The sequence below is a fragment of the Xylophilus ampelinus genome (assembly GCF_003217575.1).
In the GTDB taxonomy this organism is placed as follows: Bacteria; Pseudomonadota; Gammaproteobacteria; order Burkholderiales; family Burkholderiaceae_C; genus Xylophilus; species Xylophilus ampelinus.
In genome coordinates this window covers 1-56,377 of sequence record NZ_QJTC01000007.1, presented here as the reverse complement: position 1 = coordinate 56,377, position 56,377 = coordinate 1, and the positions used below count along the sequence as shown (strand labels likewise).

Genomic DNA, 56,377 nt, shown 5'->3' with positions numbered 1-56,377 from the left:
GCAGCCCGGCGACCACGAGGACCTGCGCGGCCGCCCCTTCGTCGGACCGGCCGGCCAGCTGTTCGACCGTGCCGTGCGCGAGCTGGGCTGGTCGCGCGATCGGCTCTACGTCACCAACGCGGTCAAGCACTTCAAGTACGAACTGCGCGGCACCCGCCGCATCCACAAGACGCCGCACCAGCAGGAGGTCGACGCCTGCCTCCACTGGCTGGAGTCCGAGCTGGAACTGGTCGCCCCCCAGGCCGTCCTGGCCCTGGGCGCCACCGCCGCCCGCGCCATCCTGGGCCGCCCGGTGGCGGTGATGCGCGAACGCGGCCAGTGGCACGAGGGCCCCCAGGGCCGCCCGGTCTTGGTGACGCTGCACCCCTCGGCCCTGCTGCGCGCCGACCCGGGCCACGCGGCCGAGAATTTCCGGCGCTGGGTGGAGGATTTGTCGCTGGCGACGGAGCTGGCGGCGGGTTGAGTTCTCAGAAAGTGCGCAGCGATACGTGGCAACGCCTGCCCGCAAACGCTATTAAATGCATAGCTAACCGCCGGCTCCAGACGACGGCTACGGCCGCTTTCCATTCAAACATCTGCCTCGTTGCCGTTGCCGTTGCCGTTGCCAGTGCCAGTGCAGGTGCCATTGCCGCTTTCCCCCCAGGCGTAACTGCCGCGCAGCCGGCAGCAGCCGAGGGTCCCCGCACCCCCGCCCCTCGGGATGCGCCGAGGAGCGCAGCGGCAGACGGAAAAAGGGCCGCGCATGTTTGAGCGCAGCGAGTTTGCGCGGACCCCGCCTGCCGCGAGCACCGCAGGTTGCCCGCAGCGCAGCGGAGGGACGCAGCACGTGGGGTCGCCTTTCTTTGGTTCCTTTCTTTGGCGAAGCAAAGAAAGGGACTCGCCCGCGGGGGCGAAATCCCCGCCTCCGAATCCAACACGTGCGGTGTTTCCACGAACAGCAGCTGAGGCTGTCAGCCGGGCGCGACCCTCACCCCCACCCTCTCCCAGGGGGAGAGGGAGCAAGTCCGGGCAGCCGGGCGCGGGCCAAACAGCCGTCAGTGGATGGCCCGCCGGGCGCGGCCCGCACCCCCGCCCTCTCCCAGGGGCAAAGGGAGCCATGCAGGACAGCCGAACAGTAGGTCGTGACTTCTCAACCCCCCGCCGCCGCAGCCAACATCAGAACCCCGCCGCCAACCCATCCCGCCGCGGATCGCTCGCCGCCAGATACCCTTCTTTCGCCGGATCCCCCATCCGCCAGATGAACTGCCCCGCGCCGAAATCCTGGTAGGCATCGTCGATCACCTCGACCCGGTGCCCCAGCCCCTGCAGCCCCTGCACCGTCGCCGGGTCCATCGCCGCCTCGGCGTTGATCTCCAGCCCGGCGTTGAAGCGCCAGCGCGGCGCATCGCAGGCGATCTGCGGGTTCTGCTGGTAGTCGAGCATGCGCACCACCGTCTGCATGTGGCCCTGCGGCTGCATGTTGCCGCCCATCACGCCGAAGCTCATCACCGGCTGGCCGTCCTTGGTGAGGAAGGCCGGGATGATGGTGTGGAACGGCCGCTTGCCCGGCGCCACCAGGTTGGCGGTGTTGGCACCCGCCGGGTCGGTGCTGAAGCCGAAGCCGCGGTTCTGCAGGCTGATGCCGAAGGTCGGCTCCACCACGCCCGAGCCGAAGCCGGCGAAGTTGCTTTGGATGAAACTCACCATCATCCCGCTCTCGTCGGCCGCGGTGAGGTAGATGGTGCCGCCCTTGACCGGGTTGCCGGCCTTGAAGTCCTGCGCGCGCTTGGGGTCGATCAGCTTGGCGCGCTCGGCCAGATAGGCGTCGTCGAGCATCTGCTCGGCCGTCAGCTGCATGCTCGACGGCTCGGCCACGTAGCGGTAGACGTCGGCGAACGCCAGCTTCATCGCCTCGATCTGCAGATGCTGCGACGCCACCGAATCGACCGGCAGGCTCGCCATGTCGAAATTGCCCAAAATGCCGAGCGCGATCTGCGCCGCGATGCCCTGGCCGTTGGGCGGGATCTCGTGCAGGGTGAAGCCGCGGTAGTCCTTGGCCAGCGGCTCGACCCACTCGGGCCGGTGGGCGGCCAGGTCGGCCCGGGTCATGCTGCCGCCGTGCTTCTGCACAAAGCCGGCGATGGCCTCGGCGATCTCGCCCTCGTAATAGCTGCGGCCCCCGCTGGCGCCGATGCTGCGCAGCGCACGCGCCGCCGCCGGGAACCGGAACAGCTCGCCCACCTTCGGCGCCCGGCCGCGGGGCAGAAAGCTCTCGGCGAAACCGGGCTGCGACTGCAGCTCGGGCGCGCCGGCCCCCCACTTCTGCCGCACCACCGGCGGCAGCAGGTAGCCCCGCTCGGCGATCTCGGCCGCGGGCTCCATCAAATCGGCGAACGGCAGCTTGCCGAAACGCTCCGACATCGCCGCCCAGGCGCTCACCGCGCCCGGCACGGTGATCGAATCCACGCCCCGCCGCGGCCCGTTGGCCTGTCCCGCGCCGTACTTGCCGCTGAAATATTCCGGCGTCCAGGCCTGGGGCGCGCGGCCCGAGGCGTTCAGGCCGTGCAGCTCCTTGCCGTCCCACAGGATGCAGAACGCATCCGACCCCAGCCCGTTGCTCACCGGCTCCACGATCGTCATCGCCGCCGCCGCCGCGATCGCCGCATCCACCGCGTTGCCCCCCTTCCACAGCATCCGCAACCCCGCCTGCGCCGCCAGCGGATGCGAGGTGGAGACCACGTTGCGCGCGAACACAGGCAGGCGGATGGAGGAGTACGAACTGACGTGGTTGAAGTCGATCATGGTCGCGGAATGTCTCGGTTTGAAAGAAAACGGATTCTTGCGCAGGTGACTATTACGGATGAAGCAACCCTATTTCAGGGATACCGTGGAACCGGCTTTGCCGGGCCACCGGTATCGCCCCCGGCGAGGGGGCGGGCGAAGACACGGAGTGCGCAGCCTGGGGGCGAGCTCGGTCAGTCCAGGGTGATCCCCAAGGTCTTCACGTCCTTCTCCCAGCGCGTCAGCTCCTGGTCGATCTGGGCGGTGAAGCGCTTCGGGTCGCTCGTCACCGGCTCCACGCCCTGGGCCGCGAACTGGGCGGCCACCTCGGGCTTGGCGACGATCTTCTTGACCTCCTGCGCCAGCCGCTCGACGATCGCCGGATCGGTGCCGCCGGTGGTGAACAGGCCGTACCACGAGGCGAAGGCATAGCCCGGCACCCCGGCCTCGGCGACCGTGGGCACGTCGGGCAGCGACCTGACCCGCTGCTGCGTGGTCACCGCCAGGATGCGGGTCTGGCCGGTGCGGGCCGACTGGATCGCAGGCGGAATGCCCGAAAAAGTCAGCTCGATCTGGCCGGCGGCCACGTCGGTCAGCGCCTGGCTGTTGCCCTTGTACGGGATGTGGGTGAGCTTCACCCCCGCCTGCTGGGCGAACAGGGCGCCGGCCAGGTGCAGGGTGGAGCCGTTGCCGGACGATCCGTAGTTGATCGAGCCCGGCGCCTTGCGCGCGGCCGCGATCAGTTCCCGGACGTTGGCGTACGGCAACTTGGCATTGATCAGCAGCGCGTTGCCCGACTCGGCCACCAGGCTGACCGCCGCCAGGTCCTTGCGCGGATCGAAGCTGACCTTCTTGGCCAGCACCGGCGCGATGGTGTTGCCGCCGATCGAGCCCAGCAGCAGCGTATAGCCGTTCTTCGGCGCCTTGGCCACCACGTCGCCTGCGATCAGGCCGCCCGCGCCGGCGCGGTTCTCCACCACCACCGGCTGGCCCAGGCTTTGCTGCAGTTCCCGGGCGAGGATGCGCGCCAGGATGTCGTTGCCGCCCCCCGGGGCGAAACCGACGATCATCTTCAGCGGCTGCGACGGCCACGGCTCGGCCGCGAAGACGGGCAAGGACACCGACGCCGCTGCGGCCGACCCCAGCAGCGCAGCGGACACGAACGACAGGCGACGACGGGAGACAGGCATGGTGGAGATTTCCAGTACGGAGACAGCGACGAATGCCGCGCGCCCTGCGGGCAGGCACGGCCCCGCCCCCATTGTTGTGAGCCCGGGCCGCGAGGGAAAGCGATTAATGCTGCATTGCGCGAAGAGAAAATCTCGCCTGTCGGAGCCGGCAGGTTCCCGCGGGAGTACCGCCCATGCTTAGCCAGCGGGTGCTGCAGACCTTCCTGGCCGTGGCCGAGGAGGGCTCCTTCGCCGCGGCGGCCCACCGCGTGGCGCTGACGCCCTCGGCCGTCGGCCTGCAGATGCGCACGCTGGAGGACGAACTCAAGCGCACCCTCTTCACCCGCGACGGCAAGACCGTCGCCCTCAACGCTCAGGGCCGCGCCCTGCTGCCGCTGGCCGAGCGGATGGCCGCGCTGTATGCGCAGATGCTGCGGGCCGACACCGCCGGCGCCACGATGGCCGGCACGGTGCAGCTGGGCGCGGTGGTCTCGGGCCTGGGCCGGCTGGTGCAGGCGACGCTGGACCTGAAGCGGCGGCATCCGGCGCTCGACCTGCACGTGTCCTCCGGCAAGTCCGACCGGCTGATCGCCCAGGTGGAGAGCGGCGACCTGGATGCCGCCGTCGTGGTGCGCGACCCGGTACAGAGCAGCCCGGCCCTGGCCTGGACACCGCTCTACACCGAGCCGCTGGTGCTGCTGGTGCCGGCCGGCACCGCGCCCGGCGGCGTGCGTGCGCTGGTGGAGCGGCACCCCTTCATCCGCTTCAGCCGGGCCGAGCACACCGGTCAGCTGGTCGAGCGCACCCTGCGCCGGCTGCGCGCCCGGCCGCAGGAGTTCCTGGAGCTCAATTCGATCGAGGCGATCGCCGACCTGGTGCGCGACGGCCTGGGCGTGGCGCTGCTGCCGCTGCTCGACGGCCGCGGCTGGCAGGCCGACGCGCGCCTGGGCGTGGTGGAGATTGCGCAGGCGGCCGAAGCCCGCGAGATGGCGCTGGTGCAGCTGCGCACCGCGCCCAAGACCGCGGTGATCGCGGCCATCGCCGAGGGCTTCAGGTCGCGCGGACAGGTGCCGGGCGGCGGCTGACGCGGGGCGTGCCTACAGCCGCGCCCGGTGCCGGTACCGGCGAATATGAAGAAATAATGCCTCCAGCCGGCATGGCGCGCCGATGTTCAGCTATAGAAATAATAGCAACGGCTGCCCGGAACGCAGGGGCCAGCGGCTAGAGCGTGCTATGCACTTTGACGTACCCGCGTTGAACCCAAAGCCCTGTGATCGCAAGGCGCGGGCCGCCGCCAAGGCTCCTGCCTTGGCAAGGGCTGCAACGCCGCGAGCGCGGGGCTTTGGGTTCAACCCTTCGGGAAAGCCGGGGAATGGCCCGGCGGCAAGGCGCAGGACGCGCCGCGGTATCGATACCGCAAGCGGACTGCAACGCGGCAGCCGGGCCATTCCCCGGCTTTCGCGGGCACGTCAAAGTGCATAGCACGCTCTAGCCCTCGAACCGGTAGCTCTCGGCCGTGTGCAGCTCCCACGCGCCGCCGCCCTTCAGCTGCAGCACCTGTGTGTGGTGGCGCAGCACCGCGGCGCGGTGGGCGATGCTGATGAGGGTGCAGCCGTCGGCGCGCAGGCGTTCGTAGAGGGCGGCCTCGTTGGCGCTGTCGAGGGCGCTGGTCGCCTCGTCCAGGATCACCAGGCGCGGTCGGCGCACCAGCACCCGGGCGAATGCCAGGCGCTGCTGCTCGCCCATCGAGAGCAGCTTTTCCCAGTCGTGCACCGCGTCCAGGCCGCCCACCCGGTCGGACAGCTCTTCCAGCCGCACCGCCTTCAGCATGCCGTGCAGCGCGTCGTCGCTCAGCGCCGCTTCGCGGCTGGGGTAGAGCAGCTGGCTGCGCAGGGTGTCGGTCTGCATGTAGGGGCGTTGCGGCAGGAAGAACACGTCCTCGATCGGCAGCTGCTGCACCACACCGGTCCCGGTGCGCCACAGGCCGGCCATCGCCCGCAGGAGCGAACTCTTGCCGCAGCCGCTGGCGCCGGTGATCAGCAGGCCCTCGCCGGGCGCCAGCGCCAGGCTCAGGTCCTTCACCAGCAGGCGGCCGAACTGCGGGGTGTAGAGCGACAGGTTCTCCACCGCCACCGTGTCGCCGGGACGCAGCGCGATCTGGGTAGGGGCCGGCGGGGCGGGCGCCGGGGCCGGCTCGGGCGCGGGCGGCACCGAGGGCCGGGCACGCCGGGCCACCACCGGCACGGCGACCGTGCCTGCCGGCGGCGCCTTGATCACCGCCTGCGACAGCGCATGCAGTCGGCCGATGCCGGCGACGAAGCGGCTCAGGCTCTCGAAGTTGTCGACGATCAGCGAGACGGCACCGAGCACCGCCGCGAAGGCGCCGGCCGCCTGCACCGCGCGGCCCACCTCCAGCTCGCCCGACAGCACCGCGTTGGCCAGGATGATGCTGGGCACCACCAGGGTCAGCTGACTGAAGGCGCGCTGGAACATGTTGAGCGAGCGCTGTTTCTTGATCAGCCGGGCGTAGTTGGCCAGCACCGCGCCCAGGCGGCCGTCGATCTGCGAGCGCTCCTGCGCCTCGCCGCGGTAGAACGCGATCGACTCGGCGTTCTCGCGCAGCCGCATCAGGTTGAAGCGGAAATCCGCCTCGCGCCGGATCTGCAGGAAGTTGAGCCGGATCAGCGGCGCGCCGAACACGTACAGCGCCAGAAAGGTACCCACCACCGCATAGACGGCGAGGAAGGCCACCAGCAGGTGCGAGATGGACCACAGCACCGCGCTGAAGGCCACCAACTGCATCAGCGAGCCCAGAAAGATCAGCAGAAAGTGGATCGACTTCCCGGTGAAGGTGTTGATGTCCTCGCTGATGCGCTGGTCGGGGTTGTCGATGTCGTTGCCGGCACCCAGGTCGTAGTACTTGTGGTCGCGCAGATAGCCGTCGAGAAACCGGCCGGTCAGCCAGCGCCGCCAGTTGTTCGAGAACGCGTCCCGCATGTAGTAATAAAACGCATAGACCGGCACCGCGAAGGCCAGTACCAGCAGTGCCATCCGTACCGCCGACCAGAAACGCTCGCTCTCGCGGCCCGCCAACGCGGACGTCATCTCGCCCGTCTTGTCGATCAGCATCACAGCCAATTGCGTCTCCAGCAGCATCAGCGCGACCAGCAGCGCCAGCAAGGACCAGGCCTTTTTTTTCTGGTCGCCCAGCCAGTAGGGCTCGGCCACCTGCATGAACTGCCGCCAAGCCGCCATCGACAGCGTCGGCGGGCGGTTGCGCAAGCGCTTTTTGCGCGGGATGGGAGACAGCGTTTCGGCCACGGGGACGGAGACAGGCATGGAAGAAGACTCGGGGAACCAAAAGGGGCCGCAGCGGCCAGCCAACGCACCGTAGCCCGCCGGCAGCCGGCTTCGTGTGGGACGGCGCCCCGCGGCCACACGGAAACAGACGCTTCTTGCATTTCGAAAACGCCGTCCGCCCGCAACCTCACCGTCCGCGGACCGGCCCGGAACGCGGAGGTGGAAGTTTCGGCAGTTCTTCTCTCACTCTTCCTATATTCAATAGCAGTAGTAGTAGAGGACGGCAGAAATTGGGGACAACCGGCTTTTCGCGAGCCGTGTCAAGCACTTGCGTCCTGCCGAAGCGTGTGGGCGGAGGAGGTGGAGCTTTCCGGCGCCCATATAACAACTTTCCGTTTCGCGCAGACTCTGTGGACAAATCGAACTTGACATGCGATCGCTCCACAGGCTTGTCCACAAGCACGTGCTGTTGCGTTCGCGCAAGCATGGAAAACCACCTCCGTCGGCCGGCCCCGGCGCTGGCACGGATCGGCAACAACTTGATACGATCCCGTCCGTGCAGTCTCCTTCCAACACCACGGTACCGTCTTTCCCTGCGAGCTTCGCGAGCGGTCGGGTGTTGCGGTTGCAGACCCGGATCGGCATCGCGCTGGGTACGGTGATCGTCGGCGCGTCGGTGGTGCTGTCGGCCGTGCTGGCCGGAATCGCCGAGCGGCGGATGGTGGCACTGAGCGCCAACAACCTCGACGGCCTGGCCGATCAGATGGCGCGGGAGCTGTCCACCGGCATGGACCAGTTCGGCCGCGAGGTGGCCTCCCAGGCCGACCGCAGCCGCTACCGCAGCCCCACCTCCACCCGCGCCTCGATGCGGGCGGCGCTGGAGGATTTCCAGCGCGACAACCCCAAGTACGCCTACGTCAGCGTGATCGACGCGGACACCGGCACCGTCGAGGCGGCCACCGGCGGCATCTTCGAGGGTGGCTCCGTCGTCGGCCGTCCGGTGTTCGAAGAGGGCAAGAAGGGCCTGTTCCTGGGCGACGTGCACAAGGCGGTGCGGCTGGCCGATCTGCTGCCCGCACGCAGCGACGGCGAGCCGCTGCGTTTCCTGGACGTGGCCGCGCCCATTCGCGATGCCGAGGGCCGGGTGGTCCGCGTCTTCGGCACCCACATCGGCTGGGAATGGACGGCGCAGGTTCGCGACAGCGTGCTCGGGCCGGTGGCCGAGCGGCAGGGCGTGGAGATCTTCCTGGTCGATACCGAATCGAAGGTGGTACTGACCGCCACCGACACGGTGCCGGTGGGCACCGCGATGGCCTCGCTGGTGCGGACCACCGGCAAGGCGATCCGCCAGACCGGGTCCGACGGCATCGACTATCTCACCACCACCGCCTCCACCCGGCCGCACGGCAGTTTCGCCGGCTTCGGCTGGCGGGTGGTGGTGCGGCAGCCGTTCTCGGCCACGCTGGATTCGGTGCGCACCCTGCAGTACGGTTTCCTGTCGGGCGGCATGGCGATCGGGCTGCTGGCCGCGGCCCTGGCCTGGTGGCTCACCGGGCGGCTGGTGATGCCGCTGCGCCGCCTGGCCGACGCGGTGGAGCGCGCCGAGCCGGGCCAGCCCTGGGCCGACAGCAGGATCAACGTGCACGAGACCGGCGAGGTGGCCGCGGTCAAGCGCGCCATGGCCCGGTTGGCCGACTCGGCCCGGTCGAGCGCCGATGCCTCCAGCACCAGCGTGCGGCAGTTCCAGGCGCTGGCCCGATCGCTGCCGCAGGTGGTCTGGCAGGCCGACGTGCAGGGCCGGCTGGAATACGTCAACCAGGAATGGATCCGCGCCCACCGGCCGGAGGGCGACTTCGCGCTGGCCGACCTGGCGCTGCGGGCGCATCCGGACGACCGCGCGGCATTCGAGGCGGCCTGGGCGCACAGCTTGGCCACCGGCGAGAACCTGGCCTGCAAATGCCGGCTGGCGCAGACAGAAGGCGGCGTGCCGCGCTGGTTCGACATCCGCGCCCACGCGGTGCCGGGCGCGGACGGCCGCACCCACCGCTGGGTCGGCACGCTGTTCGACATCGACGAGATCGCCAGCCTGGCCGCGGCGACCCACCGCGCGCTGGAGGAAGAGAAAGGCGCCCGCGCCGAATCCGACCGCCTGGCCCGGCTGCGCGACGAGTTCCTGGCCACCGTGTCGCACGAACTGCGCTCGCCGCTCAACGCGATCGCCGGCTGGTCGGAGATCCTCACCCGCAAGAAGACCGACGATCCGATGATCGTCAAGGCGAGCCAGTCGATCCGCCGCAACGCGCGCCAGCAGGCGAGCCTGATCGACGACCTGATGGACATGACCGCGGTGATGGCCGGCAAGATGGTGATCCGCCACGAGCCGGTCGACCTGGCCGCGTCGGCGCAGAACGTGTTCCTGTCGCACATCCACGCCGCGCAGGCCAAGGGCGTGGAGCTGGTCTGCCGCGACGCGTCGCCGGTCTGGGTGATGGGCGAGATGCGGCGGCTGGAGCAGGTCATGTCGAACCTGGTCGGCAACGCGATCAAGTTCACCGACGCGGGCGGCCGGGTGGAGCTGGCGGTGTGCGCCGACGAGGCCGCCGGCCAGGCGGTGGTGCGGGTGCGCGACACCGGCCGCGGCATTGCGGCCGATTTCCTGCCGCACGTCTTCGAGCGGATGCGGCAGGAGGACGGTTCGGTCACCCGCCGCTCGGGCGGCCTGGGCCTGGGCCTGGCGATCGCCCGCGGCATCGTCGAACTGCACGGCGGCGGCATCGCAGCCCACAGCCCGGGAACAGGCCAGGGCGCGACCGTGAGCGCCCGCCTGCCGCTGGCCGATACCGCCGGGCCGGCCGGCGCCGCCAGCACCACTGACGACATCGCCGTGGCCGTCGGTGCCGAGCTGCAGGGCCTGCGGGTGCTGCTGGTCGACGACGAGGCCGATGCCCGCGAGGTGGCCCATGTGGCGCTGGCCGGGTTCGGTGCCGAGGTGCGCGCCGTAGGCTCGGCGGCCGAGGTGCTGCGCATCCTGGAGACCGAGCGCTTCGACGTGCTGGTGTCCGACATCGGCATGCCGGAGATCGATGGCCTGACCCTGATCCGCCGCATCCGCGCGCTGCCCTACGGCACGGCCGAACGGCTGCCGGCGGTGGCCCTCACCGCGTTCTCGATGGAGACGGATGTGCGCGCCGGCAAGGACGCGGGATTCCAGGGCTATGTGGGAAAACCGATCTCGTTGGGCGCTCTGTATGCCGCCATCGTCGGCGTGGTGCGGCCCTGAAAACGGTCCGTGCCAGCAACCCCGCACCGGCGGACGGGTGCCGGCGTTCAGGTAACGAAATGCTGTTCGCAGTACGACAAGAACTCTTCCAACTGACTCGACTTGTCGAAGAACGCATCCGCACCTAGCGCAAGGCAGCGGCGGCGCATGTCGGCGGTGGCGTAGTTGGTCAGCACCACCACGGGTGCCAAAGGCCGCTTGCGCTTGCATTCGGCGATGATCCCCAAACCCGACCCTTGCTTGAGGAAGAGGTCGACGATCACCAGTTGCCACTGGCCGTCGTGACTGCGCAGCCACTCGAGCGCGTCGGTCTGGCCCTCGGCGAACGCGATGACGCTCACACCCGCCAGCTCGGCGAGGGTGGGGATCAGGTTTTTGCGAATGACAGCACTGTCTTCGACAAGGAATGCGGAAATCGGCATGGCGAAAGGGCTAGTGGTCCGAGCATAGGAGCGATGCACGGCCGGGCTGCGACGCAACATGCCCATTACGCGTAGGACGAAACCGGATTGGCTGCGCACTCAGGTCGCGGGATACGGCCGAAGGTGACCGTTGAGGGAGATGAAGCTCGACACCATCAGCATCAGTTCCACGTTGATCTGCTCCGGATCGCGTAGTTCCACGTCTTAGAGCGGCTAACACAACCCTTCTGGCGTCGTTGCCGCACCTTGTCGTACTACTCGTACTGTCTGCGATGCGGCACCTAGCCAGAACCGCTTCGCTGGGTTGTGTTAGCCGCTCTTAATGGCACAGGGTGCCGAGCACCGTGCCCTCGCTGTCCATCAGCGGAACGCCGCAGTAGGTGCGAACCGCGTCGCGGGCCGGATGCGTGACGAGCCGCGGGTCGGCATGGGAATCGGCGGTACTGAAGGGTCGGCCGCTGTCGCGCACCAAAGTGCAGTAGGTTGCCGTTTCCGGCACATCCGGCGCTCTTTCCTCGAACGGGTTGTGCCGATCGACATGCACCGCCGCCGCCGCCCGGCCGTCGTGGAAGCGCCAGACGCCGATGTAGCGGTAGTCGGACAGCATCACCAGCTCGACCAGGGCAGCTCGCAACCCTTGTGCGTCGAACGCCTGGCGGAACGACCGGAAAGCGTCGGCGGTAGAAAGTGCGGTGGTGGGCATCGGCGGATTCTGCCCGATGGCGCCCGGCCGCCCTCGCCGCATGGCGGGCGACGGGGCCGGAAGCCGGTGAACGACGGACCGCAGCGGTCGCTTCGCAGCCGACTGATTTTTTCGCGGCCTCGGGTCGCGGTGTCGGTCTTTTGAAAGCCCCGTTGCAGCTCGTCTGTCGCGGGGCTTTTTGCCGGGTGGGATCGTCTTTTGTGCGCCGGGAGGTCTGGCGCGCGCGGGGTCGGGCTTTGCTTGTTCTCCTCTAATACTTCGATGTCGGATTAGTAGTAGTAGTAAGGGGACGGGGGTTCTGTGGAGAACCTGGTTTTTCGCGTATGCAGCAAGGACTTGCACGGGTGAGAAGCATGTGGAGGCGGGGCTGTTGCCGCGGCGGGGAGATGCGGACAACTTTGGGGGGAGGCGTCGTGCGGCGGATAAGGTGCGGGTTGTGCCGGAACTATCCACAGGGTTGGCTTTTTCGGGCTCGGGCTCGGGCTCGGGCTTTTGCTGGTGGCTCTTGGCCCGGGCTCGGGCGGGCCACGGATGGAGGGCCGGACGTGCGAAGACGCGAATGCTGACGCGGCGCGGCGGATGGCCGAAACGCTTTTTTGCCGCTGCGCTGCGGCTGATCCTGCGGCCGTCGAAGGCGTCGGAGAGTTCGTCCTGCATGGCGATGAGCGCGACGCCGCTCGGAGCCTCGCCCGGGATGAAATCCATCAGCAGGTCGACGTTGCGGCCGGGCCGTTCCGCGCGCTGGCCAGGGCGCCGAACAGCTGCAGGCTGCGCACGCGGCAGCGGCGGCAGAGGTCGGCGATTCGCAAGCGAAAGGCCGATGCCAACGCATGGCGCAATTATCCGAGGCGTGGCGCGTGCAAGCCAGTCGCCTGCGGCCCTTCACCCTTCGTCCGGCACCCGCTTCAGTTCCTCCATCCACACCACCGCCTCCGAATCGCTCGGCGCCCGCCAGTCCCCGCGCGGCGAGAGCGAGCCGCCCGATCCGACCTTGGGGCCGTTGGGCACGCAGCTGCGCTTGAACTGGCTGGTCTTGAAGAAGCGCCACAGGAAGGTGCCCAGGTGCTTCTTGATCTCGGCCAGGGTGTATTGGTTGTGGGCGGGCAGGTCGTCGGGCCAGGTGCCGGTGCGGCGGTCGCCCCAGGCGGTGTGGGCCAGGAAGGCGACCTTGCTGGGGCGGTAGCCGTAGCGCAGGACGTAGTAGAGGTGGAAGTCCTGCAGCTCGTACGGGCCGATGGTGTCCTCGGTCTTCTGGCCGGGCTGGCCCGCTGCGCGGACGGTCGCCGCGGGCACGGTGTCGCCGGCGGGGGCGTTGCCGGCATCGGCCCGGGCGGCATCTGGCCGGTTGCTACTGTTTTGATAGCTATTGGTCGGCGCTGCAGTCCGGCCAGCGGCCGATTTTGCTTGTAAAACATCGGTCATGTCGCCGTGCGGCACCAGCTCGGGGCTGACCTCGGTCAGGGCGATGGCGCGCAGCACGGCGCTGCCGTCGGCGCCCAGGAGGTCCTGCTGGGCGACCCAGCCGACCAGGTGCTTGATCAGCGTCTTGGGCACGCTGGCGTTGACGTTGTAGTGCGACATGTGGTCGCCGACGCCGTAGGTGCACCAGCCCAGCGCCAGCTCGCTCAGATCGCCGGTGCCGGCGACGATGCCGTTGTGAAAATTGGCCAGGCGGAACAGGTGGCTGGTGCGTTCGCCGGCCTGCACGTTCTCGAAGGTGATGTCGTAGACCGGCCGGCCGTCGTGGAACGGATGGCCGATGTCCTGCAGCATCTGGATGCAGCTGGGGCGGATGTCGATCTCGCGCGCGGTGCAGCCGATGGCCGCCATCAGCGCATGCGATTGCGCCAGCGTCCGGCCGCTGGTGGCGAAGCCGGGCATGGTGAAGCCCAGGATGTGGGCGCGCGGCAGCTGCAGCCGGTCCATCGCCCGGGCCAGCACCAGCAGCGCATGGGTCGAATCCAATCCGCCCGACACGCCGATCACCACCTTCTGGATGCCGGTCGCCTCCAGCCGCTGCACCAGCGACTGCACCTGGATGTTGAACACCTCGCGGCAGCGCTCGTCGCGGGTCGCGGCGTTCGAGGGCACGTAGGGGAAGCGCTCCACCCGGCGCTGCAGGCCGGTGGCGTGGTGCGGCAGCGGCAGGTCGAATCCGACGGTGCGAAAACCCTGCAGCGCGCCGCGGTGCTTCTGCACCGAGTCGCCGAAGGTGCCCTGGCGCATCCGCTCGCGCGAGAGGCGCTCCAGGTCGGCGTCGGCGCTGATCAGGTGCGAGGCGTCGGAAAAGCGTTCGCTCTCGGCCAGCAGCTCGCCGCTCTCGTAGATGAGCGCCTGGCCGTCCCAGGCCAGGTCGGTCGTCGATTCCCCGATGCCGGCCGACGAGTACAGGTAGGCCGAGAGGCAGCGCGCCGAGTGCAGCCCCACCAGCTGGTGGCGGTAGACCGCCTTGCCGATGGTGATGTTGCTGGCCGACAGGTTGACCAGCACCGTGGCGCCCGCCAGCGCGGCGTAGCTGCTGGGCGGGATCGGCACCCACACGTCCTCGCAGATCTCGACATGGATCTTCAGCAGCGGCAGCTGCCGCGCCTGGAAGATCAGGTCGGAGCCGAAGGGCACGTCGCCCTGGCCGCAGAGCGCGACGGTGGTGGCGAGCGCGCTGGTGCCCGAGTCGAACTGCCGCGCCTCGTAGAACTCGCCGTAGTTGGGCAGATACGTTTTGGGCTGCACCCCCAGCAGCCGGCCGCCCGCGACCAGGGCCGCGCAGTTGAAGAGCCGGTGCTCCACCCGCAGCGGCAGGCCGACGACGGCGACCGCCGGGATGTCGCGCGACGCGTCGACGACGGCCTGCAGCGCCGCCTCGCAGGCGTCGAGCAGGGCGGCCTGGTGGAACAGGTCGTCGCAGGTATAGGCCGACAGGCCCAGCTCGGGGAAGGCCACCACCACCGCGCCGCCCGCCGCGGCCTCGCGGTAGAGGCGAATGGTTTCGGCCGCGTTGAACACCGGATCGGCCACCCGGTTGCGCGGCACGCCCACCGCCAGGCGGGCGAAGCCGTGGCGGTAGGGGTTGGGGAAGGGGAGCTGGTCGTTCAAGCGGAGGTCCTTGGGAGAAAGGTCGGCCATCAGGCCGAGGCCCGTGGCGGCAGGGCCGCCAGTTGTGTTGCGACGTGGCCGGCCGCTGCGATCAGATCCGCGACCAGGCGCTCGTCGATCTGCAGATTGCCTTCGTATTCACCGAGGTTGCGGATATGGTGGCACTTGTCCAGAACCCGCCACACCTCGGGGCCCAAACCCAGCGTGTGCGGAAGCAACTGAAATACCAGATAGCGGTTGCCCGACCGGTACCCGTGCCACCGCCAAGCCGCCAGGCACAGGGCGTGCGCCGCGTTGTAGGCCAGATCGAAGCGGCTTTCGACCGAGAGGCTCGCTAGGCGTGCGTCGTGCAACCGGGCTTGACCCGAGCGCTGCAGCCCGGCGAACTCTTCAGCGTCGGGCGGTTCGGCCCTCAAAGGTTTGCCGGGGCCGGCCAGGTTGTCAAAGTGCGATGCCATGCTCGTCTCCCATCAGCCAGATTTTCGGCTGCGCCACGATGCGGGTCGCGAAGGAATCACCGTCGCTCAGCCGATTTCGCCACTCTGCTGTGGTGTAGATCTGCGGATTCACGGTGCGCCCCACCGCCTGGGTCACCGGCTCCAGCACATGAAAGCAGTCGGCGTAGCCGAGGGTGTCGCTCACCAGGAGCAGGTCGATATCGCTGGCCGCCGCATCCTGGCGCTTGGCCACAGAACCGAAGACGAAGGCGAGGGCGATCTGGTCGGCCAACGGCGCCAGTGCCTCCTGTAGCGGCGTGGCAAGGCCGAAAGTCTTGCGCACGATGCTGCACAGCTCTTCGAAGATCGGCGCATGGGCATTGGCTTGGTAGTGCCTCTGGTTGCCTACCGGAAGCACGGTAACCAATCCGCTGGCGGTGAGCTTGGCCAGCTCGCGCTGCACGCCGCCGGAGCCTACGCCGGCACGTGCGATCAGTTCGGTCGCATAGAAGCTGCGTTCGGGCTGCCCGAACAACAGACCCAACACGCGGCGCTGCGTGCCCGAAAACAGCACCGTGCCCAGGCTGGCCGTGGCGGCCCGCGCTGTTGTCGTATGAGGGATTTGCGTGGTGCGCGCCATGAAATGCCCATTTTAGGCATGAACCCACCCAAATTGGGTATACGCAACTTTCACGTGATCGCAAAGTACCGCTGCACCACCGTCGGCAGCGCATGCCGTTGCGCCGCCTGCACCTTGGCCAGCAGCGCATGGTGCGCATGCGGCACGCCGAAGCGGGTGCACAGCTGCCGCCGCAGGTGGCCCAGCAGTGCGGCGGCCATCTCCGCATCGGCCAGCGCCCGGTGGGCCCGGCCGGTCGGCGCCAGCCCGTGCAGCGCCGCCAGCGCGCCCAGCTTGTGGGTCTTGGCCTCCGGCGTCAGCCGGCGCGACAGCAGGAGGGTACAGACGAAAGGCTGGGCGGCCGCCACCTCTGCCCGCTCGAGTTCGCTGACCCAGAAGCGCCGGTCGAACGACGCGTTGTGCGCCACCATCGGCGTATCGCCCACGAACCGCGCCGCGTCCGCCATCACCTGCGCCGCCGGCGGCGCCGCAGCCACCATCGCGTTGCTGATGCCGGTGAACGATTCGATGAAGGCCGAGATGCGCACCCCCGCGTTCATCAGGCTCTGGAACCGGTCGACCACTTTGTCGCCCTCCATCAGCACGATCGCGACCTCGGTGGCCCGGTCGCCCATCAGGGGGGAGAGGCCGGTGGTTTCGAAGTCGATGACGGCGGTGCGGGGCATGGAGGGATGGTAGCGAGGGGGTTGCGGGCGTGCAGTGTTTGGGCAGAGAGTCCCCTGTGGAGACCGGCCGCCCTACACTGCCCGCCAGGAGGAAAGGCGATGGGAATGGCAGACCGCGACTACATGCGCGAACGCAGGCCGGCGGATGCCGATTTCCGCCCGCCGCGCCGCCGAGGTGCACCGACGTGGGTCGTGGTGCTGGTCTGCTGCGCTGCCCTGGCGGGGCTGTACCGCGCTGGCGATCAGTACCTTGCCTACCGCGCGGCGCAGGACGACAGCCGGCGCCAGGCGAAAGCTGCCGCTGTGCCCGCCCTGCGCCGGGAACCGCCCAGTGGCAGCCCACCCAGCACCACCGGTCTGACCGCTGCGCCGGACAGATCGGGCAGCGGATCCGGTGCGCCGGTCACCAGCCGCCCCGCTGCTGTCCAGACCTTCAGCAAGTGCGTGGACCCACGGGGCCGCACGGTGTACTCCGACGGCCCGTGCGGCGCTGGAGAACGCGCATCGCGCGTCGAGGTCCGCAGCGATGTCAACGTGGTCGATGCGGAGCCCGTTCCGTTGACGCCGCCGCCACAGGCGCATGCAGGCACGCAGGTCGCCACCACGCCTCGGCCATTTCAGACGCCGCAGTCACCGGCCTACGATCCGCGCGCGGCCTGCACTACGCTCAATCAAGCCATCGCAGGCTACGACGCGCAGGCTCGCCAGGCACACAGCGGGCAAATGCAGGACTGGATCAGTGCGCGCCGGAAAGAAGCGCGCGACGAGCAGTTTCGATTGCGGTGCTGACGCTGTTAAGCAGCTGATCTTTATGCAGTCGTTTCAAAGGCAAAAGTCGTCGCTCGACGAGCAACACATCGCACCTGATCGACCTGCTGTTTGCTGAAACTCGGCAACGCGTGCTGTCGATGTTGCTGCTGCTGCTGCAGCAGCAGACATCCATCTGCGCGAAGGCCCATGGCGGGGTGCGTCGTTCTGGCGTAGTGCTCGCCGAGTGCCATTGCCTAACAGCAGGCTATAGCTAAAAACAGCTCTATTTGACAGCAGTGTTTCCGTGACGGGCTGAGCTGCGTCGTGGCTGGAGCCGAGCAGTTCAAGGTTCTGCAGTTTGCGCCCGAGGTCATCGTCAGCAGCCGACGGTCTAGGTCGCGCTCCAGGCCGAGGACGCGCAGGGCTAGCATGAGGGTTCCCACAGCAATGCTGGCGTCCCCTTTTTCAGACGGCGCAGCGTACAGCGCGAAACACCCATATTCGGTGCCACGGTTCGTGAACCATCCAGAGCCCCCTGATCGGGAGCCCTGCACGCCCAATGTCTTTTCTGCTTCCTTCTGCTAAAGCAAAATTCCCATGCATGCTTCCTTAAAAAGAAGCATACGATCATCATTTGCTTCTTTATAAGAGAGCAAAATTGTGACGATTGCTTCTTTATAAGCTATCATTCTTGGAAAAATCACCAGCCTATAGGCTAGCAATGTCTCCCGAACTAAACCAGCTTCGACTCGATCAACTGCAGTCCACTTTGTCCAGTTACGCGGAATTGGTGAAACGGCAGACCCCGTCGCGGGGATGGCTGAAGCTCATTCGAGAAGCCCTGGGTAGAACGGAGCGCCAGCAGGCTCAGAAGCTGGGCATCTCCGGGGCGACGCTGCACAAGTCCGAGCAGTCCGAAGCAGAGGACCGCATCACGCTGGGGCAACTGCGAAAGCTTGCCGACGGGCTCGACTGCGAGTTGGTCTACGCCCTGGTTCCCCGGCGCCCGCTCACGGAAGTGGTTCAAGAACGCGCCCGCGCCATCGCGATGGAAGAGGTTGGAGGCGTGGCCCACACCATGGGTCTCGAAGACCAGCGCCCCGGCGCAGAACGGCTTCGCAAGCAGGTGGAGCGCAGAACCGAAGAACTGCTTCGCGGCCGCTGGTCAGACCTGTGGCGATAGAAGTCGATGAGCAGAACGGCCAGACCCCACTGGACCCCGACGAGAAGGCCGGGCTGATTCCCGAGCACTTGGCCACCAAAGGCGACCTGAACGACTGGGAGCAGGAAAACATCCTGCGCGCCGTGCGCTGGCTCAAGCGGACGCGCTCCCCGGACGTGCTCAGCGAAGGGTTCTGCCGGACGCTGCACACGAAGATGTTCGACCTGACCTGGTCATGGGCGGGCACGTTCCGCAAGTCGGACAAGAACATCGGCTGCGACTGGACGCAGGTCGCGGTACGGCTCAACACCCTGTTTGGCAACGTGCGCTGGTGGGTCGACAGCGCCACATTCCCGCCCGACGAGATCGCGGCGCGCTTTCACCGCGACCTGGTCTGGATTCACCCCTTCCCCAATGGCAACGGCCGGCATTCACGCATAATGGCCGACGCGTTGCTTCGCAGCCTTGGCCAACCAGCGTTCACTTGGGGCAGCGGCGGCAATCTGGTCGCCGCCAACGAGATGCGGGCCCGCTATTTGGCCGCACTGCGAGCGGCAGACCAAGGCGACCATCAGCTATTGCTTGCGTTCGTCCGCAGCTGAACTCACGTCGCACTTTGGTCAGGCTGAAGCCGTCGTCAGCGCCTTGTGGATAAACGGCAGCTGGCCTCATGGAGATCGACGCCCACAGACCTCACACGTCGATATTCGCCGCCCGCAGCGCGTTCGTCTCGATGAAGTCCCGCCGCGGCTCCACCTCGTCGCCCATCAGCATGGTGAACACCCGGTCGGCCTCGATCGCGTCGTCGATCTGCACCCGCAGCAGGCGGCGCACGGTCGGGTCCATCGTGGTTTCCCACAGTTGGGCGGGGTTCATCTCGCCCAGGCCCTTGTAACGCTGGCGGGCGGTGACGCGTTCGGCTTCGCTGATCAGCCAGCGCATGGCCTGGCGGAAGTCGGTGACCTTTTCCTCGCGGGCCTTGTCGCCCTCGCCGCGCTTGACGACGGCGCCGGGGGCCAGCAGGCCCTCGAAGGTTTCGGCGGCCTTGGCCAGGGCTTCGTAGTCCGCGCCGTGGACGAAGTCTTGGCTGATGACGCTGCTCTTCACGTTGCCGTGGTGGCGGCGGCTGATGCGCAGGATCGGCTTGTCGGTGCGGGTGTCGAACTCGCTCGCCACCTCGGCGGGGGCGCCGTTGGTGGTCAGCTCGCGCAGCTTGGCCTGCAGGGCGACGGCGCTCTGCTCGGCGGATTCGACGGTGTCGAGGTCCAGCTTCACGCCGTCGGCGATCGCGCGCAGGGCGGCGGCGTCCATGAAGACGCCCAGGCGGCCGATGACCGACTGGGCCAACTGGTGCTTGTGGGCCAGGTCGTCGAGCGTCTCGGCTGCCAGCACGCGGGGGCTGTCGCCGCCGGTGGTGACGCTGGCATCCTTCAGCGCGATGCGCAGCAGGAAGGCGTCGAGCGCGCCGGCGTCCTTCAGGTACTGCTCTTCTTTGCCCGACTTGACCTTGTAGAGCGGCGGCTGCGCGATGTAGATGTGCCCGCGCTCGACCAGCTCGGGCATCTGGCGGTAGAAGAAGGTCAGCAGCAGGGTGCGGATGTGGGCGCCGTCGACGTCGGCGTCGGTCATGATGATGATGCGGTGGTAGCGCAGCTTGGCGACGTTGAAGTCGTCCACGCCGGTGGTGCCGCCCACGCCGGTCGCCTTGCCGATGCCGGTGCCCAGGGCGGTGATCAGCGTCAGGATTTCGTTGCTGGTGAGCAGCTTCTCGTAGCGGGCTTTCTCGACGTTCAGGATCTTGCCGCGCAGGGGCAGGATGGCCTGGAACTTCCGGTCGCGGCCCTGCTTGGCGGAGCCGCCGGCGGAGTCGCCCTCGACGATGTAGATTTCGCACAAGGCCGGGTCTTTCTCCTGGCAGTCGGCCAGCTTGCCGGGCAGGCCCATGCCGTCGAGCACGCCCTTGCGGCGGGTCATCTCGCGGGCCTTGCGGGCGGCCTCGCGGGCACGGGCGGCCTCGACGATCTTGCCGCAGATGATCTTGGCGTCGTTGGGTCGCTCCTGCAGGTAGTCGGTGAGCAGGCGGCCGACGATGTCTTCCACCGGCGCACGCACTTCGCTCGACACCAGCTTGTCCTTGGTCTGGCTGCTGAACTTGGGCTCGGGCACCTTCACGCTCAGCACGCAGCACAGGCCTTCGCGCATGTCGTCGCCGGTTACCTCGACCTTGGCCTTCTTGGCCAGCTCGTTTTCTTCGATGTACTTGTTGATGATCCGGGTCATCGCGGCGCGCAGGCCGGTCAGGTGGGTGCCGCCGTCGCGCTGCGGGATGTTGTTGGTGAAACAGAGCACCTGCTCGGTGTAGCCGCTGTTCCACTGCATCGACACTTCCACGCCGATGTGCGTGCCGGGGATGCCGCCGTACGTCTCGGCCGGCTTCTCGCCCGCGGCGTAGAAGGGCGTGGGGTGCAGGATGGTCTTGCCCTTGTTGATGAATTCGACGAAACCCTGCACGCCGCCGGCGCCGGAGAAATCGTCTTCCTTGCCGCTGCGCTCGTCCTTCAGGCGGATGCGCACGCCGTTGTTCAGGAAGCTCAGTTCGCGCAGGCGCTTGGCCAGGATCTCGTAGTGGAAATCGGCGTTTTCCTTGAAGATCTCGTTGTCGGGCAGGAAGTGCACCTCGGTACCGCGCTTCTCGGTGTCGCCCATGATGCGCATCGGCGAGACCTCGACGCCGCCCGCCTGCTCGACGATGCGGTTCTGCACGAAGCCCTTGCTGAACTCCAGCACGTGGACCTTGCCGTCGCGCCGCACCGTCAGGCGCAGCATCTTGCTGAGCGCGTTGACGCAACTCACGCCCACGCCGTGCAGGCCGCCCGAGACCTTGTAGCTGTTCTGGTTGAACTTGCCGCCGGCGTGCAGTTCGGTCAGGGCGATCTCGGCGGCACTGCGCTTGGGCTCGTGCTTGTCGTCCATCTTGACGCCGGTGGGGATGCCGCGGCCGTTGTCGGTGACCGAGATGCTGTTGTCGGAGTGGATGGTGACGACGATGTCGTCGCAGTGGCCGGCCAGGGCCTCGTCGATCGAGTTGTCGACCACCTCGAACACCAGGTGGTGCAGGCCCGAGCCGTCGGAGGTGTCGCCGATGTACATGCCCGGGCGCTTGCGCACCGCCTCCAGGCCTTCCAGGATGGTGATCGAGCCTTCGCCGTAGCTGGTGTCGGGCGCCACTTCGACGGGAATCGCGTTCACGATCTCGGCTTCGTAGACCGGCTCGGTGTGCGGTGGCGCTTCGGGGGTCGTCGTCTGGGGCTTGGAGGTGTCGGTCATGTCGTTTCCTTCACTCGCCCCGTGGGGCGAGATTTACAGGCCAAAGAGGCCCGAAGCCGGCGTGGTGCGCCGGCTTCTAGCTATAGTTTCTATAGCATTCTGTCAAAACACGCGTGCGGGCGGCGGTCAGATGCGCATCGGCATCACGACGTACTTGAAGTCGGCGTTCTCGGGGATGGTGAGCAGCGCCGAGCTGTTGGAATCCGACAGCTCCAGCATGACCATGTCCTGCTGCATGTTGGCCAGCGCGTCGATCAGGTAGGTGACGTTGAAGCCTATCTCGATCGTGTCGCCGCCGTAGTCGATGTCGAGTTCGTCCTGCGCCTCTTCCTGCTCGGCGTTGTTGCTGGCCACCCGCAGCGTACCGGGCTCCAGGTTCAGCCGCACGCCCTTGAACTTCTCGCTGGTCAGGATGGCGGTGCGCTGCAGGCTGCCCAGCAGCGGCGCGCGGCCCAGGGTCACGCTGTTCTTGTGATTCTTGGGGATCACACGGTTGTAGTCGGGGAACTTGCCCTCGACCAGCTTGGTGACGAACTCCATGTCGCCGAAGGCGAACTTGGCCTGGTTGTTGGCGAACTGCATCTCGATGCGCGGCGGGTTCTCGGCGTCGCCCGCGTCGCTCAGCAGGCGCTGCAGCTCCAGCACCGTCTTGCGCGGCAGGATGACTTCCTGCTTGGGCACCTCGACGTCCAGCGTGGCGGCGGCGTAGGCCAGGCGGTGGCCGTCGGTCGCGACCAGGGCCAGTTGCTTGCCCTCGGCCACGAACAGGATGCCGTTGAGGTAGTAGCGGATGTCGTGCACCGCCATCGCGAAGCTGACCTGGGAGAGCAGGCGCTTCAAGGTCTTCTGCGGCACGCTGAAGGCGGGGCCGAAGTTGGCGACCTCCTGGACCAGCGGAAAGTCCTCGGCCGGCAGCGACTGCAGGGTGAAGCGGCTCTTGCCGCCCTTCATGATCAGCTTGCCGCCGGTCGATTCCAGCGACACCGTCTGGTCCGACGGCAAGGTGCGCAGGATGTCGATCAGCTTGCGCGCGCCGATGGTGGTGGTGAAGCTGCCCTCGTCGCCCCCCAGATCGGCATGGGTGCGGATCTGGATCTCCAGGTCGCTGGTGGTCAGCTGCACCTGGTGCCCGGTCTTGCGGATCAGCACATTGGCCAGGATGGGCAGCGTATGCCGCCGCTCCACGATGCCCGCTACCGACTGCAGTGCCGCGAGCAGCGTTTCTTGGTGGGCCTTCAGGACGATCATTTCAACCTCTTCTCCAAAGCGATTTCTGTGGTTTGTAGAGCCAACCCCTCACCGCGGCCAGCCCGTCATTTTCGCCGGTTTTAGGGGCGCTTCCTGCGATCACCATCCACTTCCAGAAACACCGTGGATCCGGCTTTGCCGGTCCACCGGTGTTGCCCCCTTAAAGGGGGGTGGCGAAGACGCGAAGCGCGCAGCCTGGGGGTTATCCTTTTAATGTTTGCTCTAGCACGTGCAGCTGCTGGTTGAGTTCGGTCAGCTGCTGGCGCTCGGCGGCGATCTTGCGCACCGCGTGCAGCACGGTGGTGTGGTCGCGGCCGCCGAACAGCTCGCCGATCTCGGGCAGGCTCTTCTGGGTCAGTTCCTTGGCCAGGTACATCGCGATCTGGCGCGGCCGCGCGATGCTGGCCGGGCGCTTCTTGCTGTACATGTCGGCGACCTTGATCTTGTAGTAGTCGGCCACCGTCTTCTGGATGTTTTCAACACCGATCTGCCGGTTCTGGATCGAGAGCAGATCGCGCAGCGCCTCGCGCGCCAGCTGGATCGAGATGTCCTTCTGGTTGAAGCGCGAATAGGCCAGGATCTTGCGCAGCGCGCCTTCGAGTTCGCGCACGTTGGAGCGCACGTTCTTCGCGACGAAGAAGGCCACCTCTTCCGGCATCTCGACCGCCTCGGAGCGGGCCTTGTTGATCAGGATGGCGACGCGCATCTCCAGCTCGGGCGGCTCGATGGCGACGGTCAGGCCCGAGTCGAAGCGCGACACCAGCCGCTCGTGGATGTCGGCCAGGCCCTTGGGGTAGGTGTCGGACGTCATCACGATGTGGCTCTTCTTGGCCAGCAGCGCCTCGAACGCGTTGAAGAATTCTTCCTGCGTGCGGTCTTTGTTGGCGAAGAACTGCACGTCGTCGATCAGCAGCAGATCGAGCGAGTGATAACGTTCCTTGAACTCGTCGAAGGTCTTGCGCTGGTAGGCCTTGACCACGTCCGAGACGAACTGCTCGGCATGGATGTAGAGCACCTTGGCGTCGGGACGGTCGGCCAGCAGCTTGTTGCCGACGGCGTGCACCAGGTGGGTCTTGCCCAGGCCGACGCCGCCGTAGATGAAGAGCGGGTTGTACAGGTGGCCCGGCATGCCGGCCACGTGCATCGCCGCGGCGCGCGCCATGCGGTTGGCGGTGCCCTCGACCAAGGTGTCGAAGGTCAGGCCGGAATTGAGCCGGTTCTTGAAGGCGGGTGCGGCGTCTTCCGCGGCGGCGGCGGCCAGCGGCTCGGCTGCGGTCTGGGCCGAGGGCGTGGCGGGCGCGAGGTGGGTGCGCACCGCGGCTTCCCGCTGGGACAGGGCCAGTTCGAGCGCCACCGGCTGTCCGTAGATGCGCTCCAGCACCTGCGCGATGCGCACAGTGTACTGGGCGCGAATCCAGTCGAGCTTGAAGCGGTTGGCGACGAACAGGGTGACTCGGGAGAAGTCCTCGGTGACCTGTGCGACCAGGGGCTTGATCCAGGTGTTGAACTGCTGCTCGGGCAGCTCCTGGGCCAGTTGTTCGACGCAGGCCTGCCAGAGGCTCTGGCCTGCTTCGTCGTCGGCGCCGGGAAGGGCGCCAGGGGGGTGTCCCTGGGTCATATGGGGCAGGCGGTGCCGTGTGGATAGACACGGGGGTCAAACCGCCGGATTCTAAATTATCAACGCCTTGTCCACAAGGCGCGGCGGGCCGCCCGCAGCCTGTGGCCTGTGGCGGTGGCGGTGGCGGTGGCGGTGGCGGTGGCGGTGGCGGTGGCGGTGGCCTGTCTGGGGGCATGCATTGCCAGAGGTCCCGAGTTTGATGATAATCATGGGTTTCCCTGAAAGGCGTTCAGGGGCCCTCCACTGAAACTGCTTTCCTAGGATAGATCGTCATGAAGCGCACGTACCAACCCTCCAAGATCCGCCGCGCCCGTACCCACGGCTTTCTCGTCCGCATGAAGACCCGTGGCGGCCGGGCCGTCATCAACGCACGCCGGGCCAAGGGCCGCAAGCGCCTCGCCGCCTAAGAAGGAAGGGCGCATAAATCTACTGCGCGAACCGATCTCGCGCCTGCGGTACTCACCGTACGAAAGTACGGTTCCGTTCCTCGCCGCAAGCTCGGTCCGCTCGCTACGATTTCTGCATCCCTTCTTGCTCCCGTTGGATATTTTCCGGTCCGTTGCCGGTGTGCCGCGTGTTTCCCATCCTGCCTGTGGTCGTCCGTTCGCCTTTTCGGCCGGGATGAGCGCATGCAGCGCCTGAAGACACGCCCGCAGTTCCAGGCCGTCATGGCCGGCGGCATCGTCTCGCGTACGCCGCATTTCGCGCTGCACCGTCTGGTGCTCGATGCCGCCCCGCCGGTATCGGCCGGCGCGCAGGCCGAAGCGCCTTCGGCCGTGCCCCTTCCCCTGTTCTCGATGCCCGACGTCTGGCTGGGTGCGCTCGTACCCAAGCGCTGGGCGCGCCGGGCGGTGACGCGCAACGCGATCAAGCGGCAGATCTACACCGTCGCCGGCGAGCGCTGCCTGCGCATGCCGCAGGCCGGTTACGTGGTGCGGCTGCGCACCGCGTTCGACCGCAAGGTGTTCGTCAGTGCCACATCGGACCCGCTCAAGCGTGCCGTGCGGGAAGAGCTGCAGCAGCTGCTCGCCTGTGTGGCCACGCTGCCGGTGGACGCAGGTGCTGACGCTGCGGTGCCCGTGGCGGACGCGGCACTGTCCCGGGGCGCGGCGCGCGCTGCGGCATGATGCGCCGTGTGTTGATGGCCGCGGTGCGCGGCTACCGGCTGCTGCTGAGCCCCTGGATCGGCGGCGACTGCCGTTTCGAGCCCACCTGTTCGGTCTATTCGCTGGAGGCGCTGGAGCGCCACGGCGCGGTGGCCGGTACCTACCTGACCCTGCGGCGCATCGCCCGCTGCCAACCCTGGTGCCAGGGCGGCTGCGACCCGGTGCCCGATACGCCGCCGAGAATCTTCGCCTGGGCTTCGGCCCGTGGCGACATCTGCGTTTCCCCTTCCGTTCCCCCTTCCGAGAAGAAGTCTTCATGAACGACATCCGTCGCACCGTCCTGTGGGTGATCTTTGGCTTTTCCATGGTGCTGCTGTGGGACAAGTGGCAGATCCATAACGGACACCAGCCCACTTTCTTCCCCACGACCACGCCGGTCGCCACCGCGCCGTCACCCGACGCCGGCCGCCAGGAAGGCGCCTCCAGCGTGCCGACCGTGGCGTCCACGCCCACCCCCAGCGGTGGCGCGGTCACGGCCGGCGGCACCGCGCTGCCGCCGGCGGCCACCGCCGTGCCGCACGAGCGGACCGAGGTGCGCACCGACGTGTTCCGCCTGGTGTTCGACAGCGCCGGCGGCACGCTGGTGCAGGGCGAACTGCTGCTGCACGGCGATTTCGAGCACAAGGACGACAACTTCCTGCTGCTCGACGAGAGCAAGAACCGCGTCTACGTGGCCCAGACCGGCCTGATCGGCGGCACCAACTTCCCGACCCACAAATCGCCGATGACCCTGGTCCCCGGCCCGCGCACCCTGGCCGACGGCCAGGACACGCTGGAGGTGCGCTTCGAATCGCCCGAGACCGACGGCGTCAAGCTGATCAAGACCTACACCCTGAAGCGCGGCAGCTACGCGATCGACGTGATGCAGGAAGTGGTCAACAACACCGCCGCGCCGGTGTCGCCGCAGCTCTACCTGCAGCTGGTGCGCGACGGCAACAAGCCGCCGGGCGAATCGTCGTTCTACTCGACCTTCACCGGCCCGGCGATCTACACCGAAGCCAAGAAGTACCAGAAGGTCGAGTTCAAGAAGATCGAAGAGAACAAGGTCGACATCGAGAAGCAGGCCACCAACGGCTACGTCGCGATGGTGCAGCACTACTTCGCCACCGCCTGGACGCTGCCCGACGGCGTGCAGCGCGATCTGTTCATGCGCAAGGTGGACAACAACCTCTACGCCGTCGGCATGATCGCGCCGCTGGGCGAGTTGGCACCGGGCGCCCGCAAGACGGTGGATGCCACCCTTTACGCCGGTCCGCAGGAAGAGAAGAAGCTCGAAGCCCTGGCCCCCGGCCTGGAGCTTGTGAAGGACTACGGCTGGCTGACCATCCTGGCCAAGCCGCTCTACTGGCTGCTCGACACGCTGCACGGCGTGCTGCACAACTGGGGCTGGTCGATCGTGGCCCTGGTGTTCCTGCTGAAGGCGGCCTTCTATTGGCTCAATGCCAAGGCCTACGCCAGCATGGCCAAGATGAAGGCGATCAACCCGAAGATCATGGCGATGCGCGAGCGGTTGAAAGACAAGCCGGCCGAGATGCAGAAGGAGATGATGGCCATCTACCGCACCGAGAAGGTCAACCCGATGGGCGGCTGCTTCCCGATCGTGATCCAGATCCCGGTGTTCATCTCGCTCTACTGGGTGCTGCTCTCCAGCGTCGAGATGCGCGGCGCGCCGTGGATCTTGTGGATCCAGGACCTGTCGGCACCCGATCCGTTCTTCATCATGCCGCTGCTGATGACCGCCACCAGCCTGCTGCAGACGGCGCTGAATCCGACGCCGCCCGATCCGATGCAGGCCAAGCTGATGTGGATCATGCCGCTGGCCTTCAGCGTGATGTTCTTCTTCTTCCCGGCGGGCCTGGTGCTCTACTGGCTGACGAACAACATCCTGTCGATCGCGCAGCAGTGGATCATCAACACCCGCATGGGCGTGCCGCCGCAGCTCAACCTGCCGAAGTTCAAGTAAGAAAGAAGCCCCCGGCACCACGCCGACGAGGCCGCCGCGACCGACAGGTCGGGCGGCCTTTTTTCATGGCCGCGCGAACATGGTCGGCGATGGCGGCATGCGGCCCGCCCGGCCCCGGTTCGCGCAGCACCGCCACGCGCCATAGGGTTTTACCGGGTGCGTCGTACGATGGTGGGACAATCCCTGCTACCCAAAGGCCTCAGCGTCTGCTCGGCATCCCATCGCTGCGCGTTCTTGCCGCAGCCTTTTTCCGCAGCTCTCCAACTCCCGAAATATGAAAAAGTCGATCAAGGTCTCGACCGGCGCTGTCATGGCGCTGGTCGTCGCGGCGGTACTGTTCCTTTACTGGCCGCTCTTCCCCCGCTCGGTGCCCGCCGCCGAAAACGAGCAGCCCGTCGATGTGGTGCTGGTCGGCGCCGGCGTGATGAGCGCCACGCTCGCCACCTACCTGCAGGAGCTGCAGCCCGACTGGAAGATCGAGGTGTTCGAGCGCCTCGACGGCGTGGCGCTGGAAAGCTCCAACGGCTGGAACAACGCCGGCACCGGCCATTCGGGCTTCGCCGAGCTGAACTACACGCCCGAGCTGCCCGACGGCTCGATCGAGACCCAGCGCGCCGTGGCGATCGCCGAACAGTTCGAGATCTCGCGCCAGTTCTGGGCCCACCAGATCGGCCGGGGCCACATGCAGAAGCCCGCGACCTTCGTGAACGCCACGCCGCACATGAGCTTCGTTTGGGGCGACGCCAACATCCAATACCTGAAGAAACGCCATGCCGCGCTGACGAAGAACCCGCTCTTCTACGGCATGGAGTACACCGAGGACCAGGCCAGGATCGCCCAGTGGGCGCCGCTGCTGATCGAGGGACGCGACCCTCGGCAGAAGGTGGCCGCCACCTACATGCCGCTGGGCACAGACGTCGACTTCGGCAGCGTCACCAACCAGCTGGTGCGCAGCCTGCAGCAGTCGCCCAACTTCAAACTCACCCTGCAGCACGAGGTGCGCGCACTGCGCCAGAACGACGACAAGACCTGGAACGTGACCGTCGCCGACCTGGCCGACGGCGCCAAGGAAAAAACGGTCAAGGCCAAGTTCGTCTTCGTGGGCGCGGGCGGTGCGGCGCTGAAGATGCTCCAGGCTTCGGGCATTCCCGAAGCGCGCGACTATGCCGGTTTCCCGGTCGGCGGCGAATGGCTCACCATCGAGAACCCGGCGCTCACCGCGCGTCACACGGTCAAAGCCTACGGCAAGGCCGCGGAAGGTTCGCCGCCGATGTCGGTGCCCCACCTCGACGCCCGCAAGCTCGACGGAAAGGACGTGGTGCTTTTCGGCCCCTTCGCGCTGCAATCGACCAAGTTCCTGAAGCAGGGCTCGTGGTTCGACCTGTTCTCGTCGGTCAACCACGACAACCTGGGCGGCATGCTGCGCGTCGGCATCCACAACCTGGACCTGGTGAAGTACCTGGTGCAGCAGGCGGTGCTGTCGGACGACGATCGCCAGCGCGCGCTGGCGGAGTATTTCCCCAACGCCAAGCGGGAAGACTGGCGCCTGGCCGTGGCCGGCCAGCGGGTGCAGGTCATCAAGCGCGACCCGAAGGAAGGCGCGGTGCTGCAGTTCGGCACCGAGATCGTCTCCGACAAGGACGGCACCATCGCCGCGCTGCTGGGTGCCTCGCCGGGGGCCTCCACCGCGCCGCACATCATGATCAACCTGATGACCAAGGCCTTCCCGCAGCAGATGACCGATGCGGGCTGGAAGCCGCGCCTGCGGCAGATCGTGCCGTCCTACGGCCGCAGGATCAACGACACGCCGGCGCTCACCAACGAGATCCGCCGGATGACCAGCACCGCACTCGAACTGCCGTACCTGGACGTTCCGGCCGACGTGGCCACCCAGGCCGCGGTCGCGCCCGCGCCCGCCGTGGTGCCGGCGCCTCCTGCCCCTGTGCCGGCCGGCCGTTCGCGGAACAAGGAAATGCAGGCGCTCTGACCGCAGCCTGCCAGCAGCGGACGGGGCCCGGCCTTCGTTTGCCGTGCGCCCGCACCACGCCCCACCTTGCCTCTCGCAGCGTGGGGCTTTTTCATGGCCTCGCCGAGAATCGACCCATGTACGACCACCGCCACGACCCCATCGCCGCCATCGCCACCGCTCCGGGCCGGGGCGGGGTGGGCATCGTGCGGATCAGCAGCGGTGCCGACCTGGACGCGCTGGCCCGGGCGCTCTGCGGCCGGGCGCTGCCGGCGCGCGAGGCCTGCTACGTGCCGTTTCGCGACGCGGCTGGCCAGCCGATCGACCAGGGCATCGCGCTGCGGTTCGCGGCGCCGCATTCCTATACCGCCGAGCATGTGCTGGAGCTGCAGGCCCACGGCGGTCCGGTGGTGCTGCAGCTGCTGCTGGCCCGCTGCCTGGAGGCCGCGGCCGAGACCGATCCGGCGACCGGCCGGCCGCGCCTGCCGCGCCTGCGGCTCGCGCGGCCCGGCGAATTCACCGAGCGGGCCTTTCTCAACGACAAGCTCGACCTGGCGCAGGCCGAAGCGGTGGCCGACCTGATCGACGCCAGCACCGAGGCCGCGGCCCGCAGCGCCAGCCGCTCGCTGGCCGGCGCGTTCTCTGCCGAGATCGGGGCGCTGCGCGACGCGCTGGTCCACCTGCGGATGCTGGTCGAGGCTACGCTGGACTTTCCCGAGGAAGAAATCGACTTCCTGCGCAAGGCGGACGCCGACGGTCAGCTATCGAAACTGGAGCAGACGCTGTCGCAGGTGCTGCAGCGGGCGCGGCAGGGCGCGCTGCTGCGCGAAGGCATCACGGTGGTGATCGCCGGGCAGCCCAATGCGGGCAAGTCCTCGTTGCTCAACGCGCTCGCCGGGGCCGAACTGGCCATCGTCACCCCGATCGCCGGCACCACCCGCGACAAGGTGGCGCAGACGATCCAGATCGAAGGCGTGCCGGTGCACGTGGTCGATACCGCCGGCCTGCGCGACAGCGACGACGCGGTGGAGCGGATCGGCATCGCCCGCGCCTGGAACGAGATCGCCAAGGCCGATGCGGTGCTGTTCCTGCACGACCTGACCCGGGTCGATGCTATCGATTACATAGCTGGAGACCGGCTCGTGGCGTCGGCCATGGCCACGAAGGTGTCGGAAAAGGTGCCGGTGCTGCACCTGTGGAACAAGGTGGATGCGGCTGACCCGGGCGATACGCTGCCGGTGCCGGAAGGCGCCGCCTCGCCCGCGGCCGACGACATGCTGCGCGTCTCGGCCCTCACTGGCGAGGGTCTGGACGCCTTGCGCCGGCGCCTGCTGCAGATCGCCGGTTGGCAGTCGGCGCCCGAGGGCCTCTACTTGGCGCGCGAGCGGCATGTGCAGGCGCTGCGACAGGTGGGTGGCCACCTGACGGAGGCGGCCGCTCACTCGGCCGCGCAGGCGGGGGCGCTGGACCTGCTTGCCGAGGAATTACGGCTTGCCCAGAACGCGCTGAACGCGATCACCGGCGCATTCGGTGCCGACGACCTGCTGGGCGTCATCTTCTCGCGTTTTTGTATCGGTAAGTAACGGCGCCGGGGATGGCACCACCGGTCGTTTCTACAGAAGTACCGGCGATCCGCCATCTGTAACCCGGCGTAATGCGCTCTTGTGGGTAATCCCGCAGACCGTTACCGTGCCCCACCATGAATGCGAGTCTCCACGCCGTTTTTCCCGCTGGCTCGGCCGATTTCGAGCTGGAGGGCCTGATCGGCGCGATCGAGTCGGCACCGGGTGACGATGCGATGGTGAATTTGTTGAGCGCGGCCGACTGGCGGGTGCTGGCGCCTTACCTGCAGGTCTGCAGGCTCGCACAGAGCCAGGTGCTGTTCACCGAAGGCTCGGCCGACCGCACGCTGTACTTTGTCGAACGGGGCAGCCTGAGCGTGCATGTGGAAGACGCCCAGGGTCGGCTGCGGCTGGCGATCGTCGGGCCGGGCTCTGTGGTGGGCGAGGGCGCTTTCTTCTCGCACCGACCGCGCAGCGCCACGGTGCAGGCCGGCAGCGCATGCATGCTCTGGGGCCTGTCGCCAATGCGGTTCTCGGAGCTGACGCACCGCCAGCCGGGCGTGGCCTTGAACCTGTCGCTGGCCGCCGGCGGCGTGCTGGCCAAGCGGCTGGCCAACCGCCGCCGCCGCGTCGCGGCCACCTGAGTGGCGCGCTGCTGGCGACGCGGGGCGCCCTTCCTGCGCCGGTGGCCGGGTGGCAGGCCCATCAGCCGGCGTTGAAATCCACCAGAGTGAACAGCGGCAGGCCGGCGGCGCGCAGCCGGTCGGAACCGCCCAGCTGTGGCAGGTCGACGATCGCGGCGCCCTCGAGCACCACCGCGCCCAGGCGCTCCAGCAGGTTCTTGCCCGCCATCATGGTGCCGCCGGTGGCGATCAGGTCGTCGACCAGCAACACCCGGTCGCCGGGCTGGACCGCGTCCGCATGCAGCTCGACGGTGGCGCTGCCGTATTCCAGTTCGTAGGTCTCGGCGACGGTGGTGAAGGGCAGCTTGCCCTTCTTGCGGATCGGCACGAAGCCTATGTTGAGCTCGTAGGCGATCACGGCGCCCAGGATGAAGCCTCGCGCGTCCAGGCCGGCCACCACGTCGGGGCGCATCGCCCGGTCCATGTAGCGGTGCACGAAGGCGTCGACCAGTACCCGGAACACCTTCGGATCCTGCAGCAGCGGGGTGATGTCACGAAACTGTACGCCCGGCGCGGGCCAGTCGGGCACGGTTCGAATATGGCGGCGGAGGTAGTCGTGGACGTGCAGATCGTGCATGGATGGGTCATCGGCCGGGACACGACCGCTGTGGAATTCGGTGGTTGTAAAGTTAAGCCGGATAAAATTACAAATCATCGCCGGCGCGCTCATAATGATTGGTGGATTGTCCCTCTCGGGGCCCACGTTCAGCCTTCTCCTGCACACGATGGCGTATACGGTTCTGGTGATTGAGAACGAACTGGCACGCGCGGCCCGGCTGGACCACGCCCTGGGTCCGGCGGGCGCGGTGGTACGCACGGCGGTGAACCTGGCCGCCGCGCGGGAGGTGCTGGCGGCGGGCCCGGTCGAGGCGGTGGTGGTGCGCCATCTGCTGCCCGACGGCAGCGCCTTCGACCTGGCGGCGGCCGCACCCGATGCCGCGCTGTTGATCGGGGTGGAAGAGGGCGACGAGGCGGTGGCGGCGCGGGCGCTCGACCACGGTTTCGACGACTATCTGGTCTTCGACGGCAGCGGGGGCTACCTCGACGTGCTGGCCCACCAGGTGGGCACCGCGGTCGCACGGCGCCAGGCACAGACACGCTCCGTGCGGGTCAACGAGCGGGTGGCCCGGCAGAACCAGCTGCTGCAGGCGATCCTGAGGGCGCACTCCAACTTCCTGGTGGCCGATGCTCCGGGAGCCGCCTTCGACGCGCTGCTGGAGGATTTCCTGCAACTCACCCGTAGCGGCTACGGCCTGATCGCCGAGGTGCTGTACGACCTGCAGGACAAGCCCTATCTGCGCTGCTACGCGCTCACCGACATCAGCTGGGACGACCCCACCCGCGCGGCCGTGGCGCGGCATGCCCAGACCGGCATGCTGTTCAACAACCTCGACACGCTCTTCGGCGCGGCGCTGGTGACCGGCGAGGCGGTGATCTCCAACACACCGCCGAGCGATCCGCGCAGCGGCGGCCTGCCGCCGGGCCATGCGCCGCTCGACGCGTTCCTGGGCCTGCCGGTGCATGCGTCGGGGCGGCTGGTGGCCTTCGTCGGCGTGGCCAACCGGCAGGGCGGCTACGACCAGGACGATGTCGATTTCCTGCAGCCGCTGGTGATCACCGTCGGCCAGCTGGTGGAGGCGCGTCGGGCGCAGTCGGAGCGGGTGATCGCCGAGCTGGGCCTGCGCGAGAGCGAGGCGCGCTGGCGCCGGCTGAGCGAACTTTCGTCCGACTGGTACTGGGAGCAGGACGCGCAGCTGCGCATGACCCGCATCGACGGCGGCATTCTGCGCAGCACCGGCACCAACGGCCGGGCCTACCAGGGGTTGAGCGCCTGGGAGCTGCCCGCGATCAGGGTGAGCGAGACGCGCCGCCGGGCGCTGCGCCAGCAGATGGAATCGCACGAGGTGTTCCAGGATTTCGAGATGGCGGTCGAGGGCGAAGACGGCATGCCGCACTGGATCTCGATCAGCGGCACGCCGGTACACGGGCCAGACGGCGCCTTCGTGGGCTACCGCGGCATCGGCCGCAACATCACCGATCGCAAGAAGGCCGATGCGCGGATCGAGCAGTTGGCGTTCCAGGACGAACTGACCGGCCTGCCCAATCGGCGCAGCATGATCGACCGGCTGCAGCAGGCGCTGGCAGACAGTTCGCAGCTGGGGCGCTCGGGCGCGGTACTGCTGCTGGATCTGGACAACTTCAAGGACCTCAACGACACCCTGGGCCACGAGTTCGGCGACCAGCTGCTGCAGCAGGTGGCGCAGCGGCTGCGCGGCTGCGCGCGGCCGCACGACACCGTGGCCCGGCTGGGCGGCGACGAATTCGTGCTGTTGCTGGAGGGCCTGTCGAGCGATCTGGCCCATGCCCGGCAGCAGGCCGAGGCGATGGCGCAGGCGGTGCTGCAGTCGCTGCGCATGCCGCATGCGGCCGACCAGGCCGACGTGCTCTGCACGCCCAGCATCGGCATCGTGCTGTTCCAGGACCATCTGCTGCCGGTCGACGAACTGCTCAAGCGCGCCGACCTGGCGATGTACGAATCCAAGGCGTCGGGCCGCAACACCTGCAGCTTCTTCGATCCGAAGATGCTCGAGGCTGTATCGAAGCGGCTGCGGCTCGAGTCCGACCTGCGGCAGGCGCTGGCCCAGCGGGCGCTGGTGCTGGTCTACCAGCCGGTGGTCGACCGCGCGGGCGCTCTGGTGGGGGTGGAGGCGCTGGTGCGCTGGCCGCATCCGCAGCGCGGCATGGTGTCGCCGGCCGACTTCATCCCGGTGGCCGAGCAGACCGGCCTGATCGTGATGCTGGGCCGCCAGGTGGTGGAGGAAGCCTGCCGCCAGTTGGTGGTGTGGGAACAGGACGCGCGCACCCGGCAGCTGACGATCGCGGTGAACGTCAGCGCCTGCGAATTCCGGCATCCGCACTTCGTGCAGCAGCTGATCGAGACGGTGGAGCGCGCCGGCGCCGACCCGCGCCGCCTGAAGCTGGAGCTGACCGAGAGCCTGCTGCTGCACGACGTTCAGGACACGGTGGCGAAGATGCTGGCGTTGAAGACGGTGGGCATCGCGCTGGCGCTGGACGATTTCGGTACCGGGTATTCGTCGCTCAGCTACCTGAAGCGGCTGCCGCTCGACACGCTCAAGATCGACCAGTCGTTCGTGTGCGGCATCCTCACCGATCCGCACGACGCGGCCATCGCCGGCACCATCGTGCGGCTGGCCCGCAGCCTGGGCCTGCGGGTGGTGGCCGAGGGTGTGGAGACCGAAGGCCAGCGCGACTACCTGCTGGCCAGCGGCTGCGAGTACCTGCAGGGCTACCTGTTCGGCCGGCCGGCACCGGTGGCGGCGCTGGAGAAGTTCTGGACCTGAAGGTGTGGGAGAGCCTGCCGCGCGGCTCGATCGCGCGGCCGGTTCAGCGCCGCCGCAGCAGCAGCTCTTCGGCCAGGGCCAGCGCCTGCGGCCGGCCCGACAGGACCAGGGTGTCGCCCGCCTGCACCGGGGTGTCGGCAGCGGGCACCACGGTGTGGCCGTCGGCGCGGCGGATGCCGACCACACGAACGCCCACCGTCTCCAGCGCCACCGCGCCCAGCAGGCGGCCGACAGCGGCCACGTCGTCCGGCAGGGTGCAGGGCGCGAGGCGCTCCGTGTCGCGGTCGTGGGCGCCGTCGTCGTCCGCACCGTGGAAATAGCCACGCAGCAGGTCGTAGCGCGCGTCGCGCTGGTCCTGCACCACCCGGATCACCCGGCGCATCGGCACGCCCACAAGGGCCAGCGCGTGGCTTGCCAGCATCAGCGACCCTTCGATCGCCTCGGGCACCACCTCGGTGGCGCCGGCCTGCTGCAGCCGTTCCAGGTCGTGGTCGTCCTGGGTGCGCACGACCACCGGCACCTGCGGTGCATGGGTACGGGCATGTTCCAAGATGCGCAGCGCACCGTTCACGTCCAGGTAGGTGATCACCACCGCGCTGGCGCGGGCCAGCCCGGCGGCCATCAGCGCCTGCAGCCGGGTGGCGTCGCCGAAGGCCACCGCATCGCCGGCGGCGGCGGCCTGGCGCACTCGGTCGGGGTCGAGGTCGAGCGCGATCGAGGCGATGCCCTCCCGCTCCAGCATCCGCGCCAGGTTCTGGCCGCAGCGGCCGTAGCCGCAGATGATCACGTGCTTGTTGGCGTTGATCGACTTGCGGGCGATGCTGGTCATCTGCAGCGACTGCTGCAGCCATTCGCTCGAGACCAGCTTCATCACGATGCGGTTGCTGTGCTGGATCAGGAACGGCGCGGTCAGCATCGACAGCACCATGGAAGCCAGAACCGGGTTCAGCAGTTCGGGCGAGACCAGGTCGCGGTCCTGCGCCAGCGACAGCAGCACGAAGCCGAACTCGCCCGCCTGCGCCAGGTACAGGCCGGTGCGCAGCGACACCCCGGCCGATGCGCCAAGCCACCGCGCCAGCAGCGTGATCAGCGCCAGCTTCAGCGCCAGCGGAATCAGCAGCAGCGCCAGCACGACGCCCCAGCGGTCGAGCAGGATGTGCCAGTCGAGCATCATCCCGATGGTGATGAAGAAGAGGCCCAGCAGCACGTCGTGGAACGGCCGGATGTCGGACTCGACCTGGTGCTTGAACTCGGTCTCGGACACCAGCATGCCGGCCACGAACGCGCCTAGCGCCAGCGAGAGGCCCGCACTCTCGGTGATCCAGGCCAGGCCCAGAGTGATCAGCAGCAGGTTGAGCATGAACAGCTCCTCGCTGCGCCGCCGCGCCACGATGGTGAGCCACCAGCGCATCATCCGCTGGCCGCCCACCAGCAGCAGCGTGACCAGCACGGTGGCCTTGGCCGTCGCGATACCGACCTCGATCAGCAGCCGCTCGGGCGACGAGCCCAGCGCCGGGATCAGCACCAGCAGCGGCACCACCGCCAGGTCCTGGAACAGCAGGATGCCCATCACACGCTTGCCGTGTTCGGTCTCCAGCTCCAGCCGCTCGGCCATCAGCTTGACGACGATCGCGGTGCTGCTCATCGCCAGCGCGCCGGCCAGCGCCACCGCGGTCTGCCAGCCCACGCGCCAGGGCGCCGGCACCCACAACGCCAGCAGCAGGATGCCGCCGATGGCCACCGCCATCGTCAGCGCCACCTGCGCCAGCCCCAGGCCGAACACGTGGCGGCGCATCGCCCGCAGCTTGGGCAGGCTGAACTCCAGGCCGATGGCGAACATCAGGAACACCACGCCGAATTCGCCCAGGTGGCGTACGCCCTCGGAGTTCTGCGCCAGGGCCAGCGCGTGCGGCCCGATCAGCACGCCCGCGGCCAGGTAGCCCAGCATCGGCGGCAGCTTGAGGCTGCGGCACGCCACCACGCCCACCACGGCGGCCAGCAGGTAGAGCAGGGTGAGGGCGAGCGACGACATGCCGGATGCTAGCAAGCACGGTGCCGGCCCGGGTCTCCCGGCGCGCCGAAACATGGCGCAAGAACCCGGCCGATAAAATGGGGCGGATGACTTCTGCCGTCCCGTCCCTGCTCGCCTTCGATGCCGACGCGGCGCTGCGCCTGGCCCGCGACACCCTCGACATCGAAGCCGCGGCCGTCACCGGGCTGAAGGCGCGTCTGGGCGAGCATTTTCCGCAGGTGGTGCAGCTGGTGCTGCGGTGCACCGGCCGTGTGGTGGTGATGGGCATGGGCAAGAGCGGCCACATCGGCCGCAAGATCGCGGCGACGCTCGCCTCGACCGGCACGCCGGCGATGTTCGTGCATCCGGCCGAAGCCAATCACGGCGACCTGGGCATGATCACCGGCCAGGACGTGGTGCTGGCCATCTCCAACAGCGGCGAGGTGGCCGAGCTGGCGGGCATCCTGCCGGTGGTCAAGCGCATGGGCACGCCCCTGGTCGCGATGACCGGCGGCCTGGGCTCCACCCTGGCCCGGCATGCCGACTGGGTGCTCGACAGCGGCGTCGAGAAAGAAGCCTGCCCGCTCAACCTGGCGCCGACCGCCAGCACCACCGCGCAGGCCGCCCTCGGCGACGCCCTGGCGGTCGTGCTGCTGGAGGCGCGCGGCTTCAGGGCCGAGGATTTCGCGCGCTCCCACCCGGGTGGCGCGCTGGGCCGCAAGCTGCTGACCCACGTATCGGACGTGATGCGCACCGGCGACGCGGTGCCCGCGGTGCTGCCCGACACGCCGCTGGCGGTGCTGATGCGCGAGATGAGCGCCAAGGGCCTGGGCGCCGCGGCGGTGGTCGACGCCGACCGCCGGGTGCTGGGCGTCTTCACCGACGGCGACCTGCGCCGCCTGGTGGAGACCGGCGCCGACCTGCGGGCGCTGAGCGCGGCCGAGGTGATGCACGCCCGGCCCCGCACCATCGCCCCGACCGCCCTGGCGGTGGATGCCGCCGAACGGATGGAAGAGCACCGCATCACCAGCGTGCTGGTGGCCGATGCCGACGGCGTGCTGGTGGGCGTGGCGCACATCGGCGACCTGCTGCGGGCGAAGGTGATATGACCCCCAGGCTGCGCACTGCGTGTCTTCGCCCACCCCCTTGCAGGGGGCACGGCCGGCGGACCGGCGGAGCCGGATCCGCGGTCGTCCTGAAACGAATGCCGCGCCTCTTTTGGGCGGTTCATGGCTGATATGCACGCAATGCCCCCTCTCGATTCCTTGCCTCCGATCACGCCAGCGCAGCGCTGGGCGCCCGAGTTGCTGCTGCGGGCGCAGGAGGTGCGGGTCGCCTTCTTCGACGTGGACGGCGTGCTGACCGACGGGGGGCTGTACTTCACCGAGTTTCCCGAGGCCGATCCGCGCGGCGGAGGTGAGACGATCAAGCGCTTCAACACGCTCGACGGTCACGGCCTGAAGCTGCTGCAGCGGGCGGGCATCGTGCCGGCCGTCGTCACCGCGCGGGACTCGCGGCCGCTGCGGGCGCGGCTGGCGGCTCTCGGCATCGCGCATGCGCATTTCGGCACCGAGGACAAGCGGCCGGCGGCGCAGGCGACGCTCGAAGCGCTCGGCCTGGGCTGGCACCAGGCCGCGGCGATGGGCGACGACTGGCCCGACCTGCCGGTGCTGCGCCGCGCCGCCTTCGCCTGCGCACCGTGCGGCGCCCATGTCGAGCTGCTGGCCGTCGCCCACCACGTGACCCGGGCCACCGCCGGCCACGGCGCGGTGCGCGAATGCTGCGACCTGCTGCTGGCCGCCACCGGCCGCTACGACGCCCTGCTGCAGGAGTACGCGCATTGACGCGCCGGCCGGAGGCCGCCCGGTGAACGCGGCACGCCGAAGCTTCAAGCCCGTCGCCGCGCTGCGCACCGCGCTCGACCGTGCCTCCATCTACCTGCCGGTGCTACTGATGGGACTGTTGGCGCTCGGCAGCTATTGGCTGGTACGCAGCACGCCGCCGCCCGCGGTGGCCGAGCCCGAGCGGCCGGTGCGCCACGAGCCCGACTACTTCATGCGCGACTTCGCCGTCCGCAACTTCGACAAGGACGGCAAGCTGACCAGCGAGATTTTCGGCACCGAGGGTCGCCACTACCCCGACACCGACACGCTGGAAATCGACAAGCCGCGGATCCGCTCGTTCAGCAAGGACGGCAAGCTGACCGTCGCCACCGCCAACACCGCGCTCAGCAACGGCGACGGCTCGGAGGTGCAGCTCTTCGGCAACGCCGTCGTGACCCGCGAGGCCACCACCGACGCGCGGGGCCAGCCGGTCCCGCAGATGCAGTTCCGCAGCGAATTCCTGCACGCCTTCACCGAGACCGAGCGGGTGAAATCCCACAAGCCGGTGGTGCTGACCCGCGGCCAGGACCAGTTCACCGGCGACGGCATGGACTACGACAACTACGACCAGGTGGCCAACCTGCACGGCCGGGTCCGCGGCATCATGGTGCCGACGCCGCGTGCCGTCCCGACCGCCCCCGCGCCGGGGCACGAGCGCTGAGATCGCCGCCGGGCGCCGTGGCGGACCGGCCGGTCCGCGGCGGTTCTTCGACATGGTGAGGAACGGCTTCCCGGCGGCACCGGCGGTTGGTACGCTCGCGGGCCGACCTCCACCCACCCGGACCTTTTCCATGACCGACGCCCGGCTCGTATTCATAACCGGCGCTTCCAGCGGCATCGGCCAGGCGCTGGCTCTGCGCTACTTCCAGGCGGGTTGGCGGCTGGCGCTGGCGGCACGCCGCACATCGGAGATCGAATCGTGGGCCCGGGCAAGCGGAGTGCCGGCTGGCAGCTATGGTATTTATAGCGCCGACGTATCGGTGCCCGACAGCATCGTCACCGCCGGGCGGCAGTGCCTGGCGCAGCAGGGCGTGCCGCAGGTGGTGATCGCCAACGCAGGCATCAGCGTCGGCATAGACACCGCAGACCGGGCCGATATCGACGTGCTGGCCCGCACCTTCGCCACCAACAACACAGGGCTGGCCGCCACCTTCCATCCGTTCGTCGCGGCGATGACCGAGCGGGCTCGACGGGGCGGGGCGCCGGGCCGGCTGGTGGGGATCGGCAGCGTGGCGGGCATCCGCGGGTTGCCGGGCCATGCGGCCTATTGCGCCAGCAAGGCGGCGGTGATCGCGTACTGCGAGAGCCTACGGGGCGAACTGCGCGGCACCGGCGTGCGGGTGGTGACGATCTGCCCCGGCTACATCGACACGCCGCTGACTCGCGCCAACCGCTACGGCATGCCATTCCTGATGCAGCCGGCGGATTTTGCCGACCGCGCGTTCCGCACTATCGAGGCGGGAGCCGGCTACCGGGTCATCCCGTGGCAGATGGGAGTGGTGGCCAAGCTGCTGCGGGTGCTGCCCAACCCGCTGTTCGACCGGTTGCTGGCGGGTCGTCCGCGCAAGCACCGGCAGGGCGAGGCGGGGCGCTAGTTTCGGTATCGGCTATCGGCAAGCGATGCGACCGCAGGCAGGCGTGCTGACCGGCAGCACGTGCCGCAGCTCGGCAAGCGCGGTAGAGCGCCGGTCTCCACCGGCCGGTGTCGCCATGCAAAAAGGCCCCGCAGAACCTTTTTTGCTTTTGCCGGTGGAGGGCTGTCAGTAACCGCCGCCACCGCCGTAGCCGCCATTGCCACCATTGCCACCATTGCCACCATTGCCACCACCGCTGCGGCCACCGCCGCCGCCACGCGGACCGGAGCCGTACGGGCTGCGGAAGCCGCCGTCGCCAGGGCCGCCGTTGCTGCCACCGCCACCGCCACGGCCGCCGTAACCGGCGCCACCGCCATATCCACCGCCGCCGCCACCACTGCGACCACCGCCGCCGTAGCCACCGCCGCCATAACCACCACCGCCGTAGCTACCACCACCACCGTTCCCGCCGCCATAACCGCCGCCACCACCACCATAGCCGCCGCCGCTGCGGGGAGGACGGGCTTCCATCGGACGGGCCTCGTTCACCACGATACCGCGGCCGCCGAGCGGCTGGCCGTTCATGCCGTTGATGGCGGCCTGGGCCTCGTCGTCGCTGCCCATTTCGACGAAACCGAAGCCTTTGGAGCGTCCGGTTTCCCGCTCCATCATGACTTTGGCGCTAGTGACCGACCCGAATTGACCGAAGGCCTGTTCGAGGTCGCTGTCGCGGACGGAGTAAGGCAGGTTGCCGACGTAGAGTTTGTTGCCCATGACGGGAGTCCTCAAAAACAAAGATAAAGCGATGGAGTCCCGAAAACGCAATCAACACCGACTACGCGAAACCGACGCATCACCAACGAAAGCACAGGTTTTCTGGCCCTTGCACTGTCATTATGTCGCAGAAGTTCCAGCCGAATGCAAGCATGTCCCCACCGAAATAGCAACCTGGCCCATGCATGAAAAAAGGCCCGAAGGCCCTTTTGTGGTGCGATTGTGTCGCTGCTCGTAGAGAACTCAGTATCCGCCGCGGCTGCCGCCACCGCCGTAACCGCCCCCACCACCGTAACCGCCCCCACCACCGCCGCCGCCGTAACCACCACCGCCGCCGCCATAGCCGCCACCACCGCTACGGGGAGGACGTGGCTCCATCGGACGGGCTTCGTTGACGACGAGGTTGCGGCCGCCGAAGGCTTGGCCGTTGGTGCCGTTGATCGCTGCCTGGGCTTCCGCGTCGCTGCCCATTTCGACGAAACCGAAGCCCTTGGAGCGGCCGGTGTCACGTTCCATCATGACCTTGGCGCTCGAGACAGAGCCGAATTCGCTGAAGGTCTGCTGCAGATCTTCGTCACGGAAGGTGTAGGGCAAATTGCCCACGTAAAGTTTGTTGCCCATCTCGGGACTCCTCAAAAAAACAAAACGCGATGGAGTCTAGGCAACGCAATCAGCAAACCAGTGACGACTTCAAAGACGCGAAACTGACCATACACCGCAAGGAGGCATGGGTGCCGGAAGCACCCATGCCCACCAATTATGCGCGATATTTCCGGTTTGCCTACCACCTTTGAGGCGGTTTCATACGGGGTTTTCACCGCGTGCGCAATGAATTACAGAATCGTTCGGGCGGACGGCTCTGGAGGATCCGGGGATGGCCGCGTCGTGCAAACCGACACGGCGTCCGCGCTGCCCGTGTCTACCATCGGCGGCATGCCGATGCAGCGCAACGAGGTGAAGCGCTCGTGGCCGTGATGCTATCGATTGCGTAGCTGAAAGCCGGAGCCATTGAGCGGCCAGAGGCCGTTTCGTCTCGATCCGGGAGGGGCAGGGGTTCTGCGGCCCTTGCGGCCGCGGCGACGGCCAAGCTCTTAAAATGTACAAAACTCCGCCGTTCTGTACGTCCATGCATATCCTGCCCCTCAGCGAATTCCGCGCCAACGCGTCCGCCATGCTCGACCTGGTCGAGCAGGGCGCGACCGTTCGCATCCTGCGCCATGGCAAGCCCGTGGCCGACCTGGTGCCGCCGAGCGCCGACAACGCGCCGCAGCCGCGCCAGCCGAGCTGGAAGCAACCGTTCGATCCGGTGCGCCTCGCATCGCCCGCCGCGTCCCTCGCAGGTGCGGTTCAGGCCCACAGGGACGGTGTGCGGTGGTGACGGTAGCCGACGGCATGCGTGCCTTGCTCGACACCTCGGCCCTGACCAAGCGCTATACCGACGAAGCGGGGCGTGACCAGGTGCTGGCGATCTTTCAAGCATCGCGGAACCTGGTGATCGCGGCGCACTGCAAGGCCGAGATGGCCTCCGCGCTACTGCAGCGCCGACGCGAAGGCAGCCTATCGGCCTCCGACTTCGACCGCACTTGGCACCAGGCGCAGCAGGACGTGGCCGACATGGAGTCGGTCCCCCTCGACGCGCATGTCGAACGGCTGGCGTTCGCCGCGATGGAGCGGCATCCGCTGCGGGCGTCGGAGGCGCTGCACATCGGCAGCGCGCTGGTCGCGCGCGTCGATCTTTTCGTGACCGCCGACGCGCGCCAGGCGCAGGCGGCCCACACCATGGGCCTGCCCACCGAATGGGTGCGCGGCGACCAGAAGGAAACTACATGATCTATCCCCGGGAATTCGACGTGATCGTCGTCGGCGGCGGCCACGCCGGCACCGAAGCGGCGCTGGCCGCCGCCCGCATGGGCGCCAAGACGCTGCTGCTCACCCACAACATCGAGACGCTGGGCCAGATGAGCTGCAACCCGTCGATCGGCGGCATCGGCAAGGGCCATCTGGTAAAGGAGGTGGATGCACTCGGCGGTGCGATGGGTATCGCGACGGACGAGGCCGGCATCCAGTTCCGCATTCTCAACAGCTCCAAGGGGCCGGCGGTGCGCGCCACCCGCGCCCAGGCCGACCGTATCCTCTACAAGGCCGCCATCCGTCAAAGGCTGGAGAACCAGCCCGACCTGTGGCTGTTCCAGCAGGCGGTGGACGACCTGTTGGTAGAAGGCGACCGGGTCGCCGGCGCGGTGACCCAGGTGGGCATCGCCTTCCGGGCCCGCACCGTGGTGCTGACCGCCGGCACTTTCCTCGACGGCAAGATCCACGTGGGCCTCGACAACTACGCTGCCGGCCGCGCGGGCGACCCGCCGGCGTTGAGCCTGTCGGCACGACTGAAGGAGTTGCAGTTGCCGCAGGGCCGGTTGAAGACCGGCACACCGCCGCGGCTCGACGGCCGCAGCATCGATTTCAGCCAATGCGCTGAGCAGCCGGGCGACGGCATGCCGGGCGGGGTGGGGGAGTCGGTGCCGGTGTTCAGCTTCATGGGCAAGGTCGCGATGCATCCGCGCCAAGTGCCGTGCTGGATCACGCATACCAACGAGCGCACCCACGACATCGTCCGCAGCGGTTTCGACCGCAGCCCGATGTTCACCGGCAAGATCGAAGGCATCGGCCCGCGCTATTGCCCGAGCGTGGAGGACAAGATCAACCGCTTCGCCGACAAGGAAAGCCACCAGATCTTCCTGGAGCCCGAGGGCCTGACGACGCACGAGGTGTACCCCAACGGCATCTCGACCAGCCTGCCGTTCGATATCCAGTACCAATTGGTACGTTCGATGAAGGGCCTGGAAAACGCGCACATCTTGCGGCCGGGCTATGCGATCGAATACGACTACTTCGACCCCCGGTCGTTGAAGAGCAGCTTCGAGACGCGCCAGATCGGCGGACTGTTTTTCGCCGGTCAGATCAACGGCACCACCGGCTACGAGGAGGCAGCGGCGCAAGGCCTGTTCGCCGGCATCAACGCCGCGCTGCAGTGCCGGGGCGATGCGCCCTGGCTGCCGGGCCGCGACGAGGCCTATCTGGGTGTGCTGGTCGACGACCTGATCACCAAGGGTGTGACCGAGCCCTACCGCATGTTCACCAGCCGGGCCGAGTTCCGGCTGCAGCTGCGGGAAGACAATGCCGACATGCGCCTGACCGAAACCGGCCGCCGGTTGGGCCTGGTGGACGACGCGCGATGGGATGCGTTCAGCCGCAAGCGCGACGCTGTTTCACGTGAAACAGAGCGACTGCGGTCTATCTGGGTCAGCCCGCGCAACCTGTCGGCCAGCGAGTCCGAGCGGGTGCTGGGCAAGGCGATCGAACATGAATACTGCCTCGCGGAATTGCTGCGTCGTCCCGATGTCAGCTACGACGGTCTGATGTCCCTGTCCGAGGGACGCTATGCATCCGATACTGTTTCACGTGAAACGCTCGGCGACGCGAGAGATGCGGTTTTGGAGCAGATCGAAATTTCCGCCAAGTATTCCGGCTACATCGATCGACAAAAGGACGACGTGCAGCGTGCATCGTATTACGAGCAATCGCGCCTGCCCCACGACTTCGACTATCTGCAGGTGACCGCGCTCAGCTTCGAGGTGCGCCAGAAGCTGCAGAAACACCGTCCCGAGACGCTGGGCCAAGCATCGCGGATTTCCGGCATCACGCCGGCGGCGGTATCGCTGCTGCTGGTGCATCTGAAGAAGCGGGGTGCGCGTGGCCTCGCGTCGGCTTCCGCATCGCCTGAAGCGATCGTCTGAACAATCATCTTTGCTCTGTCCGCACATTCGGCGAACAGGCACTCCGGAATTTCTCATGCCAGAGTTGAACGCTGCCGATGTGCAGCAGCAGATCGCCGCAGGGGCCGCGGCATTGGGCGTTGAGGTGGACGCCAGCCAATGCGAGCGGATGGGGCGCTATCTGGGCCTGATCCAGAAATGGGGCAAGGTCTACAACCTCACTTCGGTGCGCGACCCGCAAGAAATGTTGACTCACCACTTGCTGGACAGTCTGGCAGCGGTGCCTCCCCTTTTGCGTCAGCGCAAGGCGGCCGCAGCCGATGCGGCACGGCCGTTCTCGTTGCTCGACGTCGGTGCGGGTGCGGGCTTGCCAGGGGTGGTGGTGGCTATATGCTGCCCGCAGGCCGGGGTGACCTGTGTCGATACGGTGGCCAAGAAGGCTGCTTTCCAGCAGCAAGTGGCGCTGGAGTTGCGGCTGCCCAATCTCAAGGGCCTGCATGCGCGGGTCGAGACCTTGAGCGACCCGTTCGATGTCGTGGCGTCGCGTGCGTTCGCGTCGCTGTCGGATTTCACCCGTTGGTCGGTCGATGCGGTGGCGCCCGACGGGGTGTGGATGGCGATGAAGGGCAAGCATCCGTCGGGCGAACTGGACGCGTTGCCGCCCGACATCCGCGTGTTCCACGTGGAACAACTGACGGTTCCCGGTCTGGACGCGGACCGATGCATTGTCTGGATGCGTAGAGCGTGCTATGCACTTTGACGTACCCGCCTGCGAGATCCCTCTTCGGGAAAGCCGGGCAGAGGTCCGGTTGCCACGTTGCGGGCCGCTTGCGGCATCCACACCGCGGCGCGTCCTGTGCCTTGCCGCCGGGCCTCCCCGGCTTTCGCGGGTACGTCGAAGTGCATAACAAGCTCTAAAACGCGTCTGCAGCACCCACCGCGGGTTCCAGGGGGCAGGGCGCTTAAACTCGAGTCCCACCGCATCCCGCACCCTCTTTGTTTCTCACGCGCTCCCATGTTCGGCATTCCCGATTACGGTTCTTTCTGCGCAGCGGTGGTCGTGTTCCTGATGCTGCCGGGCCCCGGCACTTTCGCCGTGCTGAATTCGACCGCCAAGGGGGGCTTCAGGGCCGGTGCGGCCGCTACCGCCGGCCTGATCGCGGGTGACCAGGTACTGCTGTGGCTAGCCGTGGGCGGTGTGGCCGCGCTGCTGGCCGCATACCCGCCGGTGTTCATGGCGGTGCAGTACGTCGGCGCCGCCTACCTGGTCTGGATCGGCTTTCGGCTGCTCACCGCCAAGCCGGGCGATGCCGGCCCGGTGCGCATCGAGCCGCGGCACTACGCCCGGCAGGCATTTTTCATCACGCTGCTCAACCCCAAGGCCATCGTGTTCTACATGGCTTTCTTCCCGCTGTTCGTGAATCCGGCCACCCACCGCGGCGGCATCACCTTCGCCGCGATGGCGATCACCATCGCGGCGTTGACGGCCTGCTACTGCCTGGGTCCGGCGGCGGTGGCGCGGGCCGTCACCGCGCAGGTCCGTGCGCACCGGCGGGTGGCCAAGGGGCTGGAGCGGCTGACCGGCGTGTTCCTCATCGGGTTCGGTCTCCGGCTCGCGATTTTCAAGTAAGCAAGAAGACCGACATGGCCCAGATTTTTTGCATCGCCAACCAAAAGGGCGGCGTCGGCAAGACGACCACCTCCGTCAACCTGTCCGCCGGCCTGGCCAAGATCGGCCAGCGGGTGCTGCTGGTCGACCTCGATCCGCAGGGCAATGCGACGATGGGCTCAGGCGTGGACAAGCGGGCGCTGGAGGCGACGATCTACGAGGTTCTGGTCGACGGCGTGCCGATACCGGAAGCCCGGGTGCGGGCCGACCGGCTGGAGGAGAGCGGCTGCGGCTACGACGTGCTGGGCGCCAACCGCGAGCTGGCCGGCGCCGAGGTCGAACTGGTCGGGCTGGACCAGCGCGAGAAGCGGTTGAAAAGTGCGCTGGGCCCGGTCGATGCCGACTACGACTTCGTGCTGATCGACTGCCCACCGTCGCTCTCGATGTTGACGCTCAACGGGCTGTGCTCGGCCCACGGCGTGGTCGTCCCGATGCAATGCGAATACTTCGCCCTCGAAGGCCTGACCGACCTGGTCAACACCATCAAGCAGGTGCATGCCAACCTCAACAAGGATCTGCAGATCATCGGCCTGCTGCGGATGATGTTCGATCCGCGGATCACGCTGCAGCAGCAGGTGAGCGAGCAGCTGAAGGACCATTTCGGCGACAAGGTGTTCGACACGGTGATTCCGCGCAACGTGCGCTTGGCCGAAGCCCCCAGCTACGGCCTGCCCGGGGTGGTGTTCGACCCCGCGTCGAAGGGCGCGCAGGCCTTCGTGGCCTTCGCCTCCGAGATGGTGGCCCGCGCCACAAAACCCAAAGCCAAGAAGGCCTGAGGCCTTTACCAAACAATGGCCCCCAGCTATGAAAAAGAGAGCATCACCGTCCTGACCTTGCCCGGCTGGCACGGCAGCGGTGCCGACCATTGGCAGACCCGCTGGGAAGTGCTGTACGGCTACCGCCGGGTGGAACAGCACGACTGGCAGCGGCCGCTTCGCGGCGACTGGAACGCGCGGCTGGAAGACGTGGTGCTCGGCTGCGAAACCCCGGTGCTGCTGGTGGCCCACAGCCTGGGCTGCGTGCTGGTGGCCGCCTGGGCCGCGCATTCGCGCAGCACCGATCGCATCCGCGGTGCATTGCTGGTGGCACCGCCCGACATCGAGCGCGATGACCTGCGGCCGCAGCTGCCCGGCTGGACGCCGGTGCCGCGCCAGCCGCTGCCTTTTCCCTCGCTGGTCGTCCACAGCGACGACGACCCTTATGCCGCGCCGGGCTATGCGCCGCACATCGCGCAGGCCTGGGGCAGCGCGCTGCACGGCGTGGGGCCCGCGGCCCACATCAATGCCGACGCCGGTCTGGGCGACTGGCCCGCCGGCCATGCGCTGATGCAGGCGTGGCGGGACACCGGCTTCGCCGCACCTGCACCGCGCACCTGAAAACACGAAGAACCAAGAGGAGCCGACACATGGCCACAACCAAGAAACCCAAGGGCCTCGGCCGCGGCCTGGAAGCCCTGCTCGGGCCCAAGGCCAGCGAAACGCCGGCCGATGCCGCCGGCGACGATCTGCCGCACGTGCTGTCGCTGGCCGACCTGGTCCCCGGCATCTACCAGCCCCGCACCCGGATGGACGAAGGCGCCCTGTACGAGCTGGCCGAGAGCATCAAGGCGCAGGGCATCATGCAGCCGATCCTGGTGCGCCGGCTGAAGGACGGCGACAACGCCGGCAGGTACGAAATCATCGCCGGCGAGCGGCGCTTTAGGGCCGCGCGGCTGGCCGGCCTCGACAGCGTGCCGGTGCTGGTGCGCGATGTGCCCGACGAGTCGGCCGCCGCGATGGCGCTGATCGAGAACATGCAGCGGGAAGACTTGAACCCGCTCGAAGAAGCGCAGGGCCTGCAGCGGCTGGTCAAGGAGTTCGGCCTGACCCACGAGCAGGCGGCGCAATCGGTCGGCCGCTCGCGCAGCGCTGCCAGCAATCTGCTGCGCCTGCTGAACCTGGCCGATCCGGTGCAGACGATGCTGATGGCCGGCGACCTGGACATGGGCCACGCCCGGGCACTGCTCTCGCTCGACCGGGCGGCGCAGATCACCGCGGCCCACCAGATCTCGGCGCGCAAGCTGTCGGTGCGCGAGGCCGAGGGCCTGGTCAAGAAGATCGGCGCCGAGTTCAGCCTCTCGGCCCAGAAGCCGCCCGCCGCTTGCAAGGAGAAATCCAGCGACCTGCGCCAAGTGGAAGAAGACCTGGCCGACCTGCTGACCGCCGCCGTCGAGGTGCGGGTCAAGAAGCGGGTCAAGCGCCATGGCCGCACCGAGGACACCGGCGAGGTCGCGATCCAGTTCGCCAGTCTGGACGAACTCAACGGCCTGATCGATCGACTGCGCCGCACCGCCGGCCGGTAGGCACCGCATGCAGGCGCCGCGGCTGCCCTGGCCCCTGCCGGCGCTCCTGGTCTGGGGCTCCGCATGGGGCCTTTTCGGGCTCCTGCAGGCGGTGGGGCCACCCACCCTCCAGGGACTGCCCGTCGTGGCCCTGGCGACCGCCTGGGGCGCCGTGGGCAGCCTCTGGGGCACCACCCGGATGCGGCGCCTGCTGCTGGCGGGTGGGTTTCCGGTGTCGCTGCTGGCCTCGGGTGCCGTGGTGCTCCCGGCCTGGGGCTGGCTACCGCCGCTGGCGCTGTGCATGCTGGTATACCCGGTGCATGCTTGGCGCGATGCGCCGGTATTTCCCACGCCGCGCGGTGCGCTGAGGGACCTTCCGGTCACCGTGCCGCTGGTGCCGGGCAGCCGGGTGCTCGATGCCGGCTGCGGCCTGGGCGACGGGCTGCGGGCCCTGCGCAGCGCCTACCCGGACGCCGTGCTGCACGGCATCGAATGGAGCTGGCCGCTGCGGCTGCTGTGCGCGCTGCGCTGCCCCTGGGCGCAGGTGCGGCAGGGCGACATCTGGCGGACCGATTGGCGGGACTATGCGCTGGTCTACGTCTTCCAGCGGCCCGAGAGCATGGCCCGCGCCTGGGACAAGGCCCGGGCCGAGTTGGCGCCCGGCGGGGCGATGGCCAGCCTCGAATTCGAGGTGCCGGGCGTGGCGGCGGACCGTCGGTTGCGCACGCCGGACGGGCGGCCACTGTGGATCTACCGGCTGGCGCCGGCCGCTAAAAAGTAACTTTCTGCCTACGTGGGTGGGGGTGGGATACCTCGGGCACCACAGCGAGACGCGCCAGGGCAGCCACATGGGCACCGGCCGGATGGTCGCGTCCGGCTACGGCACGGTGCCCGCGATCGTCTTCCGCAACGACGGCGGGGGCGGCATGGCCGGCATGCCTGGGCGAGGCCATCGACGGCTGCTTTTTATTACTCCATTCTGTGTATGGAAACCGAACTGTTACGCTTTTATTTCAATCTGGCATGCAATCAAACATATAGTTCGTGCGCTTTCAGGTTAGCGAAAACCTGAAAGTCAAAATCAAACTACACTAGGAAGGTTAATGAAATTCAGCGTAATCGTGTGTGCGTTCTCGAGGGGTAACGCTTTTCTAAAACGCTTGTCGATAGCAGCGGGGTTGGGTCTGAGCCTCGTGGCTTCGGCATCTGCTCAAATAGACATCGAGCATTCACAGCAAAACACGCAGCCGGCAGATTCTCGGCCTGCAAATATTCCTGCAGAATATGTGGTGACTCCGTTCGGGTATTTCTCCCCCTCCTGCATTCGGGAAATTCACGAGGGTGAAAAGATTCTCGATAACGAGGAAATATTGCGAATCGACGGCACGATCGAGCCACCTAACGTTTGTGCGCAAGACAATTTCACTCGCCAGGGGGAGCGCGTCTCGCCCCAAGGTCTCGACGAGCAAGGACGCCTGGTGCGGGCATCCACACTCAAAGCGGTGCCCCCGCCGACCATATCGTATAGCTACATAGAGGATGGTGAATACCAAACTGATAAGCCCGTGGGCAGAATTTCAGCCAGCTGGACCGTGCCGGAAAACCCCACCCTGCGGTCCAAGCAAACGATTTACTTCTTTCCGGGAGTGCAGGGCGACACGATTATGCAGCCGGTTCTGGGCTATCGCGGGGAGTCGGACTCTTGGGATCTCAGCAGCTGGAATTGCTGTAAAAATGGAACGGTCAATCACAGCGATTTCATTCCTGCGAAGTCGGGCGACAAGATAGTAGGTGACATCTATTCGACCTGCGCCCCAGGCTTGGCGTGCAACCGTTGGAACATCGACACGCATAACCTGACGACCGGCAAAAGCGTCCGTCTGACCAGCAGCCCCCATGGAAATCCGAACCTGATCATGGGTGGGGCCCTGGAGGTATACGAGGTCAGCGCATGCGCAGAATACCCGGCGACAGGATCGCTGGTCTTCCACGATATCGAGGTCTATGACCAGAATAGCGTGCGGGTCGCATCGCCTCCCTGGGAGGCGGATTCGGATGCTCCTGCAGCTTCTCCGCAGTGCAACTACAGCACCAAAGTGACGCCCACGTCGATCACGATCACCTATTGACGAACTGGCGAAACCTGGCTGTCGCCTCGCGGACGATCCACCGCAAGCGGACTGCAACGCAGCGGCCGGGCCTCTCCCCCAGCTTTCCCTAAGGGAGGGTCCCGCAGGCAGGCGCTCGCGGCGTTGCGGCCCTTGCCGAGGCACGAGGCTTTGCGGCGGCCCGCGGGACCCACGCGGGTACGTCGAAGTGCATAACACGCTCTACAGTGGTGCGGTGTACCGGGTACGGCCCGTGCAACGCCCGCAGGGCACGCCGGTGCCCGCACCGACCCGATGAACCGCCAACCGACCACCGCCGACATGCCGAAGACCCCGAGCACGGCCGCTGCCGGCACCGCCGCGAAACGGGCGCGCCCGGCCGCCGCCCAGCCTGCGCGCAAGACGACCCGCAAGCCCGCGCTTCGAACCGCGCCGGCACCACACGTACCGGCCGCCCGTAGCACCTCCGCCGCCACCATCCGCCGCCGCGCCCGCCAGATCGAGGACAAGCGCGCCGCCATCCTGGGCGCGGCGCTGGGCCTGTTCTCGCGCTTCGGCCTGCACGGCACCAGTGTCGACAAGGTCGCCGCGCGGGCCGATGTCTCGAAGAGCAACCTGCTCTACTACTTCGCCAACAAGGAAGAGCTGTACGTCTCGGTGCTGCGCGACCTGCTGGCGGTGTGGCTGGAGCCGCTGCGCGGCTTCAGCGCCGAGCAGGACCCGCGCGCCGCGATTGGCGACTACATTCGCCGCAAGCTGGCCGTCTCGCGCGACAGCCCCGACGCGTCGCGCCTCTTCTGCCTGGAGATGGTGCAGGGCGCGCCGCTGCTGCGCGACGAGCTGGGCCGCGAGCTGCGCGACCTGGTCGAGCGCAAGTCCGAGGTAATCCGCGCCTGGGTGGCCGACGGCCGGCTGGCCCCGGTGGAGCCGCACCACCTGATCTTCGCACTGTGGGCCACCACCCAGCACTATGCCGATTTCGGGGTGCAGGTGCAGGCGCTCACCGGCAGCACGCTGGACGATCCGGAGTTCTTCGAGGCGGCGGTGGAGAACGTGCAGCGCATCGTGCTCGACGGCATCGCCCGCGCATCGGGCGCCACTGCCGGCTGACCATCGTTTTGCTATCAAAAAAATAGCTTGAAGTCGGCGAACGGCGCTGGCCGTGGCTATTTTTCTTTTAAATTCTTCTGACGGGCACCCGGGCACCCGGGCACCCGGGCACCCGGGCACCCGGGCGTCTGGTGGCAGTGTCAAAATCAGCGGCACAGAATTCCTGTTTGCTTGAGCAGTGTCGACGTCAAAAAAACCTGGTCGCCGCCGGCCTTGCGAACATCGCCCAATGTCATTTCCATGAGAACCCGTTTTTCGGCTCTTCGGCCGTGCGCGTTCAAATCAGCCAACGCCCCTCGTTTGGCTTCGGTTCCATACATGACGTTCAGCGAAGATTCGGGCAGTCTCGAAGCATCCATTTCAGCAGCCATATATGGCTGCATGCCGCGTAGCTGCTCCAGCATTTCTTCCCGCTCGGGACCCTCCGGCTGGTTCGATGCACATTCTTCAAGTATCGAAAGCAGGGGCGTTTTTTCCAGCGCAAGATGATTCGCTATCCGCGCACTCGAATGCATGTTGCCCGCAGCAAGGAACACGCCTTCACGCTGTGGGCATGGTTCGATCCATCGCGGGTCTGTCACGCGATAGAACCTGGATGCGTCTGTGAGCCCGAGGTGTTCGACAGGATCGTTCTCTCGAAGAAATGCATCGCGTACAGCCGCAGGCAAACTCGACGACGATTGAAACGCGACAAAGGGCTCTGCGTCGTTTCGGGTGGTGTCTGCTGGCTATTCGTTGAGCGGGGCGGTCGGGCCACGGACCGGGGTGTCGGCCCCGGTCCGCGCCAGGAACGCGAGCAAGCGGTCGTTGAACGGCCCGGGCGCGGTCACGCTGTGGGCATGGCCGCCGTGCGGCACCAGGTCGAGCGTGGCGCGCGGCAGGCCTTCGGCAAGGCGGCGCGAACGGGTCCAGGGCCCCAGGGTGTCGTCCATCGCGGCCATCACCAGGGTGGGCGCGGCGATCTCGGCCAGGCGCGCATCGACGTCGAAGGCGCGCAGCGCCGCGATGCGGGTGCGCATTGTGGCCTCGCCGGGGAAATGGGCGAAGGCGTGGTCGACCTCGGCTTGCACCGTCTCGGCGTTGGCGGCGCACCAGGCGGCGGGGTACAGGAAGATCGGCTGCGCTTCCACATAGGCCCGCGGGCCCAGGGCACCCAGCAGCGCCAGCCGCGCATCGAAGCAGCGGGCCGAATGCGGATCGGGCCGCGACCAGGCGTTCACCAGCACCAGGCTGGCGACGCGCTGCGGCGCATCCAGCGCCAGCTGCAGCCCCACTAGCCCGCCCAGCGCATGGCCTATCAAATGGCAGTGCGCGGTGCCGGTGGCGTCCAGCACTTCGGCCACGTCCCGGGCCATGTGGGCGATGGAGTAATCCGCCGGCAGCGTGCCCGGGCTGCGGCCGGTGCCGCGCTGGTCGTAGGCGACCACCCGGTAGCCGGCGGCGGCCAGCGCGGGGATCTGAGACTTCCAGAACGCGGCCGAGCCGCCGAGGCCGGACGATAGCAGCACCGTCTGGGCCGCATCGGCGGGGCGGTGCACCTCGTGGTAGAGCGACATGAGAATCCTTGTGGGAAATACGGTGTGGAGCGGCGCGTGTTTTCGCCAGAAGCACCGCGGAGCCGGCTTCGCCGGGCCGCGGGTGCTGCCCACCGCGAAGGGGGTTGGCGGAGACGCGCAGTACGCAGCCTGGGGGTTAGCGGCCTATATGCGCAATGGATGCGATTTCCACCAGCGCATCCGGCTTCACCAGCCCGCACTGGATGCAGTAGCGCGCCGGCTTCTCGCCGGGAAAGAACTCGGCATACACCGCGTTGATCTTCGGGTAGTCGGCCCAGTCGCGCAGGAACACGTGGTTGAAGGTGACGTCGTCCATCGTACCGCCGGCTGCCTCGATCACGCCCTGGATCGTGGTGAGCACATGGCGTGTCTGGGCGGTGGCGTCGCCCAGGTGCACCACGTTGTTGTCCTGGTCGAAGGGCAGGGTGCCCGAGACGTAGACGATGCCGTCGGCGAGGGCGCCGGGCACGTAGGGGCGAGCGGCTTGCCGCTACCGGGCGGGATGATGGCTTGCTTTGGCATGAAGGCTCCGAGTGAACCCCCAGGCTCTGCGCTTCGCGGTCCGCCTTCTCCCCTTCTGCCGCGCAAGGGGGCGGCGCCAGCGGCCGGGCAGAGCCCATTCCGCGGCGCCCCTGGTCAGGCGGGGCGTGTCAGGTCGAATGAGGGTGGGTTGAAAAAGCGTGGAAGGGGTGAATCAGGGGGAGACGGTGTCGACGAACGCGTCCACCGTGGACACCCATCCGAAGAAGGTCTCCACGTTGTAGACCGCCGCCGCCTGGATGGCGGGGCCGCCCAGTTCGTGGGTGGCGTCTTCCAGCATCACGCTGAAGTACTCCAGGTGGAACGCGTCGCGCAGCGTCGATTCGACGCACACGTTGGTGGCGATGCCGGTGAAGACCAGGTTGCGGACGCCGCGGGCGCGCAGGGTGCTGTCGAGCGCGCTGTTGAAGAAGCCGCTGTAGCGCGGCTTGGGCACGACGATGTCGCCCGGCTGCGGCGCGATCGCATCGACCATCTGGTAATCCCACCCGCCCTTGGCCAGGAAGCGGCCCTGCAGCTCGGGCTTCCTGCGCATCGTCTTCAGCGCGTTCGACTTGTGCCAGTTGGGCGAGCCGGGGCCGCCGGCCTCGACGTACTGCGCGTCCCAGCCGTTCTGCAAAAACACCACCAGCACGCCGGCCGCGCGCGCCGCCGCCACGGCGCGGGCCACGTTGCCGATCACGCCCTGCGCGCCGGAGATGTCGAAGCCCGCGGTATCGACATAGCCGCCCACCGAGGCATAGGCGTTCTGCATGTCGACCACCACCAGCGCGGTCTGCGCGGCGTGGAAGGCCAGCGGCTCGGGCCGGGCCGGCAGCACATGGGCGCCGCTGCCGGGGTGCAGCGCGTCGGGCGCGCCGGCGGGGCTGAACGAGGCGAGGGTGGCGTTGGTCTTGGCGGTGATATTGGGGATGGTCATGCGGGTATCTTTCACGCGGCCAGTGCCTCGGCGGCGGCCACCTGCGACGGCACCGGGCTGTCGGCCTCGGTACGGCTGGCCATCAGCGGCTGGATGCGCTCGCCGAAGGCCTTCACGCCTTCGACGAAATGGTCGAAGGTCAGCAGCACGCCCTCGAGCCGAAGAATTCGTCGCCCGGCCACATGCCCATCTGCGAATACTCGGGCTTCTGCCAGCCGGTCACCAGGTTGACGCCGAAGCGGCCGCCCGAGATGCTGTCGATGGTGGCCGCCATGCGCGCCACGACGGCCGGCGGCATCACCAGCGAGGCGGCGGTGGCGAAGAGCTTGATCTTGGTGGTGACGGCCGCCAGCCCGGCCATCAGGGTGAACGATTCGAGGTTGTGGTCCCAGAACTCGGTCTTGCCGCCGAAGCCGCGCAGCTTGATCATCGACAGCACGAAGTCCAGCCCGTAGTGCTCCGCCGTCTGCGCCACCTCTTTGTTGAGCGCGAAGGTGGGCTTGTACTGCGGAGCGTTCTCCGACAGCAGCCAGCCGTTGTTGCCGATGGGGATGAAGATGCCGACTTTCATGGTGATGCGCTCGCGGGGGTGGAGGTGCCGCTGCTCTGCATGCGCTGTGCCAGGTTTGAGGTCGTTTTATATCAACGGGTTGCGATGGCTCTGCCATTCTGTTTTGACCGAATGGTCCAAACTGGTTCGTTCGGACGGGGGCGGCTACTCCCATTCGGTGCGGGATGGGCGGTGGGGGTGCATTGGTGCTCGCTCAAGAGTCCGTCCTGAACAAATCGTTCGTCACACAGAGCGCGGCTGTCCCATGCGATTTAAGCCTGCCGCCATCGCCCAGAGGGTCATGCAGTCCAGCC

General features: G+C 67.7%; 49 protein-coding genes and 2 pseudogenes (1 of these 51 cut by a window edge). 29 read left to right on the top strand and 22 right to left on the bottom strand.

Going from position 1 to position 56,377, the window contains the following annotated elements; translation table 11 throughout:
- Nucleotides 1-463, top strand: partial view of a UdgX family uracil-DNA binding protein gene (locus tag DFQ15_RS06540; protein ID WP_407703854.1) — the end only. Its footprint begins 1,019 nt before the window's first position; 463 of the gene's 1,482 nt are visible here — the last part of the coding sequence; the start codon falls outside the window, past its left edge; the stop codon is at nucleotides 461-463.
- Between the two features lie 692 nt (nucleotides 464-1,155).
- Here the strand turns inward: DFQ15_RS06540 and DFQ15_RS06535 are convergent.
- Together DFQ15_RS06535 and DFQ15_RS06530 are read right to left on the bottom strand one after the other, a co-directional pair.
- Entirely contained in the window at nucleotides 1,156-2,781 is a 1,626-nt protein-coding gene (locus DFQ15_RS06535; RefSeq protein WP_110465205.1) for a gamma-glutamyltransferase family protein, read from the bottom strand.
- A 173-nt stretch (nucleotides 2,782-2,954) separates the two neighbouring features.
- Complete coding sequence (locus DFQ15_RS06530) at nucleotides 2,955-3,950, bottom strand: Bug family tripartite tricarboxylate transporter substrate binding protein (RefSeq protein ID WP_110465204.1); 996 nt, start codon at nucleotides 3,948-3,950, stop codon at nucleotides 2,955-2,957.
- 173 nt (nucleotides 3,951-4,123) lie between these two features.
- Between DFQ15_RS06530 and DFQ15_RS06525 the strand changes: the two genes are divergently transcribed.
- Nucleotides 4,124-5,014, top strand: coding sequence for a LysR family transcriptional regulator (locus DFQ15_RS06525; protein ID WP_110465203.1), 891 nt, complete (start codon nucleotides 4,124-4,126; stop codon nucleotides 5,012-5,014).
- Between the two features lie 403 nt (nucleotides 5,015-5,417).
- Here the strand turns inward: DFQ15_RS06525 and DFQ15_RS06520 are convergent, their stop codons facing one another.
- On the bottom strand, nucleotides 5,418-7,163 hold the full coding sequence (locus DFQ15_RS06520) for an ABC transporter ATP-binding protein/permease (protein WP_158529021.1): 1,746 nt from the start codon (nucleotides 7,161-7,163) through the stop codon (nucleotides 5,418-5,420).
- Between the two features lie 622 nt (nucleotides 7,164-7,785).
- On the opposite strand from DFQ15_RS06520, the gene DFQ15_RS06515 reads away from it, so the two are divergent.
- On the top strand, nucleotides 7,786-10,509 hold the full coding sequence (locus DFQ15_RS06515; RefSeq protein WP_158529016.1) for an ATP-binding protein: 2,724 nt from the start codon (nucleotides 7,786-7,788) through the stop codon (nucleotides 10,507-10,509).
- A 47-nt stretch (nucleotides 10,510-10,556) separates the two neighbouring features.
- On the opposite strand, the gene DFQ15_RS06510 is transcribed toward DFQ15_RS06515, so the two are convergent.
- From DFQ15_RS06510 to DFQ15_RS06480, 6 genes are all read right to left on the bottom strand, one after another.
- On the bottom strand, nucleotides 10,557-10,931 hold the full coding sequence (locus tag DFQ15_RS06510; RefSeq protein WP_110465201.1) for a response regulator: 375 nt from the start codon (nucleotides 10,929-10,931) through the stop codon (nucleotides 10,557-10,559).
- Nucleotides 10,932-11,250: 319 nt separating this feature from the next.
- Entirely contained in the window at nucleotides 11,251-11,634 is a 384-nt protein-coding gene (locus tag DFQ15_RS17390; protein WP_158529015.1) for a GAF domain-containing protein, read from the bottom strand.
- Between the two features lie 882 nt (nucleotides 11,635-12,516).
- Nucleotides 12,517-14,727 carry an NAD(+) synthase gene (locus DFQ15_RS06495; RefSeq protein ID WP_233504315.1) on the bottom strand — a complete coding sequence of 737 codons (2,211 nt, stop codon included), beginning with the start codon at nucleotides 14,725-14,727 and terminating at the stop codon, nucleotides 12,517-12,519.
- Nucleotides 14,728-14,756: 29 nt separating this feature from the next.
- Nucleotides 14,757-15,185: a hypothetical protein gene (locus DFQ15_RS06490; RefSeq protein ID WP_110465199.1), complete on the bottom strand. Its 429-nt coding sequence runs from the start codon at nucleotides 15,183-15,185 to the stop codon at nucleotides 14,757-14,759.
- Nucleotides 15,169-15,804, bottom strand: a complete 636-nt coding sequence (locus DFQ15_RS06485) for a MarR family transcriptional regulator (RefSeq protein WP_110465198.1) — start codon at nucleotides 15,802-15,804, stop codon at nucleotides 15,169-15,171. The genes DFQ15_RS06490 and DFQ15_RS06485 overlap by 17 nt, the downstream gene beginning before the upstream one ends.
- Nucleotides 15,805-15,854: 50 nt before the next feature.
- A complete protein-coding gene (locus DFQ15_RS06480; RefSeq protein ID WP_110465197.1) occupies nucleotides 15,855-16,469 on the bottom strand; it encodes a 3'-5' exonuclease in 615 nt (204 codons plus the stop codon).
- Between the two features lie 99 nt (nucleotides 16,470-16,568).
- On the opposite strand from DFQ15_RS06480, the gene DFQ15_RS06475 reads away from it, so the two are divergent.
- The 3 genes from DFQ15_RS06475 (at nucleotide 16,569) to DFQ15_RS06465 (ending at nucleotide 18,983) form a co-directional block, all read left to right on the top strand.
- A complete protein-coding gene (locus DFQ15_RS06475) occupies nucleotides 16,569-17,258 on the top strand; it encodes a DUF4124 domain-containing protein (protein ID WP_146228665.1) in 690 nt (229 codons plus the stop codon).
- Between the two features lie 682 nt (nucleotides 17,259-17,940).
- Complete coding sequence (locus DFQ15_RS06470) at nucleotides 17,941-18,402, top strand: mobile mystery protein A (protein WP_110465195.1); 462 nt, start codon at nucleotides 17,941-17,943, stop codon at nucleotides 18,400-18,402.
- A complete protein-coding gene (locus tag DFQ15_RS06465; protein WP_110465194.1) occupies nucleotides 18,393-18,983 on the top strand; it encodes a mobile mystery protein B in 591 nt (196 codons plus the stop codon). Before DFQ15_RS06470 ends, DFQ15_RS06465 begins: the two co-directional genes overlap by 10 nt.
- A 91-nt stretch (nucleotides 18,984-19,074) precedes the next feature.
- On the opposite strand, the gene gyrB is transcribed toward DFQ15_RS06465, so the two are convergent.
- From gyrB to dnaA, 3 genes are all read right to left on the bottom strand, one after another.
- A complete protein-coding gene (gene gyrB, locus DFQ15_RS06460) occupies nucleotides 19,075-21,708 on the bottom strand; it encodes a DNA topoisomerase (ATP-hydrolyzing) subunit B (protein ID WP_110465193.1) in 2,634 nt (877 codons plus the stop codon).
- A 126-nt stretch (nucleotides 21,709-21,834) separates the two neighbouring features.
- The gene (gene dnaN, locus DFQ15_RS06455; RefSeq protein WP_110465192.1) at nucleotides 21,835-22,956 is read right to left on the bottom strand and encodes a DNA polymerase III subunit beta; all 1,122 of its coding nucleotides are present in this window, start codon (nucleotides 22,954-22,956) and stop codon (nucleotides 21,835-21,837) included.
- 202 nt (nucleotides 22,957-23,158) lie between these two features.
- Nucleotides 23,159-24,574 (bottom strand): chromosomal replication initiator protein DnaA, encoded by a 1,416-nt coding sequence (dnaA, locus tag DFQ15_RS06450; protein WP_110465191.1) that lies wholly within the window; start codon nucleotides 24,572-24,574, stop codon nucleotides 23,159-23,161.
- Nucleotides 24,575-24,846: 272 nt separating this feature from the next.
- Between dnaA and rpmH the strand changes: the two genes are divergently transcribed.
- From rpmH to DFQ15_RS06415, 7 genes are all read left to right on the top strand, one after another.
- Nucleotides 24,847-24,981, top strand: coding sequence for a 50S ribosomal protein L34 (gene rpmH, locus DFQ15_RS06445; protein ID WP_055837473.1), 135 nt, complete (start codon nucleotides 24,847-24,849; stop codon nucleotides 24,979-24,981).
- Nucleotides 24,982-25,203: 222 nt separating this feature from the next.
- Nucleotides 25,204-25,701, top strand: a complete 498-nt coding sequence (locus DFQ15_RS06440; RefSeq protein ID WP_110465190.1) for a ribonuclease P protein component — start codon at nucleotides 25,204-25,206, stop codon at nucleotides 25,699-25,701.
- The gene (gene yidD / locus DFQ15_RS06435) at nucleotides 25,698-26,000 is read left to right on the top strand and encodes a membrane protein insertion efficiency factor YidD (protein WP_110465189.1); all 303 of its coding nucleotides are present in this window, start codon (nucleotides 25,698-25,700) and stop codon (nucleotides 25,998-26,000) included. Before DFQ15_RS06440 ends, yidD begins: the two co-directional genes overlap by 4 nt.
- Entirely contained in the window at nucleotides 25,997-27,703 is a 1,707-nt protein-coding gene (gene yidC, locus DFQ15_RS06430) for a membrane protein insertase YidC (RefSeq protein WP_110465188.1), read from the top strand. The genes yidD and yidC overlap by 4 nt, the downstream gene beginning before the upstream one ends.
- A gap of 274 nt (nucleotides 27,704-27,977) precedes the next feature.
- Complete coding sequence (gene mqo, locus DFQ15_RS06425; RefSeq protein ID WP_110465187.1) at nucleotides 27,978-29,690, top strand: malate dehydrogenase (quinone); 1,713 nt, start codon at nucleotides 27,978-27,980, stop codon at nucleotides 29,688-29,690.
- Between the two features lie 116 nt (nucleotides 29,691-29,806).
- Nucleotides 29,807-31,252: a tRNA uridine-5-carboxymethylaminomethyl(34) synthesis GTPase MnmE gene (gene mnmE, locus DFQ15_RS06420; protein WP_110465186.1), complete on the top strand. Its 1,446-nt coding sequence runs from the start codon at nucleotides 29,807-29,809 to the stop codon at nucleotides 31,250-31,252.
- Nucleotides 31,253-31,368: 116 nt separating this feature from the next.
- Nucleotides 31,369-31,875, top strand: a complete 507-nt coding sequence (locus DFQ15_RS06415; RefSeq protein WP_110465185.1) for a Crp/Fnr family transcriptional regulator — start codon at nucleotides 31,369-31,371, stop codon at nucleotides 31,873-31,875.
- 61 nt (nucleotides 31,876-31,936) lie between these two features.
- Here DFQ15_RS06415 and DFQ15_RS06410 read toward each other — a convergent pair whose 3' ends face one another.
- On the bottom strand, nucleotides 31,937-32,491 hold the full coding sequence (locus DFQ15_RS06410; protein ID WP_110465184.1) for an adenine phosphoribosyltransferase: 555 nt from the start codon (nucleotides 32,489-32,491) through the stop codon (nucleotides 31,937-31,939).
- A 148-nt stretch (nucleotides 32,492-32,639) separates the two neighbouring features.
- Here DFQ15_RS06410 and DFQ15_RS18115 point away from each other — a divergent pair, with 148 nt between their 5' ends.
- A complete protein-coding gene (locus DFQ15_RS18115; protein ID WP_110465183.1) occupies nucleotides 32,640-35,276 on the top strand; it encodes an EAL domain-containing protein in 2,637 nt (878 codons plus the stop codon).
- 43 nt (nucleotides 35,277-35,319) lie between these two features.
- Here DFQ15_RS18115 and DFQ15_RS06400 read toward each other — a convergent pair whose 3' ends face one another.
- A complete protein-coding gene (locus tag DFQ15_RS06400) occupies nucleotides 35,320-37,308 on the bottom strand; it encodes a monovalent cation:proton antiporter family protein (protein WP_110465182.1) in 1,989 nt (662 codons plus the stop codon).
- A gap of 86 nt (nucleotides 37,309-37,394) precedes the next feature.
- Here DFQ15_RS06400 and DFQ15_RS06395 point away from each other — a divergent pair, with 86 nt between their 5' ends.
- The 4 genes from DFQ15_RS06395 (at nucleotide 37,395) to DFQ15_RS06380 (ending at nucleotide 40,765) form a co-directional block, all read left to right on the top strand.
- Entirely contained in the window at nucleotides 37,395-38,396 is a 1,002-nt protein-coding gene (locus tag DFQ15_RS06395; protein ID WP_110465181.1) for a KpsF/GutQ family sugar-phosphate isomerase, read from the top strand.
- A gap of 138 nt (nucleotides 38,397-38,534) precedes the next feature.
- On the top strand, nucleotides 38,535-39,131 hold the full coding sequence (locus DFQ15_RS06390) for a KdsC family phosphatase (protein WP_110465180.1): 597 nt from the start codon (nucleotides 38,535-38,537) through the stop codon (nucleotides 39,129-39,131).
- A gap of 22 nt (nucleotides 39,132-39,153) precedes the next feature.
- Nucleotides 39,154-39,831: an LPS export ABC transporter periplasmic protein LptC gene (gene lptC, locus DFQ15_RS06385; RefSeq protein WP_259292633.1), complete on the top strand. Its 678-nt coding sequence runs from the start codon at nucleotides 39,154-39,156 to the stop codon at nucleotides 39,829-39,831.
- Nucleotides 39,832-39,961: 130 nt separating this feature from the next.
- Nucleotides 39,962-40,765, top strand: a complete 804-nt coding sequence (locus tag DFQ15_RS06380) for an SDR family oxidoreductase (RefSeq protein WP_110465179.1) — start codon at nucleotides 39,962-39,964, stop codon at nucleotides 40,763-40,765.
- A 165-nt stretch (nucleotides 40,766-40,930) separates the two neighbouring features.
- Here DFQ15_RS06380 and DFQ15_RS06375 read toward each other — a convergent pair whose 3' ends face one another.
- Together DFQ15_RS06375 and DFQ15_RS18050 are read right to left on the bottom strand one after the other, a co-directional pair.
- Nucleotides 40,931-41,518 carry an RNA recognition motif domain-containing protein gene (locus DFQ15_RS06375; RefSeq protein WP_110465178.1) on the bottom strand — a complete coding sequence of 196 codons (588 nt, stop codon included), beginning with the start codon at nucleotides 41,516-41,518 and terminating at the stop codon, nucleotides 40,931-40,933.
- A 249-nt stretch (nucleotides 41,519-41,767) separates the two neighbouring features.
- Nucleotides 41,768-42,139 (bottom strand): annotated as a pseudogene (locus DFQ15_RS18050) (RNA recognition motif domain-containing protein); the annotation flags it as partial.
- Nucleotides 42,140-42,644: 505 nt separating this feature from the next.
- On the opposite strand from DFQ15_RS18050, the gene DFQ15_RS06365 reads away from it, so the two are divergent.
- The 11 genes from DFQ15_RS06365 to rutR all read left to right on the top strand — a co-directional run bounded on the left by DFQ15_RS06365 (nucleotide 42,645) and on the right by rutR (nucleotide 52,498).
- Entirely contained in the window at nucleotides 42,645-42,896 is a 252-nt protein-coding gene (locus tag DFQ15_RS06365) for a type II toxin-antitoxin system Phd/YefM family antitoxin (protein ID WP_233504314.1), read from the top strand.
- On the top strand, nucleotides 42,893-43,348 hold the full coding sequence (locus tag DFQ15_RS06360; protein WP_146228664.1) for a type II toxin-antitoxin system VapC family toxin: 456 nt from the start codon (nucleotides 42,893-42,895) through the stop codon (nucleotides 43,346-43,348). The genes DFQ15_RS06365 and DFQ15_RS06360 overlap by 4 nt, the downstream gene beginning before the upstream one ends.
- A complete protein-coding gene (gene mnmG, locus DFQ15_RS06355; protein ID WP_110465174.1) occupies nucleotides 43,345-45,312 on the top strand; it encodes a tRNA uridine-5-carboxymethylaminomethyl(34) synthesis enzyme MnmG in 1,968 nt (655 codons plus the stop codon). The genes DFQ15_RS06360 and mnmG overlap by 4 nt, the downstream gene beginning before the upstream one ends.
- Nucleotides 45,313-45,367: 55 nt before the next feature.
- Entirely contained in the window at nucleotides 45,368-46,051 is a 684-nt protein-coding gene (rsmG, locus tag DFQ15_RS06350) for a 16S rRNA (guanine(527)-N(7))-methyltransferase RsmG (RefSeq protein WP_110465173.1), read from the top strand.
- A 255-nt stretch (nucleotides 46,052-46,306) separates the two neighbouring features.
- Complete coding sequence (locus DFQ15_RS06345) at nucleotides 46,307-46,921, top strand: LysE family transporter (protein WP_110465172.1); 615 nt, start codon at nucleotides 46,307-46,309, stop codon at nucleotides 46,919-46,921.
- A gap of 14 nt (nucleotides 46,922-46,935) precedes the next feature.
- Nucleotides 46,936-47,736, top strand: a complete 801-nt coding sequence (locus tag DFQ15_RS06340; protein WP_110465171.1) for a ParA family protein — start codon at nucleotides 46,936-46,938, stop codon at nucleotides 47,734-47,736.
- A gap of 15 nt (nucleotides 47,737-47,751) precedes the next feature.
- Entirely contained in the window at nucleotides 47,752-48,336 is a 585-nt protein-coding gene (locus tag DFQ15_RS06335; RefSeq protein WP_110465170.1) for an RBBP9/YdeN family alpha/beta hydrolase, read from the top strand.
- Nucleotides 48,337-48,365: 29 nt separating this feature from the next.
- Nucleotides 48,366-49,301, top strand: a complete 936-nt coding sequence (locus DFQ15_RS06330; RefSeq protein WP_110465169.1) for a ParB/RepB/Spo0J family partition protein — start codon at nucleotides 48,366-48,368, stop codon at nucleotides 49,299-49,301.
- A gap of 7 nt (nucleotides 49,302-49,308) precedes the next feature.
- Entirely contained in the window at nucleotides 49,309-50,061 is a 753-nt protein-coding gene (locus DFQ15_RS06325) for a class I SAM-dependent methyltransferase (RefSeq protein WP_110465168.1), read from the top strand.
- A gap of 322 nt (nucleotides 50,062-50,383) precedes the next feature.
- Entirely contained in the window at nucleotides 50,384-51,409 is a 1,026-nt protein-coding gene (locus DFQ15_RS06320) for a hypothetical protein (RefSeq protein WP_199399826.1), read from the top strand.
- A 273-nt stretch (nucleotides 51,410-51,682) separates the two neighbouring features.
- Nucleotides 51,683-52,498, top strand: a complete 816-nt coding sequence (gene rutR, locus DFQ15_RS06315) for an HTH-type transcriptional regulator RutR (RefSeq protein WP_233504313.1) — start codon at nucleotides 51,683-51,685, stop codon at nucleotides 52,496-52,498.
- A gap of 146 nt (nucleotides 52,499-52,644) precedes the next feature.
- Here the strand turns inward: rutR and DFQ15_RS06310 are convergent, their stop codons facing one another.
- The 6 genes and pseudogenes from DFQ15_RS06310 to DFQ15_RS06290 form a co-directional block, all read right to left on the bottom strand.
- Complete coding sequence (locus tag DFQ15_RS06310; RefSeq protein ID WP_110465167.1) at nucleotides 52,645-53,166, bottom strand: AvrPphF family type III effector; 522 nt, start codon at nucleotides 53,164-53,166, stop codon at nucleotides 52,645-52,647.
- Between the two features lie 60 nt (nucleotides 53,167-53,226).
- Nucleotides 53,227-54,054: a pyrimidine utilization protein D gene (rutD, locus tag DFQ15_RS06305; protein WP_110465166.1), complete on the bottom strand. Its 828-nt coding sequence runs from the start codon at nucleotides 54,052-54,054 to the stop codon at nucleotides 53,227-53,229.
- A gap of 136 nt (nucleotides 54,055-54,190) precedes the next feature.
- A pseudogene (gene rutC, locus DFQ15_RS06300) lies at nucleotides 54,191-54,576 on the bottom strand (pyrimidine utilization protein C).
- A 172-nt stretch (nucleotides 54,577-54,748) separates the two neighbouring features.
- Entirely contained in the window at nucleotides 54,749-55,513 is a 765-nt protein-coding gene (gene rutB / locus DFQ15_RS06295) for a pyrimidine utilization protein B (protein ID WP_110465264.1), read from the bottom strand.
- Nucleotides 55,514-55,524: 11 nt separating this feature from the next.
- Nucleotides 55,525-55,662, bottom strand: coding sequence for a hypothetical protein (locus DFQ15_RS17385; RefSeq protein WP_158529013.1), 138 nt, complete (start codon nucleotides 55,660-55,662; stop codon nucleotides 55,525-55,527).
- Nucleotides 55,653-56,084: an LLM class flavin-dependent oxidoreductase gene (locus DFQ15_RS06290; RefSeq protein ID WP_233504312.1), complete on the bottom strand. Its 432-nt coding sequence runs from the start codon at nucleotides 56,082-56,084 to the stop codon at nucleotides 55,653-55,655. The genes DFQ15_RS17385 and DFQ15_RS06290 overlap by 10 nt, the downstream gene beginning before the upstream one ends.
- Nucleotides 56,085-56,377 lie beyond the last annotated feature (293 nt).

What these genes read in the sequence shown, in the direction of transcription:
- DFQ15_RS06365 (WP_233504314.1), top strand. Translation starts at nt 42,645, where the DNA reads ATGCATATCCTGCCCCTCAGCGAATTCCGCGCCAACGCGTCCGCCATG.
- DFQ15_RS06535 (WP_110465205.1), bottom strand. Translation starts at nt 2,781, where the DNA reads ATGATCGACTTCAACCACGTCAGTTCGTACTCCTCCATCCGCCTGCCT.
- DFQ15_RS06345 (WP_110465172.1), top strand. Translation starts at nt 46,307, where the DNA reads ATGTTCGGCATTCCCGATTACGGTTCTTTCTGCGCAGCGGTGGTCGTG.
- mnmE (WP_110465186.1), top strand. Translation starts at nt 29,807, where the DNA reads ATGTACGACCACCGCCACGACCCCATCGCCGCCATCGCCACCGCTCCG.
- DFQ15_RS18115 (WP_110465183.1), top strand. Translation starts at nt 32,640, where the DNA reads ATGGCGTATACGGTTCTGGTGATTGAGAACGAACTGGCACGCGCGGCC.
- DFQ15_RS06340 (WP_110465171.1), top strand. Translation starts at nt 46,936, where the DNA reads ATGGCCCAGATTTTTTGCATCGCCAACCAAAAGGGCGGCGTCGGCAAG.
- DFQ15_RS06330 (WP_110465169.1), top strand. Translation starts at nt 48,366, where the DNA reads ATGGCCACAACCAAGAAACCCAAGGGCCTCGGCCGCGGCCTGGAAGCC.
- DFQ15_RS06320 (WP_199399826.1), top strand. Translation starts at nt 50,384, where the DNA reads ATGAAATTCAGCGTAATCGTGTGTGCGTTCTCGAGGGGTAACGCTTTT.
- DFQ15_RS06390 (WP_110465180.1), top strand. Translation starts at nt 38,535, where the DNA reads ATGCCCCCTCTCGATTCCTTGCCTCCGATCACGCCAGCGCAGCGCTGG.
- DFQ15_RS06335 (WP_110465170.1), top strand. Translation starts at nt 47,752, where the DNA reads ATGGCCCCCAGCTATGAAAAAGAGAGCATCACCGTCCTGACCTTGCCC.
- DFQ15_RS06510 (WP_110465201.1), bottom strand. Translation starts at nt 10,931, where the DNA reads ATGCCGATTTCCGCATTCCTTGTCGAAGACAGTGCTGTCATTCGCAAA.
- DFQ15_RS06475 (WP_146228665.1), top strand. Translation starts at nt 16,569, where the DNA reads ATGGGAATGGCAGACCGCGACTACATGCGCGAACGCAGGCCGGCGGAT.
- rsmG (WP_110465173.1), top strand. Translation starts at nt 45,368, where the DNA reads ATGCCAGAGTTGAACGCTGCCGATGTGCAGCAGCAGATCGCCGCAGGG.
- rutR (WP_233504313.1), top strand. Translation starts at nt 51,683, where the DNA reads ATGAACCGCCAACCGACCACCGCCGACATGCCGAAGACCCCGAGCACG.
- mnmG (WP_110465174.1), top strand. Translation starts at nt 43,345, where the DNA reads ATGATCTATCCCCGGGAATTCGACGTGATCGTCGTCGGCGGCGGCCAC.
- DFQ15_RS06290 (WP_233504312.1), bottom strand. Translation starts at nt 56,084, where the DNA reads ATGAAAGTCGGCATCTTCATCCCCATCGGCAACAACGGCTGGCTGCTG.
- DFQ15_RS06490 (WP_110465199.1), bottom strand. Translation starts at nt 15,185, where the DNA reads ATGGCATCGCACTTTGACAACCTGGCCGGCCCCGGCAAACCTTTGAGG.
- DFQ15_RS06470 (WP_110465195.1), top strand. Translation starts at nt 17,941, where the DNA reads ATGTCTCCCGAACTAAACCAGCTTCGACTCGATCAACTGCAGTCCACT.
- DFQ15_RS06410 (WP_110465184.1), bottom strand. Translation starts at nt 32,491, where the DNA reads ATGCACGATCTGCACGTCCACGACTACCTCCGCCGCCATATTCGAACC.
- yidC (WP_110465188.1), top strand. Translation starts at nt 25,997, where the DNA reads ATGAACGACATCCGTCGCACCGTCCTGTGGGTGATCTTTGGCTTTTCC.
- DFQ15_RS17390 (WP_158529015.1), bottom strand. Translation starts at nt 11,634, where the DNA reads ATGCCCACCACCGCACTTTCTACCGCCGACGCTTTCCGGTCGTTCCGC.
- rutB (WP_110465264.1), bottom strand. Translation starts at nt 55,513, where the DNA reads ATGACCATCCCCAATATCACCGCCAAGACCAACGCCACCCTCGCCTCG.
- DFQ15_RS06380 (WP_110465179.1), top strand. Translation starts at nt 39,962, where the DNA reads ATGACCGACGCCCGGCTCGTATTCATAACCGGCGCTTCCAGCGGCATC.
- DFQ15_RS06530 (WP_110465204.1), bottom strand. Translation starts at nt 3,950, where the DNA reads ATGCCTGTCTCCCGTCGTCGCCTGTCGTTCGTGTCCGCTGCGCTGCTG.
- DFQ15_RS06440 (WP_110465190.1), top strand. Translation starts at nt 25,204, where the DNA reads ATGCAGCGCCTGAAGACACGCCCGCAGTTCCAGGCCGTCATGGCCGGC.
- DFQ15_RS06395 (WP_110465181.1), top strand. Translation starts at nt 37,395, where the DNA reads ATGACTTCTGCCGTCCCGTCCCTGCTCGCCTTCGATGCCGACGCGGCG.
- mqo (WP_110465187.1), top strand. Translation starts at nt 27,978, where the DNA reads ATGAAAAAGTCGATCAAGGTCTCGACCGGCGCTGTCATGGCGCTGGTC.
- DFQ15_RS06325 (WP_110465168.1), top strand. Translation starts at nt 49,309, where the DNA reads ATGCAGGCGCCGCGGCTGCCCTGGCCCCTGCCGGCGCTCCTGGTCTGG.
- gyrB (WP_110465193.1), bottom strand. Translation starts at nt 21,708, where the DNA reads ATGACCGACACCTCCAAGCCCCAGACGACGACCCCCGAAGCGCCACCG.
- dnaN (WP_110465192.1), bottom strand. Translation starts at nt 22,956, where the DNA reads ATGATCGTCCTGAAGGCCCACCAAGAAACGCTGCTCGCGGCACTGCAG.
- DFQ15_RS06525 (WP_110465203.1), top strand. Translation starts at nt 4,124, where the DNA reads ATGCTTAGCCAGCGGGTGCTGCAGACCTTCCTGGCCGTGGCCGAGGAG.
- DFQ15_RS06520 (WP_158529021.1), bottom strand. Translation starts at nt 7,163, where the DNA reads ATGCAGGTGGCCGAGCCCTACTGGCTGGGCGACCAGAAAAAAAAGGCC.
- DFQ15_RS06485 (WP_110465198.1), bottom strand. Translation starts at nt 15,804, where the DNA reads ATGGCGCGCACCACGCAAATCCCTCATACGACAACAGCGCGGGCCGCC.
- dnaA (WP_110465191.1), bottom strand. Translation starts at nt 24,574, where the DNA reads ATGACCCAGGGACACCCCCCTGGCGCCCTTCCCGGCGCCGACGACGAA.
- DFQ15_RS06400 (WP_110465182.1), bottom strand. Translation starts at nt 37,308, where the DNA reads ATGTCGTCGCTCGCCCTCACCCTGCTCTACCTGCTGGCCGCCGTGGTG.
- rutD (WP_110465166.1), bottom strand. Translation starts at nt 54,054, where the DNA reads ATGTCGCTCTACCACGAGGTGCACCGCCCCGCCGATGCGGCCCAGACG.
- DFQ15_RS06415 (WP_110465185.1), top strand. Translation starts at nt 31,369, where the DNA reads ATGAATGCGAGTCTCCACGCCGTTTTTCCCGCTGGCTCGGCCGATTTC.
- yidD (WP_110465189.1), top strand. Translation starts at nt 25,698, where the DNA reads ATGATGCGCCGTGTGTTGATGGCCGCGGTGCGCGGCTACCGGCTGCTG.
- DFQ15_RS06480 (WP_110465197.1), bottom strand. Translation starts at nt 16,469, where the DNA reads ATGCCCCGCACCGCCGTCATCGACTTCGAAACCACCGGCCTCTCCCCC.
- rpmH (WP_055837473.1), top strand. Translation starts at nt 24,847, where the DNA reads ATGAAGCGCACGTACCAACCCTCCAAGATCCGCCGCGCCCGTACCCAC.
- DFQ15_RS06375 (WP_110465178.1), bottom strand. Translation starts at nt 41,518, where the DNA reads ATGGGCAACAAACTCTACGTCGGCAACCTGCCTTACTCCGTCCGCGAC.